Source organism: Sphingomonas sp. Leaf257 (assembly GCF_001422185.1).
Taxonomy (GTDB): domain Bacteria; phylum Pseudomonadota; class Alphaproteobacteria; order Sphingomonadales; family Sphingomonadaceae; genus Sphingomonas; species Sphingomonas yabuuchiae.
Map to the genome: position 1 here is coordinate 54,686 of NZ_LMMH01000002.1, position 54,435 is coordinate 109,120.

59 protein-coding genes (2 of these 59 only partly in view) are annotated in these 54,435 nt (G+C 66.4%); 28 read left to right on the plus strand and 31 right to left on the minus strand.

Annotated elements, in window-relative coordinates:
- Together ASF14_RS03350 and nudC are read left to right on the plus strand one after the other, a co-directional pair.
- Positions 1-399, plus strand: the final stretch of a protein-coding gene (locus tag ASF14_RS03350) for a serine hydrolase domain-containing protein (RefSeq protein ID WP_082442055.1). 918 nt of this gene lie to the left of the window's left edge; the window shows 399 of its 1,317 coding nt (coding positions 919-1,317); the start codon falls outside the window, past its left edge; it ends in the stop codon at positions 397-399.
- Positions 396-1,253, plus strand: a complete 858-nt coding sequence (nudC, locus tag ASF14_RS03355; RefSeq protein ID WP_056431582.1) for an NAD(+) diphosphatase — start codon at positions 396-398, stop codon at positions 1,251-1,253. Before ASF14_RS03350 ends, nudC begins: the two co-directional genes overlap by 4 nt.
- Before the next feature lie 125 nt (positions 1,254-1,378).
- Here nudC and ASF14_RS03360 read toward each other — a convergent pair whose 3' ends face one another.
- Positions 1,379-2,269 carry a prephenate dehydratase gene (locus tag ASF14_RS03360; RefSeq protein WP_056431585.1) on the minus strand — a complete coding sequence of 297 codons (891 nt, stop codon included), beginning with the start codon at positions 2,267-2,269 and terminating at the stop codon, positions 1,379-1,381.
- A gap of 129 nt (positions 2,270-2,398) precedes the next feature.
- Here ASF14_RS03360 and ASF14_RS03365 point away from each other — a divergent pair, with 129 nt between their 5' ends.
- The 3 genes from ASF14_RS03365 (at position 2,399) to ASF14_RS03375 (ending at position 5,106) form a co-directional block, all read left to right on the plus strand.
- On the plus strand, positions 2,399-3,109 hold the full coding sequence (locus ASF14_RS03365; RefSeq protein ID WP_056431590.1) for a c-type cytochrome: 711 nt from the start codon (positions 2,399-2,401) through the stop codon (positions 3,107-3,109).
- Positions 3,090-4,157, plus strand: coding sequence for an NAD(P)H-dependent flavin oxidoreductase (locus ASF14_RS03370; RefSeq protein ID WP_269083236.1), 1,068 nt, complete (start codon positions 3,090-3,092; stop codon positions 4,155-4,157). The genes ASF14_RS03365 and ASF14_RS03370 overlap by 20 nt, the downstream gene beginning before the upstream one ends.
- 130 nt (positions 4,158-4,287) lie before the next feature.
- A complete protein-coding gene (locus tag ASF14_RS03375) occupies positions 4,288-5,106 on the plus strand; it encodes a shikimate 5-dehydrogenase (protein WP_056431593.1) in 819 nt (272 codons plus the stop codon).
- A gap of 139 nt (positions 5,107-5,245) precedes the next feature.
- Here ASF14_RS03375 and ASF14_RS03380 read toward each other — a convergent pair whose 3' ends face one another.
- Positions 5,246-5,647, minus strand: a complete 402-nt coding sequence (locus ASF14_RS03380) for an EVE domain-containing protein (protein WP_056431602.1) — start codon at positions 5,645-5,647, stop codon at positions 5,246-5,248.
- Between the two features lie 139 nt (positions 5,648-5,786).
- On the opposite strand from ASF14_RS03380, the gene ASF14_RS03385 reads away from it, so the two are divergent.
- Together ASF14_RS03385 and ASF14_RS03390 are read left to right on the plus strand one after the other, a co-directional pair.
- Positions 5,787-6,179: a hypothetical protein gene (locus ASF14_RS03385; RefSeq protein ID WP_056431605.1), complete on the plus strand. Its 393-nt coding sequence runs from the start codon at positions 5,787-5,789 to the stop codon at positions 6,177-6,179.
- A 92-nt stretch (positions 6,180-6,271) separates the two neighbouring features.
- Complete coding sequence (locus tag ASF14_RS03390) at positions 6,272-6,556, plus strand: DUF3297 family protein (protein ID WP_056431609.1); 285 nt, start codon at positions 6,272-6,274, stop codon at positions 6,554-6,556.
- A gap of 178 nt (positions 6,557-6,734) precedes the next feature.
- On the opposite strand, the gene ASF14_RS03395 is transcribed toward ASF14_RS03390, so the two are convergent.
- The 4 genes from ASF14_RS03395 to lipB all read right to left on the minus strand — a co-directional run bounded on the left by ASF14_RS03395 (position 6,735) and on the right by lipB (position 10,754).
- Positions 6,735-8,597 (minus strand): ABC-F family ATP-binding cassette domain-containing protein, encoded by a 1,863-nt coding sequence (locus ASF14_RS03395; protein WP_056431612.1) that lies wholly within the window; start codon positions 8,595-8,597, stop codon positions 6,735-6,737.
- A gap of 181 nt (positions 8,598-8,778) precedes the next feature.
- Positions 8,779-9,489 (minus strand): hypothetical protein, encoded by a 711-nt coding sequence (locus ASF14_RS03400; protein WP_056431616.1) that lies wholly within the window; start codon positions 9,487-9,489, stop codon positions 8,779-8,781.
- A 248-nt stretch (positions 9,490-9,737) separates the two neighbouring features.
- Positions 9,738-10,010, minus strand: coding sequence for a hypothetical protein (locus tag ASF14_RS03405; protein ID WP_056431619.1), 273 nt, complete (start codon positions 10,008-10,010; stop codon positions 9,738-9,740).
- 90 nt (positions 10,011-10,100) lie between these two features.
- Positions 10,101-10,754, minus strand: coding sequence for a lipoyl(octanoyl) transferase LipB (gene lipB, locus ASF14_RS03410; RefSeq protein ID WP_056431893.1), 654 nt, complete (start codon positions 10,752-10,754; stop codon positions 10,101-10,103).
- 150 nt (positions 10,755-10,904) lie between these two features.
- Here lipB and ASF14_RS03415 point away from each other — a divergent pair, with 150 nt between their 5' ends.
- Positions 10,905-11,756 (plus strand): hypothetical protein, encoded by an 852-nt coding sequence (locus tag ASF14_RS03415; protein WP_156361026.1) that lies wholly within the window; start codon positions 10,905-10,907, stop codon positions 11,754-11,756.
- Between the two features lie 16 nt (positions 11,757-11,772).
- Positions 11,773-12,519, plus strand: coding sequence for a hypothetical protein (locus ASF14_RS03420; RefSeq protein WP_056431626.1), 747 nt, complete (start codon positions 11,773-11,775; stop codon positions 12,517-12,519).
- On the opposite strand, the gene ASF14_RS03425 is transcribed toward ASF14_RS03420, so the two are convergent.
- From ASF14_RS03425 to petA, 7 genes are all read right to left on the minus strand, one after another.
- Positions 12,503-13,096: a GNAT family N-acetyltransferase gene (locus tag ASF14_RS03425; protein ID WP_056431629.1), complete on the minus strand. Its 594-nt coding sequence runs from the start codon at positions 13,094-13,096 to the stop codon at positions 12,503-12,505. The genes ASF14_RS03420 and ASF14_RS03425 overlap by 17 nt on opposite strands.
- A 4-nt stretch (positions 13,097-13,100) precedes the next feature.
- Positions 13,101-13,961, minus strand: a complete 861-nt coding sequence (gene hemF / locus ASF14_RS03430) for an oxygen-dependent coproporphyrinogen oxidase (RefSeq protein ID WP_056431632.1) — start codon at positions 13,959-13,961, stop codon at positions 13,101-13,103.
- 34 nt (positions 13,962-13,995) lie between these two features.
- Positions 13,996-14,451, minus strand: coding sequence for a tRNA (cytidine(34)-2'-O)-methyltransferase (locus tag ASF14_RS03435; protein ID WP_056431635.1), 456 nt, complete (start codon positions 14,449-14,451; stop codon positions 13,996-13,998).
- Positions 14,451-14,987 (minus strand): adenine phosphoribosyltransferase, encoded by a 537-nt coding sequence (locus ASF14_RS03440; RefSeq protein WP_056431639.1) that lies wholly within the window; start codon positions 14,985-14,987, stop codon positions 14,451-14,453. Before ASF14_RS03440 ends, ASF14_RS03435 begins: the two co-directional genes overlap by 1 nt.
- 260 nt (positions 14,988-15,247) lie before the next feature.
- On the minus strand, positions 15,248-16,096 hold the full coding sequence (locus ASF14_RS03445) for a cytochrome c1 (RefSeq protein ID WP_056431641.1): 849 nt from the start codon (positions 16,094-16,096) through the stop codon (positions 15,248-15,250).
- Positions 16,097-16,122: 26 nt separating this feature from the next.
- The gene (locus tag ASF14_RS03450) at positions 16,123-17,406 is read right to left on the minus strand and encodes a cytochrome b (protein ID WP_056431644.1); all 1,284 of its coding nucleotides are present in this window, start codon (positions 17,404-17,406) and stop codon (positions 16,123-16,125) included.
- Between the two features lie 14 nt (positions 17,407-17,420).
- On the minus strand, positions 17,421-18,014 hold the full coding sequence (gene petA / locus ASF14_RS03455; protein ID WP_056431648.1) for a ubiquinol-cytochrome c reductase iron-sulfur subunit: 594 nt from the start codon (positions 18,012-18,014) through the stop codon (positions 17,421-17,423).
- 299 nt (positions 18,015-18,313) lie between these two features.
- Here petA and ASF14_RS03460 point away from each other — a divergent pair, with 299 nt between their 5' ends.
- The gene (locus ASF14_RS03460; protein WP_056431651.1) at positions 18,314-18,829 is read left to right on the plus strand and encodes a hypothetical protein; all 516 of its coding nucleotides are present in this window, start codon (positions 18,314-18,316) and stop codon (positions 18,827-18,829) included.
- Here the strand turns inward: ASF14_RS03460 and ASF14_RS03465 are convergent.
- The 9 genes from ASF14_RS03465 to radC all read right to left on the minus strand — a co-directional run bounded on the left by ASF14_RS03465 (position 18,826) and on the right by radC (position 25,760).
- A complete protein-coding gene (locus tag ASF14_RS03465; RefSeq protein WP_056431654.1) occupies positions 18,826-19,278 on the minus strand; it encodes a MaoC family dehydratase in 453 nt (150 codons plus the stop codon). The two genes, ASF14_RS03460 and ASF14_RS03465, sit on opposite strands and share 4 nt — an antisense overlap.
- Positions 19,279-19,290: 12 nt before the next feature.
- On the minus strand, positions 19,291-20,604 hold the full coding sequence (locus tag ASF14_RS03470) for an alkaline phosphatase family protein (RefSeq protein ID WP_056431658.1): 1,314 nt from the start codon (positions 20,602-20,604) through the stop codon (positions 19,291-19,293).
- Positions 20,605-20,684: 80 nt separating this feature from the next.
- Positions 20,685-21,077: a BLUF domain-containing protein gene (locus tag ASF14_RS03475; RefSeq protein ID WP_056431661.1), complete on the minus strand. Its 393-nt coding sequence runs from the start codon at positions 21,075-21,077 to the stop codon at positions 20,685-20,687.
- A gap of 91 nt (positions 21,078-21,168) precedes the next feature.
- The gene (gene ychF, locus ASF14_RS03480; RefSeq protein WP_056431664.1) at positions 21,169-22,269 is read right to left on the minus strand and encodes a redox-regulated ATPase YchF; all 1,101 of its coding nucleotides are present in this window, start codon (positions 22,267-22,269) and stop codon (positions 21,169-21,171) included.
- A gap of 141 nt (positions 22,270-22,410) precedes the next feature.
- Positions 22,411-22,605 carry a hypothetical protein gene (locus tag ASF14_RS03485; protein ID WP_056431896.1) on the minus strand — a complete coding sequence of 65 codons (195 nt, stop codon included), beginning with the start codon at positions 22,603-22,605 and terminating at the stop codon, positions 22,411-22,413.
- 167 nt (positions 22,606-22,772) lie between these two features.
- Positions 22,773-23,375, minus strand: a complete 603-nt coding sequence (locus ASF14_RS03490; protein ID WP_056431666.1) for a TIGR02466 family protein — start codon at positions 23,373-23,375, stop codon at positions 22,773-22,775.
- Complete coding sequence (gene pth, locus ASF14_RS03495; protein ID WP_056431669.1) at positions 23,372-23,947, minus strand: aminoacyl-tRNA hydrolase; 576 nt, start codon at positions 23,945-23,947, stop codon at positions 23,372-23,374. The genes ASF14_RS03490 and pth overlap by 4 nt, the downstream gene beginning before the upstream one ends.
- Positions 23,948-24,011: 64 nt before the next feature.
- Positions 24,012-24,917, minus strand: coding sequence for a hypothetical protein (locus tag ASF14_RS03500; RefSeq protein WP_168371498.1), 906 nt, complete (start codon positions 24,915-24,917; stop codon positions 24,012-24,014).
- A 153-nt stretch (positions 24,918-25,070) separates the two neighbouring features.
- Positions 25,071-25,760, minus strand: a complete 690-nt coding sequence (gene radC, locus ASF14_RS03505; RefSeq protein WP_056431675.1) for a RadC family protein — start codon at positions 25,758-25,760, stop codon at positions 25,071-25,073.
- Between the two features lie 158 nt (positions 25,761-25,918).
- On the opposite strand from radC, the gene ASF14_RS03510 reads away from it, so the two are divergent.
- The 10 genes from ASF14_RS03510 (at position 25,919) to uvrC (ending at position 35,535) form a co-directional block, all read left to right on the plus strand.
- A complete protein-coding gene (locus ASF14_RS03510; protein WP_056431899.1) occupies positions 25,919-29,077 on the plus strand; it encodes a YdbH domain-containing protein in 3,159 nt (1,052 codons plus the stop codon).
- A 29-nt stretch (positions 29,078-29,106) separates the two neighbouring features.
- Positions 29,107-29,295: a YnbE family lipoprotein gene (locus tag ASF14_RS03515; RefSeq protein ID WP_443025748.1), complete on the plus strand. Its 189-nt coding sequence runs from the start codon at positions 29,107-29,109 to the stop codon at positions 29,293-29,295.
- Between the two features lie 2 nt (positions 29,296-29,297).
- Positions 29,298-29,678, plus strand: coding sequence for a YdbL family protein (locus ASF14_RS03520; protein ID WP_056431681.1), 381 nt, complete (start codon positions 29,298-29,300; stop codon positions 29,676-29,678).
- A 355-nt stretch (positions 29,679-30,033) separates the two neighbouring features.
- Positions 30,034-30,351, plus strand: a complete 318-nt coding sequence (locus tag ASF14_RS03525) for an AtpZ/AtpI family protein (RefSeq protein WP_056431684.1) — start codon at positions 30,034-30,036, stop codon at positions 30,349-30,351.
- 33 nt (positions 30,352-30,384) lie between these two features.
- Positions 30,385-31,176 carry a F0F1 ATP synthase subunit A gene (locus ASF14_RS03530; protein WP_056431901.1) on the plus strand — a complete coding sequence of 264 codons (792 nt, stop codon included), beginning with the start codon at positions 30,385-30,387 and terminating at the stop codon, positions 31,174-31,176.
- Between the two features lie 80 nt (positions 31,177-31,256).
- A complete protein-coding gene (locus ASF14_RS03535) occupies positions 31,257-31,484 on the plus strand; it encodes a F0F1 ATP synthase subunit C (RefSeq protein WP_007406947.1) in 228 nt (75 codons plus the stop codon).
- Between the two features lie 63 nt (positions 31,485-31,547).
- Positions 31,548-32,042 carry a F0F1 ATP synthase subunit B family protein gene (locus tag ASF14_RS03540; protein WP_056431687.1) on the plus strand — a complete coding sequence of 165 codons (495 nt, stop codon included), beginning with the start codon at positions 31,548-31,550 and terminating at the stop codon, positions 32,040-32,042.
- Positions 32,035-32,697 (plus strand): F0F1 ATP synthase subunit B family protein, encoded by a 663-nt coding sequence (locus ASF14_RS03545; protein ID WP_056431690.1) that lies wholly within the window; start codon positions 32,035-32,037, stop codon positions 32,695-32,697. The genes ASF14_RS03540 and ASF14_RS03545 overlap by 8 nt, the downstream gene beginning before the upstream one ends.
- A 372-nt stretch (positions 32,698-33,069) precedes the next feature.
- Positions 33,070-33,390: a DMT family transporter gene (locus ASF14_RS03550; RefSeq protein ID WP_056431693.1), complete on the plus strand. Its 321-nt coding sequence runs from the start codon at positions 33,070-33,072 to the stop codon at positions 33,388-33,390.
- A gap of 225 nt (positions 33,391-33,615) precedes the next feature.
- Positions 33,616-35,535, plus strand: coding sequence for an excinuclease ABC subunit UvrC (gene uvrC, locus ASF14_RS03555; protein WP_056431696.1), 1,920 nt, complete (start codon positions 33,616-33,618; stop codon positions 35,533-35,535).
- A 310-nt stretch (positions 35,536-35,845) separates the two neighbouring features.
- Here uvrC and ASF14_RS03560 read toward each other — a convergent pair whose 3' ends face one another.
- Positions 35,846-36,262 (minus strand): NUDIX domain-containing protein, encoded by a 417-nt coding sequence (locus ASF14_RS03560; protein ID WP_056431699.1) that lies wholly within the window; start codon positions 36,260-36,262, stop codon positions 35,846-35,848.
- Positions 36,252-36,833, minus strand: a complete 582-nt coding sequence (locus ASF14_RS03565; RefSeq protein ID WP_056431702.1) for a TIGR00730 family Rossman fold protein — start codon at positions 36,831-36,833, stop codon at positions 36,252-36,254. Before ASF14_RS03565 ends, ASF14_RS03560 begins: the two co-directional genes overlap by 11 nt.
- Before the next feature lie 408 nt (positions 36,834-37,241).
- Here ASF14_RS03565 and recO point away from each other — a divergent pair, with 408 nt between their 5' ends.
- From recO to ASF14_RS03580, 3 genes are read left to right on the plus strand one after another with little or no spacing between them, the layout of a single operon-like run.
- Positions 37,242-37,973, plus strand: a complete 732-nt coding sequence (gene recO / locus ASF14_RS03570) for a DNA repair protein RecO (protein ID WP_056431704.1) — start codon at positions 37,242-37,244, stop codon at positions 37,971-37,973.
- Positions 37,974-38,029: 56 nt separating this feature from the next.
- Positions 38,030-39,073: a 3-isopropylmalate dehydrogenase gene (gene leuB / locus ASF14_RS03575; RefSeq protein ID WP_056431708.1), complete on the plus strand. Its 1,044-nt coding sequence runs from the start codon at positions 38,030-38,032 to the stop codon at positions 39,071-39,073.
- 5 nt (positions 39,074-39,078) lie between these two features.
- Positions 39,079-40,179 carry a glycosyltransferase family 2 protein gene (locus ASF14_RS03580; RefSeq protein ID WP_056431711.1) on the plus strand — a complete coding sequence of 367 codons (1,101 nt, stop codon included), beginning with the start codon at positions 39,079-39,081 and terminating at the stop codon, positions 40,177-40,179.
- 28 nt (positions 40,180-40,207) lie between these two features.
- Here the strand turns inward: ASF14_RS03580 and ASF14_RS03585 are convergent, their stop codons facing one another.
- Entirely contained in the window at positions 40,208-41,452 is a 1,245-nt protein-coding gene (locus ASF14_RS03585; RefSeq protein ID WP_056431713.1) for a phospholipid carrier-dependent glycosyltransferase, read from the minus strand.
- Between the two features lie 171 nt (positions 41,453-41,623).
- Between ASF14_RS03585 and ASF14_RS03590 the strand changes: the two genes are divergently transcribed.
- Entirely contained in the window at positions 41,624-42,967 is a 1,344-nt protein-coding gene (locus tag ASF14_RS03590; protein WP_236696914.1) for a methyl-accepting chemotaxis protein, read from the plus strand.
- 167 nt (positions 42,968-43,134) lie between these two features.
- Entirely contained in the window at positions 43,135-45,009 is a 1,875-nt protein-coding gene (locus ASF14_RS03595; protein WP_236696915.1) for a glycoside hydrolase family 35 protein, read from the plus strand.
- A gap of 154 nt (positions 45,010-45,163) precedes the next feature.
- Here the strand turns inward: ASF14_RS03595 and ASF14_RS03600 are convergent, their stop codons facing one another.
- Complete coding sequence (locus ASF14_RS03600) at positions 45,164-45,469, minus strand: hypothetical protein (RefSeq protein WP_056431906.1); 306 nt, start codon at positions 45,467-45,469, stop codon at positions 45,164-45,166.
- Positions 45,470-45,604: 135 nt separating this feature from the next.
- On the opposite strand from ASF14_RS03600, the gene ASF14_RS03605 reads away from it, so the two are divergent.
- The 3 genes from ASF14_RS03605 to ASF14_RS03615 are packed head-to-tail and all read left to right on the plus strand — an operon-like array spanning position 45,605 to position 47,984.
- A complete protein-coding gene (locus tag ASF14_RS03605) occupies positions 45,605-46,813 on the plus strand; it encodes a trans-sulfuration enzyme family protein (protein WP_056431718.1) in 1,209 nt (402 codons plus the stop codon).
- A complete protein-coding gene (gene apaG, locus ASF14_RS03610) occupies positions 46,810-47,208 on the plus strand; it encodes a Co2+/Mg2+ efflux protein ApaG (RefSeq protein ID WP_056431721.1) in 399 nt (132 codons plus the stop codon). The genes ASF14_RS03605 and apaG overlap by 4 nt, the downstream gene beginning before the upstream one ends.
- Entirely contained in the window at positions 47,205-47,984 is a 780-nt protein-coding gene (locus ASF14_RS03615; protein WP_056431723.1) for a LysR family transcriptional regulator, read from the plus strand. The genes apaG and ASF14_RS03615 overlap by 4 nt, the downstream gene beginning before the upstream one ends.
- Before the next feature lie 433 nt (positions 47,985-48,417).
- On the opposite strand, the gene hslO is transcribed toward ASF14_RS03615, so the two are convergent.
- From hslO to parE, 5 genes are all read right to left on the minus strand, one after another.
- Positions 48,418-49,332, minus strand: a complete 915-nt coding sequence (gene hslO / locus ASF14_RS03620; RefSeq protein ID WP_056431726.1) for an Hsp33 family molecular chaperone HslO — start codon at positions 49,330-49,332, stop codon at positions 48,418-48,420.
- Positions 49,333-49,449: 117 nt separating this feature from the next.
- Positions 49,450-50,385, minus strand: coding sequence for an ornithine carbamoyltransferase (gene argF / locus ASF14_RS03625; protein ID WP_056431728.1), 936 nt, complete (start codon positions 50,383-50,385; stop codon positions 49,450-49,452).
- Positions 50,386-50,437: 52 nt separating this feature from the next.
- Positions 50,438-51,628, minus strand: a complete 1,191-nt coding sequence (locus ASF14_RS03630; protein ID WP_056431731.1) for an aspartate aminotransferase family protein — start codon at positions 51,626-51,628, stop codon at positions 50,438-50,440.
- A 116-nt stretch (positions 51,629-51,744) separates the two neighbouring features.
- Positions 51,745-53,049: a hypothetical protein gene (locus tag ASF14_RS03635; RefSeq protein WP_156361028.1), complete on the minus strand. Its 1,305-nt coding sequence runs from the start codon at positions 53,047-53,049 to the stop codon at positions 51,745-51,747.
- A gap of 27 nt (positions 53,050-53,076) precedes the next feature.
- Positions 53,077-54,435, minus strand: the 3' portion of a protein-coding gene (gene parE, locus ASF14_RS03640) for a DNA topoisomerase IV subunit B (RefSeq protein ID WP_056431738.1). It continues 621 nt past the right edge of the window; 1,359 of the gene's 1,980 nt are visible here — the last part of the coding sequence; the start codon falls outside the window, past its right edge; it ends in the stop codon at positions 53,077-53,079.

The following is a 54,435-nucleotide window of genomic DNA, read 5'->3' on the forward strand; positions in this document are numbered from 1 at the left end:
TCGGCGCGCGATTATGACCGCTTCCTCCAGATGCTTCAGAATGAGGGGCAGGTCGGCGGCGTCCGGGTGATGAAGCCGGAAACGGTTCGTCTGGCCATGTCCAACCTGCTGCCCGCAGGCGTCACCTATGGTTCGGTGACGGGGGCGAGCGGCGGCAGCGGGGGCGAGGTGCCGACGGGTTATGGCGCGGGCGGATCGGTGACGCTGGCCGATACGCCGGGCGGGCCGGGCAAGGGCACCTATGGCTGGGGCGGGGCGGCGGGGACGATCGCCTATGTCGATCCGACCCGGCATGTGCGGGGCACGGTGATGGTCAATTACTTCCCCGCCGACCGCTATCCGTTGCGCAGCGATCTGGCGACGGCGCTTTACAAGGATCTGGGGCGGATGGCGAAGTGACGACCCTGGGATTTACCGGCGGGCGGCTGGATCGTGCCGACCCGCTGCGCCACGATCCGGCGGGTTTCGCGGCGGCGCTGGCCGATCCGGCGGCGCGGCTGCTGGTGCTGGACGACTATCAGCCGGTGATGGACGGCGGACGGCTGGGCTGGACCGCCATCGATGCGAATGCGACCCCCGAGGACCATGTGCTGCTCGGCATCGAGGACGGGGTGCCGCATTTCGCCCGGTTGATTGGCGAACCGGCGGTCGGCCGGTCGTTCGAGATGATCGCGGCGCTCCATGCGCTGGAGGCTGGCGAGGCGGCGACCTATGCGGCGGCGCGCTCGGTGCTCGACTGGCATGCGCGGCACGGCTTTTGCGCGAAATGCGGGGCGGCGACCGCGCCGTTCCGGGCTGGTTGGGGGCGGCATTGCCCCGCATGCGGGACCGAGCATTTCCCGCGCGTCGACCCGGTCGTCATCATGATCGCGGAGCATGACGGCCGCGCGCTGCTAGGCCGACAGCCCGCTTTTCCGCCGGGGCGCTATTCGGCGTTGGCGGGGTTTCTCGAACCGGGCGAATCGATCGAGGAAGCGGTGGCGCGCGAGCTGTTCGAGGAAGCGGGCGTGCGGGTTCGACACGTCCGCTATATCGCCAGCCAGCCCTGGCCGTTCCCGTCGTCGCTGATGATCGCCTGCGTCGCGGAGGCGGTCGATGACCGGCTGACCATCGACACGACCGAGCTGGAGGACGCGATCTGGGTTTCGCGTGACGAGGTGCGCGCGGCGCTGGCCGGGGACGGATCGCGGTTCGGCGTGCCGCCGTCTTACGCGATCGCGCATACGCTGCTGGAGGCGTGGGCGGCCCAATGATTCCTCCCCTGTAAGGGGAGGGGAACCAGCGAAGCTGGTGGAGGGGTGTCGCCCTCTCGAGAGCGGGACACCCCTCCGTCACGCTGCGCGCGCCACCTCCCCTTGCAGGGGAGGAATTTTCATATTCAGCCCCTCTCCCGCGCCTGGGCGTAGGTGCCCAGCATCCGCACCCATTTGCTGTGGAACCCCAATTCCTCGATCGCCCGGTCGAATGCGGCTTCGCCCGGCCGCCCGACCACGTCGCAATAGAATTCCGTCGCGGCAAAGCTGCCGCCGCGCTGATAGCTTTCCAGCTTGGTCATGTTGACGCCGTTGGTCGCGAAACCGCCCATCGCCTTGTACAAAGCAGCGGGAATATTCTTCACCTCGAAGATCAGGCTGGTCATCCACGGCCCATCCCCGACCGGCGGCTGGCCGCCACGGGCCAGCACGACGAAGCGGGTCATGTTGCTGTCGGCGTCCGAAATATCCTCGGCCAGCAGGTTCAGGCCATAGAGTTCGGCGGCGCGGGGCGGGGCGAGGGCGGCGACGCGCGGGTCGTTCATCTCCGCCACCCGCGCCGCCGCGCCCGCCGTATCGGCATAGGCGATCGGGCGGATACCGTGCGCGCGCAGCCAGTGGCGGCACTGGCCCAGCGCCTGCGGATGGCTCATCGCCTCGACCAGCCCGTCGCGCCCGCCCGTCGCCATCAGCGCGTGGCGGATCGACAGGAAATGCTCACCCACGATAACCAGCCCGGATTCGGGCAGCAGGAAATGGATGTCGGCCACCCGCCCGTGCAGCGAATTCTCGATGGGAATGATCGCGCGGTCGGCCTTGCCGCTCTTCACCGCGTCCAGCGCGTCGGCGAAATCGAAACAGGGGAGCGGCAGGCCGTCCGGAAACACCTCGGTCGCGGCGACATGGCTGTTGGCGCCCGGCGCGCCCTGAAAGGCGACGGCGCGGGCCGGCTCGGCCAGGGCGGCGGCGGTCATGCCCGCGACGATGGGGCGGGCGGGGGCGGCGTAATTCTCCATGGCGCAGCGGCGTAGAGCGGGCACGCGGCACGATCAAGGCAGGCGACAAGGGAAGCAGAACTTGCCGTTCGCGAAAGCCGCACCTAAGGTCCGCGTTCAGGAGAGATATTGGCGGGGCAGCGAAACGCGATGGACCTAAAGACCAATACGATCGCGGGATGGGTGCTGGGTGCGGCAGGCACGGCATTGGGCCTTTCGATCGTCGGCGGCATGATCTTCCACGAAGAGCGCCCCGAAAAAATGGGCTATGCGATCGAGGGCGTGGAGGCCGAAGGCGCGGGCGGCGGTGCCGCCGAGGTGCCGATCGCCTCGTTGCTGCCCACCGCCGACGCGGCCAAGGGCGCCGAAGTCTTCAAGAAATGCGCCGCGTGCCACACCATCAACCAGGGTGGCGCGAACGGCATCGGCCCCAATCTCTATGCCACCATGGGCGAAGCGATCGCGCAAGGTAAGGCGGGATTCGCCTTCTCCGACGCGTTGAAGGCGGTCGGCGGCAAATGGGACTGGGACAAGATGAACGCGTGGCTGACGTCCCCGCGCAAGTTCGCGCCCGGCACCAAGATGACCTTTGCCGGGCTTTCCAATCCACAGGACCGCGCGAACGTGATCCTGTACCTCAACCAGCAGGGATCGAACCTGCCGCTCCCGGCGGCCCCGGCCGCCAACGCGGAACCGGCGGCGGGCGATGCCCCCGCCAATGGCGCGGACGCGGCGGTCAACAAGGTCGAGGAGGATCCGCGCGCCGACACCGGATCGATTGCCAATACCGGCACGCCCGCCAGTGGCGCGCCCTCGGTCGATCCGCAAGCCGCGGTGGAAGGTGCCAAGGCCCCGCGCTGATGCCGATGCGCGGGATCGGCTGACCCTCGACGTTCCGATCCTGCAGGCGCCGATGGCGGGGGTGTCGACTTCCGCCATGGCGGCGGCGGTGAATGCGGGCGGCGGTCTGGGCGGAATCGCGATCGGCGCTGGTGATGCCGATGCGGCCGCCCGGATGATCGCCGAAACGCGCGAGCGGACCGAGCGGCCGTTCAACGTTAACCTCTTCGTCCATGCCCCGCCCGTGCCCGATCGGGTGCGCGAGACGGACTGGTGCGAGGCGCTTCGTCCCGCCTTCGCCGCGTTCGACGCCGAGCCGCCCACCGCGCTGCGCACCATCTATCAGAGCTTCGCGCAGGACGATGCGATGCTGGCGCTGCTGGTCGAGACGAGGCCGGCGGTGGTCAGCTTTCACTTCGGCCTGCCCGACGGTCCGCGCATCGCCGCGCTGAAACAGGCGGGATGCCTGTTGCTGGCGAGCGTGACCTCACTGGCCGAGGCGCAGGCCGCCGAGCGTGCCGGGATCGATATGCTGGTCGTACAAGGCTATGAGGCGGGCGGGCATCGCGGGGTTTTCGATCCGGATGCGGCGGACGACCGGTTGGGGACGCTGGCGCTGACCCGATTGCTGGCGATGCGGACGCGGTTGCCCGTGATCGCGGCGGGTGGAGTGATGGACGGAGCGGGGGTGTCGGCTGTCCTCGCGCTGGGGGCGGTGGCGGCGCAACTGGGGACGGCCTTCATCGCCTGTCCCGAGAGCGCGGCGGATGCGGCGTACCGCGCCGCCCTGATGGGCGAGGGGGCCGCGCATACGGTGATGACCCGCGCGATTTCAGGGCGTCCGGCACGGTGTCTGCCCAATGATTTCACCGCGCTGGGTGAGACTCTGACGGCGCCGGTGCCGGATTATCCGATCGCCTATGACGCTGGGAAGGCCTTGAACGCCGCCGCCAAGGCGCGGGGTGAGGGCGGTTACGGTGCCCAATGGGCGGGGCAGGGGGCACCGCTGGCCCGTTCGATGCCAGCAGGGGAACTGGTTCGTACGATTGCCGGAGAGATGCGCGGGTAGGTGGGAGCGTGGGCTTCTACTTCGCTCAACCTGAACGGAGGTTTTGCGCAATCCTCTAACCCCGTTCAGCCTGAGCGACGTCGAAGGCCAAGGGATGCGTTCACCACCACACTCCGCTAAACCATGGCCCATGACCACCAAGCCCCCCATCGGTCGCGATACGCGGCTGTGCATGTCGCTGTCGGCTCGTCCCGGTAATTTCGGTTCGCGCTTCCACAACCGGCTCTATGAGCTGACCGGCCTCGACTATGTCTACAAGTCGTTCAGCACGACCGATTTGGCCGGAGCGGTGGGCGGTATCCGGGCGCTGAACATTCGCGGCTGCGCCATTTCGATGCCATTCAAGGAAGCGGTGATCCCGATGCTCGACGGGCTGGCCGGGTCGGCGGCGGCGATCGACAGCGTGAACACCATCGTCAATGATGACGGGCGGCTGACCGGCTACAATACCGACTATGCCGCCGTGGCCGAGCTGATCGCCGATATCGATCCCGCCACGCCCTTCGTCCTGCGCGGATCGGGCGGGATGGCGAAGGCGGTGGCGGCGGCCTTGCGTGATGCAGGGTTTGCGAACGGCACCATCGTCGCGCGCAACGAACCGCTGGGGCGCGAACTGGCGGGGCTTTACGGCTTTGGCTGGTCGTCGGAGCTGGACGAGGGTGCGCTGCTGCTGATCAACGTCACGCCGATCGGCATGACCGGAGGCAACGAGGACCAACTCGCCTTCCCGGAGGCGATGATCGCGCAGGCGGAGATCGCCTTCGACGTGGTGCAATATCCGCCCGAGACGCGCTTCCTGTCCACGGCGCGCGAGTTGGGCAAGCGGGTGATCACCGGCACCCAGGTGGCGACCATCCAGGCGCTCGAGCAGTTCGTACTCTATACCGGTGTCCGCCCCACGCCCGATCAGGTGCAGGAGGCGGCGGATTACGCCTATCGCATGGGGTGAAGGCAGCATTCCTCCCCTCTAAGGGGAGGTGGCAGGCCGCAGGCCTGACGGAGGGGTGTCGCCGCTGCTGATCGATCCACCGCAGGCGGCAACACCCCTCCACCAGCTTCGCTGGTCCCCCTCCCCTTACCGGGGAGGATTATGCTTTTGCCATCGCCATCAGTACGGCCCACTCGGCCTCGCCGACCGGCGATACCGACAGCCGCGATTGGCGGAGCATCGGCAGCGCGGCGAGCTTCGCTTCCGCCTTCATTGCGGCCAGTGTGACGGGGCGGGGCAGCGCACGGTCGGGGGCGATCTCGACTGAGACCCAGCGTCCGTCATCGCCATCGGCCCTAGCGGCGCGGGAGATCGTCGCGATGCCCACCGCTGCCTTGTCCTTGCCGCTGTGATAGAGAAGCGCCGAGTCCCCCGTCCGCATCGCCCGCAAATGCCCGGCGGCGGCGGCGTTGCGCACGCCGTTCCATTCGGTCCGCCCGTCGCGGACCAGATCGTCCCAGCCATAGCTTTCCGGCTCCGACTTCAGCAGCCAGTATGCCATCTCCGCTTGTCCTCCTGAACCGCGCCTAAACGCCACATTCCGTGTCCATTCAGCCCGATAGTGGCAGGGAAGGCAACACGGACGCCGCCTGCGCATTTTGCGATCAGCGGACCGGGCGTATCAGTATCGGAGGTTCGGTATGAACGGAGTTTGGAAGAAACTGGGACTGGGCCTCGCCTTGGGCGCCACCGCACTGACGGCGGCGGCTCCGGCCGAGGCGCAGCGTTGGGGCCGTGGCTGGGGTGGCGGCTATGGCGGCTATTATCACCGCGATCGCGGCGATGCGGCCGCAGGTGCGCTGATCGGCGGTATCGTCGGCTTGGGCATCGGCGCGGCCATCGCGAGCAGCAACCAGCCGCGCTATGTCGATCGCGGCTATTATTACAACCGGGGCTATGACCCCTATTACGCGCCGCCGCCCCCGCCGCCGGTGTATCAGTATGAGTATCGCAGCTATGCGCCGCGCTGCTGGACCGACTGGCGCTGGGACCCCTATTGGGGCCGCAATGTGCAGGTGCGGGTCTGTAACTAAGACCCCTGGCGGCGTCGGGAGTAATCCCGGCGCCGCTTTTTCTTGGAGCCCCTGCTTGGCAGCGCCCCTGAGTCGGCGTTAAGGCCACGAGCATGACCGATACCGTTCCCGATCGCCTGTCCACCAACCCGGACAGCCCCTATTTCGACCAGGACCTCCTCTCGCGTGGGGTCGGCATCCGCTTCAAGGGCAATGAGCGCCGCGACGTCGAGGAATATTGCATTTCCGAAGGCTGGATCCGCGTCGCGCTGGGCAAGAAGGTCGACCGCCATGGCCGCCCGCTGACCCTGAAGCTGAACGGCGAAGTCGAGGCCTGGATCGAGAATCCGGCCGATGGCGAGGATGCCGCAGAGGGTTCGGAAGAGACCGAAGCCTAAATATCGTGCGTACCCCGGCGAAGGCCGGGGTCCAGGTGCGGTGTGCGGGCGATGGCCTCCAACGCGGTGGTTAGCGCACCACCTGCGTTATGGAAACTGGACCCCGGCCTTCGCCGGGGTACAAGTGGGTTTTGAGGGATAAGCTCGCCCCGCTCCGACTTCGCCCAGAGGCGGCGGATCACGCCGCCTCCATCGCCTCGCCCGCTTCCATCCAGCGCGTCTCGGCCTCGGCCAGCTTGTCGACCACCTTCGCGCGGCGCTTGTTCAACTCGCCCATCGACAGCTTGGCATGGCGCGGTTCGGCGGCGGCCGGGTCGTTCATCGCCTTGTCCAGCGCGTCGCGCTCGCGGGTCAGCTTGGCCATTTCGTCCTCGATGCCGCGCAGCATCTTCTTCATCGCGTTGAAGCGTTCGCGCTGCTCGGCCGAAGCCTTTTTGTTCGCCGCGCGGTCCGCCTTCGACGCGGCGTCGCCCTGACCCGCATCGCCCTTCAGGACGAAGGCGATATAGTCGTCCAGCGACCCGTCGAATTCCTTCGCGGTCCCGTTGTCGACCAGCACCAGCCGGTCTGCCGTCATCTCCAGCATGTGGCGATCATGGCTGACCAGCACGACCGTGCCCTTGTACATGTTGAGCGCCTGGACCAGCGCCTCGCGCGCATCGACGTCCAGGTGGTTGGTCGGCTCGTCGAGGATCAGCATGTGCGGCGCGTCGCGGGTGATCAGCGCCAATGCCAGACGCGCGCGTTCGCCGCCCGACAGCTTGCCGACCTTGGTCGTCGCCTTGTCGCCCGAAAAGCCGAACCGGCCCAGCTGCGCGCGCACCGCTGCCGGGCTCGCGCCACGCATGATGCGCGTCATATGCTCCAAGGCTGTGTCGTCGGTGTCGAGTTCCTCGACCTGATACTGGGTGAAATAGCCGACCCGCATCTTGCCCGACGAGTTCATATCGCCTTCCATCGGCGTCAATTGCGCAGCGAGCAGTCGGGCCAGCGTCGTCTTGCCGTTGCCGTTGCGGCCCAGCAACGCGATCCGATCGTCCGGGTCGATGCGCAGGTTCAGCCGCTTCAGAATCGGCGTCTCGGCATAGCCCACGCTCGCCAGGTCCAGCGTGATCAGCGGCGGGCGCAGCTGGTCGGGATCGGGGAAGTCGAAGGACAGCGACGGATCATTCGCCATCTCGGCGATCGGCTGCATCTTGGACAGCATCTTCGCGCGGCTCTGCGCCTGCTTGGCGGTCGAGGCGCGGGCCGAGTTGCGGGCGATATAGTCCTGCAACTTGGCGCGCTGCGCCTCCTGATTCGCCTTGGCGGCGGCGAGCTGCGCCATCCGCTCGGCGCGCTGGCGCTCGAACGAATCATAGCCGCCCGGATAGAGCGTCACCTTGCCGCCCTGAAGGTGCAGGATGTGGTCGACGACGTTGTTCAGGAAGTCGCGCTCATGGCTGACCAGCAGGATCGTCGCGCGATAGGATTTGAGGAAATCCTCCAGCCACATCACCGCTTCGAGGTCGAGGTGGTTCGACGGTTCGTCGAGCAGCAGCACGTCGGGGGCGGAGAACAGCAGCGCGGCGAGCGCGACGCGCATCTTCCACCCGCCCGAATAGCTGGACAGCGGGCGTCCCTGCATCGCCTCGTCGAAGCCCAGACCCTGAAGGATGCTGGAGGCACGCGCGGGCGCGGTATAGGCGTCGATCGCGATCAGCCGTTCGTAGATGTCGCCCAGCTTTTCCGGATCGCTCTCGGTCTCGCTGCGCTCCATCAATTCGTCGCGCTCGACATCGGCCGCGAGCACCGTCTCGAACGGGGTGGCGGTGCCGTCGGGCGCTTCCTGCGCGATATAGCCGAGCTTGGCGCCCTTGGGCATCTCGCAGGCGCCGTCATCGGCCTCCAACTGGCCCGCGATCACGCGGACGAGCGTGGACTTGCCAGCGCCGTTACGACCGATCAGGCCGACGCGGCTGCCGGGGGGGAGTGCGGCGGATGCACCGTCGAGGATCGTGCGGCCGCCCAGGCGCACGGTGATGCTGTTCAGATTGAGCATGGCGCGCGCCTAGCAAATTTCCGCGCGGATGGGGAGAGGCTGGATTTTCCTCCCCTGCAAGGGGAGGGGGACCATCCGAAGGATGGTGGAGGGGGCGTTCCACACCGGGCGTCCCTAGCGGAAGCCCCCCTCCGTCAGCGCATTCGCGCTGCCACCTCCCCGTGCCGGGGAGGATTTGGCCTCAGCGTGCCGCGATCGCGGTCGCGCCTGCGGGTGGCCAGTTCTGGACACCGCACTTCTTGACGACCCATTCCGCCTTCTTGTTCCAGCACAGCGCATCCAGACGCGGCATGGTGGCGGCAATATGCTGCTCGCGGCCGATATAGCGCGGGAAACGCTGTTCGCCGTACGGAACCAGGCTGTTGCGCAGCTCGCGCATCCGGTCGACCGCCAGTTCGCCGAGATGGCCGCGCGGGGTGAACACCGCCTGATGCAGGATCGACGCCGCCGTGGTGCAGAAACCCAGCTGCCCCGATACGGACGAGAAGCTGGCATAGGTGCGCGTGCCATATTGGTCGAGCGCGTCCTGCCCGGCCTTCACCGTCTTGTTCTGCCGCTTGAAATAAGCGCCCAGCGTGTCGAACGCACCCTTCAGCTCGACTTCGTGATCCTTCAGCGTCGCGTTATAGTTGCTGACGGTCGTCAGCATCGGTTCGAACTGGCATTGCAGCGCGGCGACGTTGAGCGCGGCACGCATGTTCCACAGCAGGCCAGCGCGCAATTCCGCCGGGGTCGCGCCGGGCAGCGGCTGGCCGATGCCGGGTTCGTCGCCTTGGACGGGCTTTCCCTGGAAATTATAGGGCTGCAGGAAGAATTGCGCCGATGCGGGTGCAGCAGCACCCATCCCCCAAAACGCCACGCCAGCAACCAGCGCGGTACGCACCACTTTCATTGTGTTCCGATCCTTCCCCCGTAGGGCCTTCGAGCGTCCCGAAACATAACGCTTTCCGGCTTTTTTCCCAAACGGAATTACGCCCGTACGGCAATCGTTCATGCCGGGCCGGTCGTTACGGAAACTTAGCGAAATCCGGGATTTGCACAGCCGGTTACGTCACTGCCGACGCTGGGGGAAGGGCCCATGAAAAAGGGGCCGCCCGGTCGCCCGGACGGCCCCTTTCGTTGGGATGACCCCAACGATGATTACATCGCGTTGGTCGCGTTGGTCATCATCGTGTCGTTGGCCATCATCATGTCGTTCGACATGGTGGTGTCGTTGGCCATCATGCCACCGTTCATGGTGCCGTCGACGGCGGTCATGTTGTCGGTGGCGGTGTCCATGCCTTCCGAAGCGTTCATTTCGGTGGTCATGTTCGCGTCGCTGGTGTTCTCGGTCTTCGAGCCGCAAGCCGAAACCGCGAGCGCCGCGCCGGCGATGATCGAGCCCGTCAGGACCTTGGAGATGATTGCACGCATTGGAAGCTCCCTTGATATTATGGATTTGGAACGGCTTGCTGGCCCTATTACCCAAATCGGGGTGGACATTAATCGGATACCGTCTGGTCCTCAAGCCTCGTTTTGTCGGACCGCACCGAGATCGTTGAGGAAAGCCGGAAAGCTGAACGCAAGCGCCTCGTCAAAGGTTTCCAGCGACTTGACGCCGTTTAACGCAAAAAGACTGGTCACCGGGAATTCCGGAAGGCCGCAGGGCACGATCCCGCCGAAATGCGAAAGGTCGGGTGCGACATTGATGGCAAAGCCGTGCAGCGTCACCCAGCGCCGCACGCGGACGCCGATCGCGCCGACCTTGGCCTCCGAGCCGCCGTCGCGGGTCCAGATGCCGACCCGCCCCTCGGCGCGGAAGGCGTTGACCCCCAGCCGCCCCAGCGCGGCGATCAGCCAATCCTCCAGCGTATGGACGAAATGCCGCACGTCGCGCCCGCGCTTGTTCAGGTCCAGGACCAGATAGCCGGTCCGCTGGCCGGGACCGTGATAAGTATATTTGCCGCCGCGCCCGGTCTGGAACACCGGGAAACGGGGATCGACCAGTTCGACCGGATCGGCGCTGGTCCCGGCGGTATAGACGGGCGGATGTTCGAGCAGCCAGACGAGCTCGCGCGCCTCGCCCGCCACGACGGCGGCGGCACGCGCCTCCATCTCGGCGAGCGACTGGTCATAGGGGGTCAGGCCCGGACTGATCCGCCATTCGATATCGGGCATGTTGGGGATATGGGTCACGATCCGCCGTCCTTGCGCCCGGCTCGCCGCCGATGCAAGCGGCTAGGCCAGCGCGGCGCGATGGCTTTGCATCCGCCAATCGTCTAGGCAGACGCGAACAGGCGGACGGGGTGGGCCGCCAAGGGAGGTAGCATGACCGTCAGGATTGGAACGGTGTGGGACAGCACGCAACAGGTGCTGGCGGGCAGGGCCGGGATGATGGCTCCATTCGCCCTGATCGGCTTCGTCCTGCCCGGCCTGTTGCAGATCCTGCTGCTGCCGTCCTCGCCCGGCCAGTCGTCCATGGGACCGACGGGTCTGGGGCTGATGATCCTGTCCATGCTTCTGGGCATCTGGGCGCAGCTGGCGATCATGGCGCTGGCGACCCATCCGGCCACGACCAGCGGCGATGCATCGCGGGCGGGCCTTCGCCGGATGTGGCCGGTGCTGGGCGTCGCGCTGGTGGTCGGTTTCGCCTTTGCGCTGGTCCTACTGGTGATGATCGTCGTGCTGGGACTGTCCCATTTCGACTTCGCCGCCGCGATGGCCGCCAATGGCGATCCGTCCAAATTCCCGCCGATGAGCGGCGGCGCGGCGCTGTTCCTGGTTCTTTACGGTCTGACCGTCATGGTGGCGTCGCTGTGGATCGTCGCGCGGTTGATGCTGATCTATGCCGTGGTGCTGAACGAGCGGCGCGGGCTGGGGGCGATCCGTCGCTCCATCGCGTTGACGCGGGGGATGACCTGGCGGCTGATCGGCGTGTCCCTGCTGTTCGGGATCGTCCTGCTGGTCGCGATGCTGGCGGTGCAGGGCGTCACCGGCGCGGCCCTCCGTCTGGCGCTGGGCGCGGATCGGGCGCTGACGGCTGTCCGGCTGGCGGCGCTGCTGGGATCGGTGGTCAACGCCGGATTCATGACGCTGGCCTATGTCTTCGTCGCGCGGCTGTACGTTGCGACGGCGGGCGAGCAGGCGCATCGTGAAGAGGTCGGTTCGCCGTCCCTGTGATGAAACGAGCCTTTTGATGAAGCTGGATGCCGTCGCCACCCTGCGGGATGCCTGGGCCCTGTTCCGCCGCGATCGCGCGCTGCTGATCCGGTTGTCCGCGCCCTTTCTGTTCTGGCCTGCCTTTGCGCTGGGGCTGCTGGTGCCCGCGCCCCCGCTGCCCGAGACCGAGGGCGGAGAGGCGACCGCGCGGGCTATGGCCTGGGTCGATTCGGTCGGGACCTGGGCAGGCCATTATGGCGGCTGGTATTTCGCCAGCTATGCGGTCGGCATGATCGGGACGGCGGCGATCCTGGCGCTGACGCTCGGCGGGCCGGTCACGGTCGGCGAGGCGCTGGGCCGCGCGCTCAGGATGGCGCCGCGCTTTCTGTTGGCGATGATCCTGGTCGCGCTGCCGGTGGGGGCGGGGATGCTGCTCTACATCTTGCCGGGGCTGTATGTGGCCGGGCGGTTGCTGCTGGTCGGCCCGGTCCTGTTCGCCGAGCGGCGGATGCCCGCCATGGCGGCGCTGGCCCGTTCGGTGTCGCTGACGCGCGGTGCGGGCCTGTCGCTGGCGGCGCTGGCGTCCTGCACCTATCTGGGCGGCATGATCGCGGCCCAGCCCTTCCTCGCGCTGATCGACGTGGTGCAGGGCGACGGCGCGGGCAATCCGGTTGCGGTCGCGCTGCTCCAGGCCGGATCGGCGGCGGTGGCGATGGCGGCGGGGCTCGGCCAGGCGCTGGTGTCGGTCGCGGCCTATCGCCGACTGGTCAATCGCGCGGGCTAAGCCGGGGGATTTGCGGTGCGGCGTCTTCGGGCAGGACGCCCAGCGTCCGTGGGTCGATAAACGTCTCGATCGCGCGCGACACGGCCACGAAGCCCTGCCTGCGATAGAAATTGAGCGCGGACGGGTGGTCGAGCGTACAGGTATGCACCCACACCCGCTCGACCTTCGCGGTCCAGGCGCGCATCAGCGCCTGCGCCATCAGCCAGCGGCCATGGCCTTGCCCCGCCAGTTCGGGGATCAGGCCGAAATAGCCGATCTCGCACGCCCCCGCGACGCGATGGTCGAGTTCGAGCAGCCCGACCTCGATCCCCGCCCGGTCGACGACGGCGAAGACCGAGACGGCGGGGTCGTGAATGATCGCGGTCAGCGTCGCATCGTCCATCACCAGTCGCGAGAACCACAGCCAGGGCGCGCCGACCCGCGCGAACAGCGTGCGATACTTGGCCGGATCGGGCCTGGCCCAGGCGACCAGTTGCAACGGCGAGCCGGGCATGGGGCGCGGCCGTGGCCGTTCGTGCATCTCCAGCGTGGTGACGATGGTGGCGATCTCGGCGGGGTCGACGGGGATCAGCGCCACGGGCTTACTCCCACGTCGCCAGCGGCGGGAGGCTCATCAGGATCGCATCGATATTGCCGCCGGTCTTCAACCCGAACAACGTGCCCCGGTCATAGACCAGGTTGAACTCGGCATAGCGCCCGCGCCACGCCAGCATCTGCGCACGGTCGGCCTCGGTCGAGGGCAGGCCCATGCGCCGCCGGACGATGCGGGGGAAGACGTCCAGGAACGCCTCGCCGACATCGCGGGTGAAGGCGAAATGACCGTCGAAATCGCCTTCCAGATGGTCGTAGAAGATGCCGCCTACGCCGCGATGCACCTGGCGATGCGGGATGTAGAAATAGTCGTCGGCCCAGGCCTTGAACCGGGGGTAATGCTCCGGGTCATGCGCGTCGCACGCGGCCTTCAACCGGGCGTGGAAGTCGGCGGTGTCTTCCGCGATGGGCAGCGGCGGATTGAGGTCCGCGCCGCCGCCGAACCAGCGCTTGGTCGTGGTCAGGAACCGGGTGTTCATATGCACGGCGGGCACATGCGGGTTGGCCATATGGGCGACCAGGCTGATCCCGGTCGCCACGAAACGCGGATCGTCGCCAGCGCCGTGGATGGTCTTGGCGAATGGCCCCTCGAAGGTGCCGCCGACCGTGGAGACGTTGACGCCGACCTTTTCGAAGACGCGGCCCTTCATCACCCCGCGCACGCCGCCGCCGCCGGGCTCGCCGCTCGGATCGGCACGGTCCCAGGCGGTGTATTGGAAGGCGGCGTCCGATCCCGCCTCACGCTCGATCGCCTCGAACTCGGCGCAGATCCGATCCCGCAGGGACTCGAACCAGAGGCGGGCGGCGTCCTGCTCGGCGTCGAGCGCGATGTCGGGAGTACGGCTGTTCATCGCGCGGCGTTCTGGGCGGGGGCGGGGGCCAGGGTCAACCGGGCATTTGGTCCCAACCGGTCTGGCGCCGCGCCTCGGCCAGCAGAATCCCGCCGGTGACCGCGACGTTGAGCGAGCGGACGCGGCTGCGCATCGGCACGCGCACCCGGATATCGGCGGCGTCGTGCACCGCCTCCGGCACGCCAGCCCCCTCGGAGCCGAGCAGGATCACATCGTCGGGATGGAACACCATCTCGGGCAGCGGGATCGCACCCAGCGTCGTCGCCAGCACGATCCGCCCGCGCGTCGCGGCGCGGAAGGCATCCCAATCGGCATGGCGGATAACCTCGGCCATGGCGGCATAGTCCATCGCCGATCGGGCAAGCGCCCGGTCGGAATAGGGAAAGCCCATCGGTTCGATCAGGTCGACCGCGACGCCGAAACAGGTCGCGGTGCGGATCAGCGTGCCGACATTGCCCGCGATATCGGGCTCATGCAGTGCCAGACGCATCAGTGGCCGGGGAAGGACAGCAGCGCATCGACCGCGATGTCCTCCTTGCGCAGGGCATCGGCCCCGCCGAGATCGGGCAGGTCGACCAGGAACTGCGCCTGCTCGACCATACCGCCCGCCTTGCGGATCAGCCGGACGGCGGCGCGCGCGGTGCCGCCGGTGGCGATCAGGTCGTCGACCAGCAGCACGCGGGCGCCGGGGACCAGCGCATCCTCATGGATGGCGATGCGATCCTGTCCGTATTCCAGCGCATAATCCTCGGCGATGGTCGCACCGGGCAGCTTGCCGTCCTTGCGGATCAGCAGCACGCCCGCCTTCAGCGGCACCGCGAGCGCGGCGGCGAAGATGAAGCCGCGCGCCTCGATCCCGGTGACCAGATCGATGGTCCCGCGTGTGGCGGCGGCCATCCGCTCGACCGTCTGCGCGAAACCCTTGGGGTCGAGCAGCAAGGTGGTGATGTCGCGGAACTGGATGCCGGGCTTGGGGAAATCCGGGATGGTGCGGATCAGGGATTTCAGGTCGTCATGGGCGGTCATGGGGGCGTCATGGGCCTGTGGGGCGCGGGGGTAAAGGGGGATGCCCGAACTCCACCACTTCCGTCAGCCTGAGCGAAGTCGAAGGCCAAAGGGAATCCCGTTGCCAGGCGAGGTGGAGAGGGCAGGGCGTGGGCTTCGACTTCGCTCAGCCCGAACGGGGGTTGAGATTGCCGGGGGGGGCGGGACGGAAAGGCCCAATAAAACGGGCGGTTCCCTCGTCGGAAACCGCCCCAGTTCTCTCACATCGGGCTTTCCCGATCTCAGTGTTTCACGTCGCGCCAGACATTCTGATACGCGCCCCAGGCGAGGAAGCAGAAGATCAGGATGAAGACGAACGCCCCGATTCCGGCTGCGTGACGCGATTCCAGCTTGGGCTCGGCAGTCCAGGTCAGGAAGGCGGCAACGTCCTTGGCCATCTGATCGCGGCTGGCCAGCGTGCCGTCGGCATATTGGACCTGCCCGTCCTGGGTCAGCGGCGGCGGCATCGCGATGTTCAGGTTCGCGAAATAGGGGTTGTAGTGCAGCCCGGTCGGCGTCTTGGCGTCGGGGAACTTGCGCAGCAGCTCTGCGGGCTGCGGGCGATAGGCGTCGGGGCCGATCAGCGAGTAGATGTAGTTGCCGCCGTCATGCCGCGCCTTGGCCATCAGCGACAGATCGGGCGGCAGCGCGTTGTTGTTCGCCGCGCGCGCCGCCACCTCGTTGGCGAAGGGCGAGGGGAAACGGTCGGCGGGGACGTTCTTGCGCGTCGTCGCCTCGCCCGTCTCCGGATTGATGCTCGGCTGTTCGATCACCCACTGGTTGGCGATCGCCTTCAGTTCGGGCTCGTTATAGCCCAAATCCTTTAGGTCGCGGAACGCCACCAGCCTCAGCGAGTGGCAGGCCGCGCAGACCTCCTTATAGACTTGGAATCCGCGCTGGAGCTGGCGGCGGTCGAAGCGGCCGAAAATGCCGTCCGACGCCAGATGCGCCGGCTTGGGGTGAAGGTGGAACTCCTCCTCGGCGGTGGGGGCTGGCGGCTCGGAGATGAGCCCCGAGACGCTGCCCCACAGCGCGATGGCGAGGACGAAGGTGAAGGCCGCCCCGACCAGGAATGCGATGCCACGAACCATGTTCAGCTATCCTCTTTCGGTTCGGGTCAGGCCAGGGCCGACTTGGTGGGTGCGGTCCCGCCATGCTTCGACAGCACGGCTTCGGTGATCGAGTTGGGCAGCGGCGCGGGGCGCTCCGTCCGGGCGATCCAGGGCAGGATCACCAGGAAGTGGAGGAAATAATAGGCCGCCGTGATCTGGCTGAGGATGATGAAGAAGGGCGTCGCGGGCGAACCGCCGCACCAGCCGAGCAGCAGCACGTCGACCACCAGCACCCAGAAGGCGACCCGCGCCTTGGGCCGGAAATTGTTCGACCGCACCGGTGAGCTGTCCAGCCAGGGGAGGAAGAACAGCAGCAGGATCGACCCGAACATCGCCAGCACGCCCCACAGCTTGGCGGGCAGGATGAAGTCGGCGGTGAAGGCGCGCAGGATCGCGTAGAAGGGCCAGAAATACCATTCGGGCACGATATGCGCCGGCGTCGAGAGCGGATTGGCCGGGATGTAATTGTCCGGATGGCCCAGATAATTGGGGAAGAAGAACAGCAGCCCCGCGAAGACCAGCAGGAACACGCCCAGCCCGACCGCATCCTTGGCGGTGTAATAGGGGTGGAAGGGCACGGTATCCTGCTCGCCCTTCACGTCCACGCCGGTCGGGTTGTTCGAGCCGGGAATGTGCAGGGCCCAGATGTGCAGGATGATGACGCCCGCAATCACGAAGGGCAGCAGATAGTGGAGCGAGAAGAAGCGGTTCAGCGCCGCATTATCCGGCGCGAACCCGCCGAGCAGCCAGATGCGGATGGTGTCGCCGACCACCGGGATCGCCGAGAAGAAGCCGGTGATGACCTGCGCACCCCAGAAGCTCATCTGCCCCCAGGGGAGGACATAGCCCATGAAGGCGGTCGCCATCATCAGGAGGAAGATGACCACGCCGAGCAGCCACACCATCTCGCGCGGGGCCTTGTAGGACCCGTAATAGAGGCCGCGGAAGATATGGGTGTAGACCACGATGAAGAACATCGACGCGCCGTTGGCGTGGGCATAGCGTAGGAACCAGCCCGCATTGACGTCGCGCATGATGCTTTCGACCGAGTCGAAGGCGACGCCCGCATTGGCGGCATAGTGCATCGCCAGCACCACGCCGGTGATGATCTGGATGGCGAGCGCGGCACCCGCCAGCACGCCGAAATTCCAGAAGTAATTCAGGTTGCGCGGCACCGGATAGCCCGCGCCCACGGCGTTGTAGACGAGGCGCGGCAGCGGCAGCTTCTCGTCCAGCCAGCGCATAACCGGCTGCTTCGGCTGATAATGTTTGGCCCAGGGAAAGCTCATCTCTCGGGTCTCCCTTATGCGGCCACGCCGACCGTGACGGTCGTGTCGGTGTCGAATTTATACTCGGGAACCAGCAGGTTCAGCGGCGCCGGGCCCTTTCGGATACGCGCGGCGGTGTCATAGGCCGAGCCGTGGCAGGGGCAGAAATAGCCGCCATAAGGCCCCTTGTTCTCGCCCTCGCCAGCACCCAGCGGCACGCAGCCCAGATGGGTGCAGACGCCCAGCGTGATCAGCCAGTTCGTCTTGCCCGGCTTGGTCCGCTCCGCCAGCGTCTGCGGATCGCGCAGTTCGGACAGCGGCACGGCGTTGGCCTCGGCGATTTCCTTGGGCGTCAGGTTGCGGACGAACAGCGGCTGCTTGCGGAAGCTGGCCTTGATCGCCTGTCCGGGGGCGATCTTGGACAGGTCGATCTCGGTGGTGGACTGGGCGAGAACGTCGGCCGAAGGGTTCATCTGGTTGATGAGCGGCAGGACGATCGCCAGTGCGCCCACGCCCGCAAAGGATACGGCGGCGACATTGATGAAGTCGCGGCGACGGGGATCATGGACCTCTTCGTGGAATGGCTCCGGCGCCTCGCCGGGGGGTACGGTGTTCTCCGTCATCGCCATTCGTCCTGTCCCTCCACCTTCGCTCGCGTTCGACACGATACGCTTTCGACGGTCGTGCCGGATTGCCCCCGGTCATGCGCCGCCTGTCCCAAGCCCGTCCTTGATGAACGGTGCGTCAGGTTAGCCTTGCTTGACCGGCTTTGCCAATCCCCTTTGGCCAGATGGCGGCCGACCGTTCAGTACCCGTGCAGACGGCAGGGCGCAGGAACCACCTTTCGCGCTGCGGGGTTGACCGCTGATCGCCACGGATGACGGACCCCTGCCGCACCCGCTCAGCCTGGATCAGGGGCATGGAGAGGATGATGACCCTGAAAAAGATGGGCTGGGCCACGGCCCTTGCGGCCGGTCTGCTGGCGCTTGGCGGGTGCGCCGATGGCTATGGCTATAGCGGTGTTTCGGTGGGCGCGGGTTATGGTGGCGGATATGCGCCGGGCTATTATGGCGGCGGCTATGGCGGTTACGGTTACGCCCCGTCCTATTTCGGCTGGTATGACGACTTCTATTATCCGGGCACCGGTGTCTATGTTTACGACCGGTATCGCCGTCCGTTCCGCTGGAATGACGGCCAGCGCGCCTATTGGGAAGGGCGGCGCGATGCGTGGCGCGGCGGGGCGATCCGGGATCAGTGGCGCGGCTGGGGCCGGGGCGGCTGGCGTGGACCGGTGCCCGGCGCGGCTCCTGCGCCCGGCGGCTGGCGCGGCAATCCCGGCCGGTGGCGCGGCGGCGAGGGCGTTCGCCCGACTCCGTCCGCACCGCGTCCCGGCGGCTGGCGTGGCGGCCGACCGGGAGGACGCGGCGGGCGCGGTCCGCGTTAACCGGCCTGCGGGCGGGAGCGAATCATGACGGTGGGACGCATTGTCATGACCGGTACATCGTCCTGATTGAGCACGGTCCAGCGGCTGATGACGAAGCCCATTTCGGGGCGACTGGCGGACGCCCGCGTCTCCAGCACCTCCGCTTCGCAATGGAGCGTGTCGCCGGGAAAGACGGGCCTCGTCCAGCGCAGCTCGTCGACACCGGGCGAGCCGATGCTCTGGAAGCCGGTGTCGCGGAAATGCTCGACGATCATCGCCATCGCCATCGACGCGGTGTGCCAGCCGCTGGCCGACAGCCGCCCGAAATGGGTGGCGGCGGCGGCTTCGTCGGACAGGTGAAAAGGCTGAGGATCGTAGCGCTGGGCAAAGGCGATGACCTCGTCCCGCTCCACCTTGTACGCGCCGAACCGCGATACGTCGCCAACCGCGACATCCTCCAGCCAGATCATCCTCTCGTCTCCTTAACGTCGCAACGCGCGGCGGAACGGCGCGTCGTTGCCGTCCAGCCCCTGGCCCGGCGGCAGGCCGATCAGGTCGCGCAACAAGGGTGCAACGTCGACATTGGCGAATGGTGCCAGCCGCACCCCCGACCGGAAGGCTGGGCCATTGGCGATGAACAGCGCGGCCATGGTCGGATCTTCATGGTCATAGCCGTGCATTCCCCCGACAAAGGGCTTGTCCGGCGCCTTCGGCTCGATCATCCACCCGGCATCGGCGAGACAAAAATAGGGTGCGATGCGGGGATTGCGGCCATAATGGAAACGCGCCGGAATCTCGCTCTTGCGCCAGCAGGTCATGTGGCCGCGCCGACCCAGCAGGCGCGCCTCCAGCGCGGCTTCGCGTCCCGGCTTGGCGGTGATCGAGGCGAAGGGGCCGTCGTCGCTGAGATCGTAATCGGCCGGGTCCAGCAACTGGTCGAGCGCGATCACCCGGTCGCTCGACGTCGCGGCCATGCCGTGATCGGCCACGACCAGCAGGTCGGCGGGCTGGTGCAATTCGGCAAGGCCCGCCACCAGCTGTCCGATCGCCGCATCGGCCTTGGCGATGGCGGCGTTCACGCCCGGCGCGTCGGGGCCGACTTCATGCCCGGCAATATCCACCTCGTCGATATAGAGGGTGAGGAAGCGGGGACGCGTGGCGGCCGGACGACGCAGCCAGTCGATGAGCGCATCGACCCGCTGACGGTCGGACACGGCCGAGTTGTACGCCTGCCAGTCATGCGGGCGGAGGCCGCCTGTAACGGTGTGATGGATGTCGTCGTGAAGAACACCGCCCCAGCCGACGGTGGAACCTGGCCAGAACATGGTGGCGGTGGGGATGCCCGCCTTTTCCGCCGTGACCCAGATCGGCTCGGCGGCGTTCCACCAATAGGGCTGCTCCGACGACATGGTGAAGCGTTCGCCCGGATGCGTCGGATCGGTGAAGCTGTTGGAGACGATGCCATGGCGATCGGGAACCAGCCCCGTCACCAGCGTCCAATGGTTGGGAAAGGTTTTGGACGGAAAGGACGGCCGCATCGGTGCGCTCACGCCGCCCGCCGCCAGCCGCGACAGATTGGGGGTGATACCCCGTTGCAGATAATCGGCACGGAACCCGTCGATCGATACCAGGATCGTGACCGGTGCGCGTTCGTCCTGCATCGGGGCAGCGGGCGCAGCACCCGTCATGGCGGCGGGTGCAGCGTTCGTCACCGGGGGCAGGGCGGGCGGGTTGTAGGGATAGGCGCAACCGCCCAGCAGGGCGAGCGCAAGGGCGGCGAGGGGAAGTCGGATCACGGGAGGGACAGTCCTTTCGGATCAGCCCGATAGCGCCGCAATATGACACTGGCGAGTGGAAGCTGCCGCCCTGTGCAGGGTCAGTCGACCGGGAAGAACTGGCGGATGGTCGGGTCGGCATTGCGGAGCAACAGGCGGAGCCGTTCGGCAGCTTCTGCGGGTTGGTCGCCGGGCAGTCCGGCCATCGCCCATTCGCCGAATTCGAGGCCGTCGGTCATCCGGTCGTCGAGGATACGGATGTCCGCATGACGGGGATCGCGCATGATGCGGGACAGCGTTTCACGCACGCTGTCCGCAGGCCCTTCGAGCAACTGGCGATATTCGCCGTCGCCGATCCATAACAGGCCGGAGATGCCGTCCATGCCGTTGTTGCGGCGCGAGGCGGACAGAATGGCCTGGTGGTCGGCGCGTTCGTCATCGCCGACGGCGCGGCTGGTGTAGATGACACGGCGAAACGCACTAACATGGATCATATTTCTTGCGTAGCGGGCCGAACCGCTTCTGCAAAGCGGCAATAAGCAGGTCAGGGCGCCGGTCGAGCGAACCCGACCGGCGCAATGGGGATCAGACGTTGAACCGGAACAGCATCACGTCGCCGTCCTGGACGACATATTCCTTGCCCTCCGCACGCAGCTTACCCGCATCGCGTGCGCCCGCTTCGCCCTTGAAGGCGATATAGTCGGGATAGGCGATCGTCTCGGCGCGGATGAAACCGCGCTCGAAATCGCTATGGATTTCGCCTGCCGCATTCGGGGCCTTGGCGCCGCGATGAACGGTCCAGGCGCGCGCTTCCTTCGGGCCGACGGTGAAGAAGGTCAGCAGGTCGAGCAGCGCATAACCGGCGCGGATCACACGGGCGAGGCCGGTTTCCGACAGGCCCAGCTCCGACAGGAACTCGCCGCGATCCTCGGCGGGCATGGTCGCGATCTCGGCCTCGATGGCGGCGGAGACGACGACGGCCTGTGCACCCTCGGCGGCGGCCTTTTCGAAGACGCGTTGCGAATGGGCATTGCCGTTCGCCGCGTTCGATTCCTCGACATTGCAGACATAGAGGACGGGCTTGGCGGTCAGCAGCTGCGCCTGCGAGAAGACGCGGGCTTCCTCTTCGTCCTTGGGCACGGTCAGCCGCGCAGGCTTGCCGTCGCGCAGCAGTTCGAGCGTCTGGCCCAGCACCGAGGCGGCGATCTTGGCTTCCTTGTCGCCCTGCTGACCCTTTTTGATGAAGGCGGGGACGCGCTTTTCCAGGCTTTCTAGGTCGGAGAGCATCAGTTCGGTCTCGACCGTCTCGGCGTCGGCGATCGGATCGACCTTGCCCTCGACATGCGTGACGTCACCGTCCTCGAAGCAGCGCAGGACGTGGACGATCGCGTCCACCTCACGGATGTTGCCCAGGAACTGGTTGCCCAGGCCCTCGCCCTTGGATGCGCCGCGCACCAGCCCCGCAATGTCGACGAATGCCAGCTGCGTCTCGATGATCTTGGCCGAGCCGGCGACCTCGGCGAGCTGGTACAGGCGCGGATCGGGCACCGCGACGTTGCCGACATTGGGCTCGATCGTGCAGAACGGATAATTGGCGGCCTGCGCCGCCGCCGTTTCGGTCAGCGCGTTGAAAAGGGTGGACTTGCCGACATTCGGCAGGCCGACGATGCCGCAGCGGAAACCCATGCGTCGCTTATCCTACAGGAAAGGGGAAAGCGTCCCTCTAGCGAGGATGGGGGAATTTCTCAACCGATGGGTGCGGGAGGCGAGGGGGCATCTGCCCCAACCTCCGTTCAGCCTGAGCGGAGGCGGGGAATGCCCGGTCCGTCAGGCGGCGCCGACCGCGAGCACGGCGGCATAGCCGAGCAGCATGACGCCCATCGCGCCCGAAAAGCCCATCAGCACCAGACCCATATAGCGCAGGATCGGCGGATTGGCGCGCTGCGCCTTCTTATTCCGGCCCAGGCCCGACAGCACGAAGCTGGCCAACATACCAAAGGTGAAGACAGCGAATTCGAGCATCGAGGACAGGTCCGCAAATAAGGAGGTGCGATCGCCATCCTCCTTACCCAATACAGGTTAACGGCACGATATCGCCGCGATCAGCCGCCCCATATCGACGACGAGTCGAGGGAACTTTTCGTCTGATCGCGGGTGCGGCGCATGTCGTCGCCCCCGTTCCGGTCGGATCAGCGATAATTGAAGCTGACGCTGATCCGTTCGCCCTTGGCACCGTTGGGCACGACCTCATGCCGCAACCAGCTTTCCCAGAGCAGCACCGTGCCCGGTTCGGGCGTGGCGGTGGCGAAGGTGGCCAGATCGTCCGGCGCATCGGGGCGACGTGGCGGCGCGGCCATCAGCATCGGCAGGCGCGGATCCTCCAGCTTCAGCGCGCCCGAGCCCTTGGGCATGGCGACATAGAGGGTGCCCGACACCACCGAATGCGGGTGGATATGCGCCGAGTGATGGCCACCCGGCTTCAGGACATTGACCCAAAGGCTGTCGAGCTTCAGCTTGTGTCCGCCCAGATCGAAGGCGCATTCCTCGGCAAAGCGCGCGACATGACGGTCGAGCTTCTTCTTGAGGTCGGCAAACACCGGATCGCGGATCGGCAGGTCGTTGAGCGAGGCGTAGCTGGTATAGCCGCGATAGCCATGTTCCTTGCTCCAGCGCCGCCCGGCCCGATCGTCCTCGGCCAGTGCCCAGCAGCTTTGTTCGATGTCCGCCAGCAGATCGGCATCGTCCAGCTGGCCCTCATAGAGCAGCGAGGCGAAGAGGCGCCGTACGCTCATGCCGCATCCCCCAGCCGGAGGGCGATATCGTTGACGAAGCGCACATCGTCGCCCTCCGCCAGCCAGTGCGCCTCCGCCGCCAGCGCGCCGAGCAGGTCGGACAGCGGCTCGATCTCGGACTTGGCGTAATTGCCCAGCACATGGCCGGTCACGCGGTCCTTGTGTCCCGGATGGCCGATGCCGAGGCGCACGCGGCGGAAGTCCGGCCCCAGATGCTGGTCGATCGAGCGCAGGCCGTTATGCCCCGCCGTGCCGCCGCCGGTCTTCACCTTGACCCGGAAAGGCGCGATGTCGAGCTCGTCGTGGAAGACGGTCAGTGCCTCGACGCCCAGCTTGTAGAAGCGCAGCGCGTCGCCGACGCTCCGCCCGCTCTCGTTCATGAAGGTGGCGGGCTTCAGCAGCAGGATCTTCTGCCCGCCGATCCGGCCTTCCTGGGTCCAGCCTTGGAATTGCTTCTTCACCGGGCCGAAATCATGCACCTCGGCGATGGCGTCCATAGCCATGAAGCCGACATTGTGGCGGTGCATCGCATATTGCGCCCCCGGATTGCCCAGCCCGGTCCAGACCTGCATGTCCCATTCCTCATTCACGTTACGGATGAGGCCCCTAGCATCGGGTGTCGGGACGCCAAAGCTGCTATTCGGGGCCGGGCCCCGTCAGCCGGTCGATCGCGCGCTCGGTCATGTGACGATAGACGCCGTCCGAATAGCGGTGCGTGCCGACGAAATGAACCAGTCGCTCATCGCCGGTGACCGGCGTGCGCCAGTAGTTGTAATAGTGGCTATAGGGCAGGGTGAGGGTGCCGGGCTCGTTGGAGAGCAGGAAGTTCGACGTCACCTGTTCGCTGCCCCATTCGGCCCAAGTCGCGGTGCCGACCAGATTCTCGGCCCTGCGCGAAAAGGTCGCCGCTGCTTTGCGGTCGCTGGGTCCACCGCGAGCGAAGCCCGCAAATCCTGACGACGCCCGGACGTAGGAATGGCATTCCGCCTCGGGATAGGCGGCATAACGGGATTCGATCAGCGCCTGCATGTGCGCCGGAGCCGACACCGGGCCGTCGGGATATTTGCGTCGGACGAACTCCGGCAGCGTCTGGATGCCCAAGGCCTGGCTGTCGGGGCCGCCCAACAGCATGAAGCCCCGATTCCCGGTGATCGCCGCGCGAACCTCGGGCACGTCGCCCAGCGTCACGGTGTCAGAATCCAGCTGGACGACATAGTGATCGGCGCGCAGGTCGAGCAGTACCAGCAATCTTTCCCAGGTGCCGCCGCGCGGACACGCGCCGGTGTCGATCCCCGCGATCGGAATGATCCGGGGCGTGCCGCAATGCCGTGCCAGGGTGCGCCGGTCCGCCTCCGTCAGGCTGCCGTCGTCGATCAGGACGATCCGGCCCATGGCCAGTTGCTGGTGGAAGGATTTGATCGCGACCAGATAGGGGATCAGCGTGCGGGTGCCGATCATCGACAGGATGATCACACCATCGTCGCGGGGGATGATCGGCGGCGTCGCCAGGATCCGCCGCGCGACATGCAGGTGAAGGTGCATCCGCGCCCGGCGCATAGTCCGGTCAAAGACCTTGCAGAAAAGCCGGTGGGGACGGGCGGACGACGTCATCATAAGGGGATGCGGCAGCGCGCCGGCGATGACAAGCCAGTCACGCCCCCCGCCTGGTCATAATGATACGCTTCGACGGCGACGTCAGATCAGCCCCTGTGCCCGCAGGCTGACATGCCCCGAGGTGCCGATGATGATATGGTCATGCACCGTGATGCCCAGCCTCTTTCCCGCCTCTGCAATGGCGCGGGTCACGTCGATATCGGCGCGGCTGGGGGAGGGGTCGCCGCTGGGGTGGTTGTGGACCAGGATCAGCGCGGCCGAACCGAAGTCGATGGCGCGCCGGATCACCTCGCGGACATAGACCGGCGCCTGGTCGATGGAACCCTGCCCCATCAATTCGTCGCGGATCAACATGTTGCGGGTGTTCAGATGCAGCACCCGTACCCGCTCGACCCCGTGATGCGCCATGTCGGCGTGGAGATAATCGAGCAGCGCCTGCCAGTTGGACAGGACCGGGCGCTTCATCGCCTCCGCCTGGACCAGCCGCAGCGCGCAGGCCTGGGCGATCTTGATCGTCGCCGCCGCCGTCTCGCCTATGCCGTCGACCCGCTGGAGCGCGATGGGGTCGGCGGTCAGGACGCCGCCGATATCGTGGAACTCGCGCAGCAGCGCCTTGGCCATCGGCTTGGTATCGCGGCGCGGAATGGCCGTCATCAAGAGATATTCGATCAGTTCATGATCGAGCAATCCGCCACCGCCCAGCAATCGGTCGCGCAGCCGCGCGCGGTGTCCGGCATGATCGTTCGCCTCGATTTCGCTGGTATCGCGCATGTCCCGTCCCCCGTGGTGGAGCATCATAAGGCGAGCGGCGGGAACTGTCGCCGGGCTTCGCGCGATTGCGTGGCGCGGGGTCCGGTGTTTATGACGTGGGTCAAGAATAAGGGAGTGGCATCGGGGTGGAGGGCGCAAGCGAGGAGAGCGAGACGCGCGTGACCCCGGTCACGAGCCCCGCCCGCCGTTTCCGTCGTCTTCAGCTGACCCTGATCGCCATCGCGCTGGTCATCCTGGCCGCGTTGATCGCGCTGTGGATCGAACGCAAGCCGCTGGCGGGGCAGGTGCTGGACCGCGAACTGGCAAGGCGCGGCGTGCCGGCGCGCTACAGGATTTCCGATCTGGGTTTCGGTCGCCAGCGGCTGACCAACGTCGTGCTGGGCGACCCGCAGCGCCCCGACCTCGTCGCCGACTGGCTGGAGACGCGGACCCGCATGACCCTGTCGGGGCCGGTCGTGACGGGCGTGCGCGCCGGGCGGGTCCGCCTGCGTGGGCGGTTGATCGACGGACGGATCAGCCTGGGCACGCTCGACAGGCTGATGGGGCCGCCCGACACATCAGGCAAGCCGTTCCAGCTGCCCAAGCTCGACGTGGCGGTGCAGAATGGCGGCATCCGGCTCGAAACGCCGCACGGGGTCGTCGGCCTGAGCCTCTCGGGGCAGGGGGTGCTGAGCGACGGCTTTACCGGGCGGCTGGCGGCGGTCGCGCCCAGGCTCGTGATGGGCGATTGCGTCGCCACCGGGCTGGCTGCCCCCCTGCGTGTCCGGGTGGTGCGAGAACAACCGACGCTGACCGGGCCGCTGCAACTCGGCAACCTGCGTTGTGGCGAGGTGGCGGTCGCCGATCTGGCGGCGCGGGTCGATGTGACCTTCGGCGCGGCGCTCGATCGCTGGCAGGGGCGCGCTTTGCTCGGCAGCGGAGCGATCCGCCACCCGGTCCTGGCCGCCGCCGCGATCGATGGGCAGATCGACTTTTCCGGCACGCCCAAGGGCACGCAAGGGCGCATGGAAGTCGCCGCGCGCAACGTCGTCGCCCGCGTCGGTCGCGCCGAGCGGGCGATGTTCGCCGGTCGCTATCTGATCGGCGCTGCCACCCGCTTCGATGGACAGGCGCAACTGGGCGGTGCGCAGGCGTCGGCCGCCGCGCTGGCCCCCGTGCTGAGGGCGGGCGAGGCGGCGGCGGGCACGCCGGTCGGGCCGGTGCTGCGCGCCATGACCCAGGCGGTCGGACGGGCAGGGCGTCGCTTCGCCGCCGATATGGCGCTGGCGATCGACAGCGACCGGGGGCCAGGCGGGCCGGGCTTTGCGGTGCGCGTGCCGCGCCTGACGGTCGCGTCGGCCAGCGGCGGGCGGCTCGCCTTCGCGGGCGGCTATGGCCTCGCCTATGATGCGCGGGGGCTGCGGATCGATACGCGGGCGGCGATGGGCGGCGGCGGTTTGCCGAGCCTGCGGGCGACGCTGCGCCAGGATGGACCCAAACAGCCGATGCGCGGCACCGCCGAGCTGGCGCGTTACGAGGCAGGCGGGGCGGCCCTGGCCTTCGACCGGATGGTGTTCCGCTCCGCCGTCAATGGCGAGACCCAGGTGACGACCCGTGTCGCGCTGTCCGGGCCGATCAGCGGCGGGCGGATCGACGGGCTGGTCCTGCCCATCGCCGCGCGCTGGGACGGCGGGCGGCGGTTGCTGATCAATCCGGACTGCCAGCCGCTGGCGATTGACCGGCTGGCGCTGTCGGGCCTGAGGCTGGCGAAGGTGGCCACGCGGCTGTGTCCGCTGGACGGCGCGCTCGTCCGGCTGGACGGCACGCGCCTGAGCGGTGGTGCGCAGCTGGGGGCGACCAGGCTGGTCGGGCAGATCGGCAGCAGCCCGCTGACGCTGGCGGCGGCGACCACCCGCTTTGCGCTGGCCGACCGCAGCCTCACGCTGACCGGCGTGCAGACCGTCATCGGCCGCCCCGAATCGCCGACCCGAATTGACGCGGCCGAATTGAACGGCCGGATCACGCCCGAAGGCCTTGCGGGCCAGTTCACCGGCGGTGCCGGGCAGGTGGGGCAGGTGCCGCTGCTGCTGGGCGAGGCGGGCGGCGACTGGCGGCTGGCGGGCGGCGTGCTGACGCTCAACGGCGCGCTTCAGGTGCGCGACGCACGGGCCGATTCGCCGCGCTTCCTGCCCATGGCGGCGCGCGACGTCACGCTGACGCTGGCGGGCAGCCGGATCGACGCCAGGGGCACGTTGTTCGAGCCGACCAAATCGGTGAAGGTCGCCGACGTCGCCATCACCCATGCGCTCGACAAGGGTGCGGGCGCGGCGGACCTGAGCGTGCCGGGCATCACCTTCACCAAGGACTTCCAGCCCGAATTGCTGACCCCGGTGACGAAGGGTGTGATCGAGGATGTGCGCGGGCCGATCAACGGGCGCGGGCGTATCGTCTGGGATGCGAACGGCGTGCGGTCGACCGGGCGATTCGGCACCGATGGGATCGACCTGGCCGCCGCGCTCGGCCCGGTCAGCGGCATAGCGGGCACGATCGACTTCACCGACCTGCTGGCGTTGGAGAGCGCACCGGGACAGGTGGCGACCGTCAAGACGATCAATCCAGGCATTCAGGTGACGAACGGCGTCATCCGCTATCAGACCCTGTCAGGCGCGCGGGTGAGGGTGGAGAGCGGGCGCTGGCCGTTCGCGGGCGGCGTGCTGACCCTGGACCCGACGCTGCTCGACTTCTCGCAGCCGGTCGAACGCCGCATGACCTTCCATGTCGAGGGAGCCGCAGCGGACCAGTTCCTGCTCCAGTTCGACTTCAAGAATCTGAACGCCACCGGCGTCTTCGACGGCACCCTGCCGATGATCTTCGACGAGCGGGGCGGGCGGATCGAGGGCGGTCGGCTGGCCGTGCGCTCCGGCGGCGGCAGCATCGCCTATCTCGGCGAATTGAGTCAGAAGGATCTGGGCGTCTGGGGCAATCTGGCGTTTGGGGCGCTGCGCTCGCTCAACTATCGGTCCTTGCGGATCGACATGAACGGGCCGCTGGCGGGCGAGATGGTGACCGATGTACGCTTCGCCGGGATCAGCCAGGGCAAGGGCGCCAAGTCCAACTTCATCATCCGGCGGCTCCAGCGCCTGCCCTTCATCTTCAACGTGCGGATTAAGGCGCCCTTCCGCGGGCTGCTCGATTCGGCGCAGTCCTTCTATGACCCGCGCCGTCTGATCCAGCGCAACCTGCCCGCGCTGCTGGAAGAACAGAACAAGCGCGCCGCGCCGCCTGCGAATCCCGCCGCCACCTCCATTCAGCCATCCGCAAGCGAGACCGTGCCATGACCGTAACAGGATTGAAAATGCTGGGAAGGATGCCGATCTTGAATGCGACACGATGGATGCCGGTCGCGCTGACCCTGCTGAGTGGAGGATGCGTCAACATCTCCGCGCCGGAGAAGCCGATCGAGATCAATCTGAACATCAATGTGACGCAGGAAGTGGTATATCGCCTGGATGGCGAGGCCAAATCGCTGATCCAGCAGAATCCGGGGATATTTTAATCATGAAGGCAAAGACGGTGATCCTGGCGCTCGGCGCGATGGCGCTGCTGGGCGTATCGGGCATGGCGATGGCGCAGCGCGACCCGGCCTATGCCGCCGCGCGCGCCGAGGGCCTCGTGGGTGAACAGCCCGATGGCTATCTGGGCATCGTCGGCAGCGCGACGCCCGCGCTGCGTACGCTGGTCAACAGCATCAACATCCAGCGCAAGGCCGCCTATACCCAAAAGGCCCAGGCCAGCGGCGCGACCGTCGAGCAAATGGCCTTCACCAGCGGCTGCAACCTGATCGCGCAGACGGCGAGCGGCGAGAAGTACAAGACGCCCGAGGGCGTGTGGAAGACCCGCACCGGCGCCGCACCGGAACGCGCGCCCGCCTGTGTCTAATTCCTCCTAACTCCCCTCCCGCAGGCGGGAGGGGCTGGGGGAGGGGACTCCGGTCGGTATCAGGCCGAAGGTAAGAAGAGTGGACCGGACTCGGCGCAGCCAACAAGCGGCATCCCTCGCCGACAGCGCCAGCCCTCCCCCGACCCCTCCCGCCTGCGGGAGGGGAGAAGAATCATAGAGAGGGGCGTCATCCTGTCACTCCCTGGCAACAATGCTTAACACATCTGTCACAAGCCCACCCCCAGGCGGTTGACTTGGGGGGAGGGGCTTTCTAAACGGGCCTCGCCTTGGCGGGGTCGCTCGCCGTTCGCGCGCATTCTCCCCTTCGGTGACGAAATCAGGTGAGGGTGGCTGCGTGGCGGAGAAGGAACCCGGACAGGACTTTGGCGATGCGGACGATCCGCGTCTGGCCGCGCTGGATCAGCGATTGGCCAAGGCGAGAGCGGACGGCGCAGCGCGGCAGGGGGTGAAGGTGGACGCCGACAGGGGTTATTCCCAGGGCAGCCGCGTGATCTCCGCGCTGATCGGAAGTCTTGTCGGCAGTGCGTTGATCGGCTGGCTATTCGACCGCTGGTTCGGCACCGCACCCTGGGCCCTGATCGTGATGCTGTTCCTGGGGATCGGCGTGGCGTTCAGGCAGATCATTCGGATTTCTGGCGAACGCCCGGAGTAACCGGGCGTTCGTCATATGTGGGAACGAAGCAGCGTGGCGGCAGAATCGGGCGGCAAGATTGATCCGATGCACCAGTTCCTGATCGAGCCGGTGCTCGGTCAGCACTGGGTGGTCGGCGGCTACGACCTTTCCTTCACCAATTCCGCTCTGTGGATGGTGGCGACGCTGGTCGCGCTGTGGGTGTTCATGATCGGCGGCATGAAGCGCGACCTGGTCCCCGGGCGCTGGCAGGCGGCGGTCGAAGGCTTCACCGGCTTCGTGAATTCGATGCTGACGTCGAATATCGGGCCGGAGGGCAAGCGCTTCCTGCCTTACGTCTTCTCGCTGTTCATGTTCATCCTGTTCGCCAACGTGCTGGGCCTGCTGCCCTTCGGCGTGGTGCCGGGTGTCCACCCCTTCACCGTGACCAGCCATGTGACCGTGACCGGCGTGCTCGCGCTGATCTCGTTCGCGATCGTGCTGATCGTCGGCTTCGGCCGCCACGGCTTCCACTTCTTTGCGCTGTTCGTGCCGCACGGCACGCCCAAGCTGATGATTCCGCTGATCTTCGTGGTCGAGCTGATGAGCTTCCTGGTGCGCCCCTTCTCGCTGGGTCTGCGACTGTTCGTCGCGATGACCGCGGGGCACATCCTGCTGAAGGTTCTCGCCGCCTTCGTCATCAACGGCATCAACATGGGCCCTGGTTACGCCGCGCTCATCACCCTGCCGAGCTTCCTGCTGATGATCGGCATCACGCTTCTCGAACTGCTGGTCGCCGCGATCCAGGCCTATGTCTTCGCGCTGCTGACCTCGGTCTATCTGAACGACGCCGTCAACCTGCACTGATCCGGTAACGCCGGATCGGGCGGGCGGGCGCGCCGCCGACTTGAATACCCAAACGACCCTTTTGAACTGGAGTGATTGAAATGGACGCAGAAGCCGCGAAGCTGATCGGTGCCGGTCTGGCCGCTATCGGCATGGGCATCGCCTCGCTCGGCGTGGGCAACGTGTTCGCCAAGTTCCTCGAAGGCGCGCTGCGCAATCCGGGTGCGGCGGACAGCCAGCAGGGCCGCCTCTTCATCGGTTTCGCCGGTGCCGAGCTTCTGGGCCTGCTCGCCTTCGTGACGATGATCATCCTGGTGTTCGTCGCCTAATCATTCGGATCGGCCGGGCGTGTCGCTGACGATGCGCCCGGTTGATATGGCAACGAGGACTCCATGCCCCAGATAGCACAGATCAGTGCGACCTATGCGTCGCAGATCTTCTGGCTCCTGATCACGTTCGGCCTGCTGTATTTTGTGGTCGGTCGTGGGATGGTGCCCAAGATTCAGGCGACCGTCGACGCTCGCGAAGGCCGTATCGCCGGCGATCTGGCGGCGGCGGAGGCCGCGCGTGCCGAGGCCGACCGGGTCGAGGCGGCATGGCGGGCCGAAATGGACGCCGCCCGTGTCGCCGCGATGGCCGAAACCAACGCTGCCAAGGCGCGGGCCACCCACGCTTTCGAGGCGCAGGTGAAGGCCGCCGATGCCGAGCTGGCCGAGCGTCTGGGTCATCATGACCTGGCGATCGCCAATGCCAAGGTCGAGGCGATGGCCAATCTTCAGACCGTGGCGGCCGAAGCCGCGCGCGATCTCGTCGCCAAGCTGTCCGGCGTCCAGGTGGGCGAGGATGCGGCGGCCGACGCGGTGCGAAAGGTGAGCGCGCATGGCTAATCATTCCGCAAACGGCGTTCTGGCCAATGGCGATGCGCTGGTCGCGCAGAACCTGGCCGATGCGGCGTCCGCCGAAGGCATGACGCAGAAGCCGATCCGCGAAGGCGACGGTCTGACCGGCAACACGGTCGCGCCCGCCGAAGCCGAGCATCACGCCGCCAGCCCGACCGCGCTGGGTTTCGATTCGACCGGCTGGGTGGCGCTTGCTGCTCTGGTCGTCCTGATCGGGATGCTGGTGAAGAAGGTCCCGTCGATGATCGGTCGTTCGCTCGATCAGAAAATCGCCGGGATCCGCGCCCAGCTCGACGAAGCCAATAAGCTGCGTCAGGAAGCCGAAACGTTGAAGGCTGAATATGAGGCCAAGGCGAAGGCCGCCCATGCTGATGCCGAGGCGATGCGCGCCCAGGCCCAGCATGAAGCGGGTCAGCTGCTCAGCAAGGCCAAGGCCGATGCCGAGGCGCTGATGGAGCGTCGCGCCAAGATGGCCGAGGACAAGATCGCCGCTGCCGAGCGCACCGCGATCGCCGAAGTCCGCGCCCGCGCCGCCGAGGCTGCCGCCAAGGCCGCCGGTCTGCTGATCGCCGAGCATCACTCGGCCGATGCGGACCGCGCCATGATCGACCGCACCATTTCGGGGCTCGGTCGCCCGAACTGATAGGCTGCAAGGCCGGAGACAGGACCGCGCTTCGGGTTGGCCCGAGGCGCGGTTCGGTCGTTTCGGAAAGCCAAAAGATCACCACCTCCGTTCAGGCTGAGCGAAGTCGAAGCCCACGTCCTGCCCTATCCCCGCGCGGAAGAGAGGGATTCCCTTAGGCTTCGACCTCGATCAGCCTGAACGGAGGGTGGGAAAACGCATTCCTCCCCAAGCTCGGCTTGGGGAGGGGGACCGCCGGGCGTCAGTCCGGTGGTGGAGGGGCAGCTCCCCACACCACATACCCCCCGTCCCGACGGGGCCGCATCGCCGTCTCTTTCGGGTTTCCGGCGACGATGCCCATATCCCCGAGCCCGTGACAAAGGAGACGCTCCGATGGCATGGGTCATTCTGGGCATTGCCGTGATTACCGAGATTTGCTGGGCGCTCAGCCTGAAATGGGCGGCGACCGTCGCCACCTGGCAGGCGTCGAGCGTGCCGATCGTCCTCAGCTTCGTGAACATGGGCCTGCTGGCGCTGGCGATGCGCGGGCTTCCGGCCGGAACCGCCTATGCGGTGTGGACCGGGCTGGGCGCGGTAGGTGTCGTGATCGGCGGGGCCATCGTGTTCGGCGACAAGATCGCGCCGATCCAGGCGGGCTTCATGGTCCTGACCGTCATCGGCGTGATGGGGACGAAGCTCTTCGCGCAAGGCTGAACTGAGGTTCGAGCGAAGCCGCGAAGACACGAAGAAGAGGGTTCGCGCAGAGGCGCAGAGAGCGCAAAGGAAGAAGAAGGTCTTCCGCCCGCCAACTTTTACAACGCCTCTGCGTCCTCCGCGCCTCTGCGCGAACAATAAACCTTCCCGTCCTCGCGGCTTCGCGTGAACCAAAGCAACCTCACAGGGTAGCGATCTGCCGATCGCACACCTAAATCGCACCCAATGTCCGAACCTCCCGTCGACCGCTTCAACGAAGAGAAATCCACCTTCACCCTGCGCGGTGCCGATGCGCCCGATCTGAAGGCGGGGGTGGCGGCGATCCGCAACGTGCTGGCGACGCTGCCGCTGCGGCCCGGTGTCTATCGGATGCAGGATGCGCGTGGCGATGTGCTGTATATCGGCAAGGCGCGCGCGCTGAAGAACCGGGTCGCCAACTATACCCAGGTCGATCGCCTGCCGAAGCGCCTGCAACGCATGGTGTCGCAGACGCGGTCGATGACCATCGTCACGACCAACAACGAAGCCGAGGCGCTGCTGCTCGAGGCGCAGCTGATCAAGCGTTACCGCCCGGCCTTCAACGTCCTGCTGCGCGACGACAAGAGCTTTCCCTTCATCCTGCTGCGCAACGACCATGAGTTCCCGCGCATCCAGAAGCATCGCGGGGCGCGGCGTGCGGTCGGCAATTATTACGGCCCCTTCGCCAGCGCGGGCAGCGTCAACAACACGCTGAACGCGCTGCAAAAGCTCTTCCTGCTCCGGTCGTGCACCGACAGCTTCTTCAAAGGGCGCGACCGGCCGTGCCTGCTCTACCAGATCAAGCGCTGCTCGGCGCCCTGCGTCGGCCGGATCGACGAGGCCGCCTATGCCGAACTGGTCGCCGACGCAAAGAACTTCCTCGGCGGCAAGTCGACCCAGGTCCAGGCCAAGCTGGGCACGCAGATGCAGGCGGCGGCCGAGGCGATGGATTTCGAGCTGGCCGCGATCCTGCGCGACCGGCTGAAGGCGCTGACCTTCATTCAAGGCACGCAGGCGATCAACGCCGAGGGCGTGGGCGACGCCGACATCTTCGCGCTCGCCAATCGCGAAGGGGTGATGGGCATCCAGGCCTTCTTCATCCGTGGCGGCCAGAATTGGGGGCATCGCAGCTTCTTCCCCGCGCACACCAATGACGTGCCCGAGGAGGAGGTGCTGACCAGCTTCCTCACGCAATTCTACGAGGAAGTGCCGCCCGCCAAGACCATCCTGCTCGATCGTGACCTGCCCGAGGGCGAGTTGCTGACCGAGGCGCTGGGCGAGCGGGCCGGGTATAAGGTACAGCTCACCGTGCCGCAGCGCGGTGACCGCCGCCGCCTGCTCGACCAGGCCAAGCGCAACGCGGTCGAGGCGCTTGAGCGGCGGCTGGCCGAATCGACGACGCAGGCCAAGCTGCTGCGCGAAGTGGCCGACTTCTTCGACCTGTCCGAACCGCCGCAGCGGATCGAGGTGTACGATAACAGCCATATCCAGGGTACCAATGCGCTGGGCGCGATGGTCGTGGCGGGGCCGGAGGGTTTCCAGAAGGGCCAGTATCGCAAGTTCAACATCAAGGGGAACGAGGCGGCGACCAACGACGATTTTGGCATGATGCGCGAAGTCTTCCGCCGCCGCTTCGCCCGCCAGCTGGAGGAGAACCCGGATCGCGACGATGCGACCTGGCCCGACCTGGTGCTGATCGATGGCGGTCGCGGCCAGCTCAACGCGGCCAAGGCGGTGCTGGAGGATTTGGGCATCGAGGATGTCTGCCTGGTCGGCGTCGCCAAGGGCCCGCATCATGGCCGCGAGGGGCGCGAGGTCTTCCACATGATGGACGGGAGCGAACGGATGCTCCCGGTCAACGCGCCGCTGCTCTTCTACCTCCAACGCCTGCGCGACGAGGTCCACCGCTTCGTGATCGGCGCCCACCGCGACAAGCGCGCCAAGGCGATGGGCGCGAGCCCGCTGGATGAAGTGCCCGGCATCGGCCCGGCACGGAAGAAGGCGTTGCTGATGCATTTCGGCACGGGGCGCGCGGTGCGCAATGCGAGTTTGGAGGATTTGCGTAAAGCGCCGGGGGTCAGTCAGGCCGTGGCGCAGCAGGTGTACGACTTTTATCATAGCCGGTGAGGGGGCGGTGTTCCGATGGTCCATTGGCCGGATGCGTCATTCCCATTTGTCCATCGACACAGGGTCGTTTCGAGAAAGAGCAATCGGTAACGTATTTTGGGAAATCCTCTGCCTCTCGGGTTCTGCCGCACGGTCGATTTGGGGCATTCTCGCTAGCCGTTCCCGATCGGGAACATGGTTCTGAGCGCTACCCCTGTTTGCCACATAGCAGAGTGGCGTTGCCTGCCCGAGCAGTCACCGCCTTTCCGCAAAGGTCCTCCGCTTCATCGATACGCCAGCGGCAAGCACGTGCGTGAGAGCGCCCAAGCGGTCAGTTGGTGGTGTGCTTCATAGCGACAACGGCCTGCCGGGTCGCCTCAGTCAGTTCCGCAGGCAAAGTTTCTAGGCTGAACCATCCCAGCTCCGAAAGCGCCTCAGGCTCCATAATTGCCGGCGTACCCTCATAATGCTCGACGCGGAATACCGGCGCGATCCAGTGGTGACCTGCCGTCCGATCGATCTGATCAATAAGGCAAAGCAATGCTCGCGGCTTGATGATGATGCCGAGTTCTTCGTGTATTTCGCGGGCGGTCGCGTCGGCGACCGGTTCGAACGGATCGACCTTGCCGCCCGGCAATCCCCAGCATCCTGCTTCGGGGTCCCGGCGTCTCCGCACGAGCAGGAGCCTACCATCCTCCAAAATTGCGGCGCCACAGCCGACGCGGGGCCAAACAGGTTCAGCGCTCATCGCGAGCGATCCATTTGGTTTCGGCAGGCACTTGATAGTCGGCGATCTGATCGAGAAGCGCGGCGGGATCAGCCGACGCCAACAGCATTCCTCGGTGCACGGGTTTTAAGAACGCTTCATCGACGACGTGATCGAGGAATCCGAGAAGCTGGTCATAGAAGCCGTGCACGTTGAGCACGGCACACGGCTTTGCATGATTGCCCAGTTGAGTCCATGTCCATACCTCGAAGATCTCCTCGAACGTCCCTATACCGCCGGGAAGCGCGATAAACGCATCCGACAATTCAGCCATCAATGCCTTTCGCTCATGCATCGACCCAACGACGCGCAGGTCGGACAGACCGGTGTGCGCGACTTCCCGTTCGACCAATGCTTGCGGGATCACACCCGTGACACTGCCGCCAGCAGCGATCGTCGCATCGGCGACCGCACCCATAAGGCCAACGGCAGCGCCGCCATAGACTAGCCCGATATTACGCTCGGCAAGCAGGGTTCCTAGCTGGACCGCGCTATCCCGATATTCGCTGATGCGTCCCGAGCTTGATCCCGAAAATACGCAAATTCTCTGCATTGTCGCGCACCTAAATATGTTCGTTTAGCCGCTCGAATGTCGGCGACAGCTATAGCCGCCCCTTAAAGGCGGCTCGACACGAGGAAGGCAAGGTCCCAGAAGATCGTACTGCTCCCAACTTTCCGATAGGAACAATCCGGTGCGGCCCAATACCTTGTAGCGCATCCATCTGCCTTACTTGTCTCGCGAGGTCCTGCAGGAAGCCGCTGCTACCAACGTGATGGCAGCATCATAGAAGCGGTCGTGAACGAGTGTCCCATAATCGGTTCGGGACAGCATCAAGAGTCTCGCTATCGGATCCCTTACGGGAAAAGTTGAACTTCAGAGAGCCGGAAAGGGTGTTTGCGTGGTCGGGGAGAACCCTCTATCGCATAGCATCCCACCCCATTCCCCCCTACATCCGTACCCATGCACAGGGTCGCCCCCGCCATCATCCTGTCGGTTCGGCCGCATGGCGAGCATGGGGCGATCGTGCGGGCGTTGACCCGTGAGGATGGGGTGCAGCCGGGCTATGTGCGGGGCGGGCGGTCGCGAGCGCTCAGGCCCGTCCTGCAACCGGGGAACGGCATTATCGGCGAGTGGCGGGCGCGGACCGCCGAGCAGCTTGCCGCGCTGACCATCGAGCCGGGGCATAGCCGTGCGGGACTGCATGGCGAGCCGCTGGCCGCCGCCGGAATCGAGTGGCTGTGCGCACTGACCGCTGCCACCCTGCCCGAGGAGCAGCCTTATCCCGTCCTCTACGATGCGCTGGATGCGGTGCTGACCGCGATCGAGTCGGCACCCTCCGCGCGGGGCTGGGCGGGGGCGTTGGTGCGCTACGAACTGCTGCTGCTGGGGCAGTTGGGCTTCGGGCTCGATCTGGAGCGGTGCACCGTCACCGGAGGAACCGACGATCTGGCCTATGTCAGTCCCAAGAGCGGGGCCGCCGTGTCGGTGGGGGCGGCGTTCGGCTATGAGGCGCGGCTGTTCCCCTTGCCGGCCTTTCTGGGCGAGGGCGGGGTGGCCGACTGGCCGGATATCTTTGCCGCCGGGCGGATCACCGCGCATTTCCTGGCGCGCGATATCCTGGTGGGCTTGCGCAACGATCCGATGCCCGCCCGCACGCGGCTGTTCGATCGGTTCAAAAGGGCGGTTGCGTGAGGGCCGTCCGCTAAGGCAAAGGGCGCTCCGAACATAGACAGGACAAGGGGCCAGCCATGGCATTGATCGCGATCCTCGCCGGTGACGGCATCGGCCCGGAAGTGACGGCGGAAGCGCGGCGTGTGCTGGAGGCGCTGGATCTGGGCCTGACCTTCGAGGAGGCCAAGGTCGGCGGAGCGGCCTATGAGGCGGCGGGCCATCCGCTGCCGCCCGAGACTCTGGAGGTGGCGGACCGCGCCGATGCGCTGCTGTTCGGCGCGGTCGGCGATCCGCGCTTCGACAATCTGGAGCGCGCGCATCGGCCCGAACAGGCGATCCTGGGTCTGCGCAAGGCATTCGGCCTGTTCGCGAACCTGCGGCCTGCGCGCCTGTTCGAGGGGCTGGAGGATGCCAGCTCGCTGCGCCCCGACATTGCGCGGCGTATCGACATGGTGATCGTGCGCGAGCTGACCGGCGACGTCTATTTCGGTGCGAAGGGCCGTGGCACCACCGAGGCGGGTCTGCGCGAAGGCCATGACCTGATGCGCTATGACGAACAGGAAGTGGCGCGCATCGCCCGCGTTGGCTTCGAAACCGCGATGCGCCGCCGCCGTCGCCTGCTGTCGGTGGACAAGGCCAATGTGCTGGAAACCTCGCAGTTGTGGCGCGACGTGGTGATCGAGGTGGCGAAGGACTATCCGGACGTCGCGCTGGAGCACATGTATGTCGACAATTGCGCGATGCAGCTGGTGCGCGATCCGGGCCAGTTCGACGTCATCCTGACCGGCAATCTGTTCGGCGACATCCTGTCGGATCAGGCGTCGATGTGCGCAGGCTCGATCGGGATGCTGCCCTCCGCCGCGCTGGGGGCGACGGGCAAGGGGCTGTACGAGCCGATCCATGGCTCGGCACCGGATATCGCGGGGCAGGGCAAGGCCAATCCATGCGCGGCGATCCTGTCGTCGGCGATGATGCTGCGCCACTCGCTGGGCCTGACCGAGGCGGCCGACCGGATCGACGCGGCGGTGGCGGGCGCGATCCGCGAGGGCGCGCGGACCGGCGATCTGGGCGGCAGCCTGTCGACCCGCGCCATGGCCGACGCGATCCTCGAACGCCTCTGACGCCCATGAGCGCGCTCCTCGAACTCGCGGTCGTCATCCCGACCTTCAACGAGCGCGCCAATGTGCCCGTGCTCATCGCCAAGCTCGACCAGGCGCTGGCCGGGCGGCGGTGGGAGGCGATCTTCGTCGACGACAACAGCCCCGACGGGACCGCCGAGGCCGCGCGGGAACTGGGCCGCGTCGACAGCCGCGTCCGGGTGATCCAGCGGATCGGGCGGCGGGGGCTGTCGTCCGCCTGTATCGAGGGGATGTGCGCCACCGCCGCGCCTGTGGTCGCGGTGATCGATGGCGATTTGCAGCATGACGAAACGCTGCTGCCGAAGATGCTCGACCGGTTGCAGGCGGAAGGCGATCTCGACATCGTCGTCGGCTCGCGCTTCATCGATGGCGGCGGGACGGGGGACTGGGACCGCGACCGGGTGGCCAAGTCGGCCTTTGCGACGAAGCTGTCGCAGCGGGTGCTGAACGTGAACCTGTCCGACCCGATGAGCGGCTTCTTCATGGTCCGCACCCAGGTGGCGCGCGACACCGTGCCGCATCTGTCGGGGATCGGCTTCAAGATCCTGCTCGACATCATGAGTGCGTCGCCGCGCCCGTTACGCGCCGCCGAAATGCCCTATGTCTTCCGGCTGCGGACCGAGGGCGAGTCGAAGCTCGATCATGTCGTGGCGATGGAATATCTGATCGCGCTGTACGACCGCCGCTTCGGCAAGGTGGTGCCGGTGCGCTTCGCCATGTTCTCGGCGATTGGGGTGCTGGGCGTGGGCGTGCATATGGCGGTGCTCAGCCTGTTCTTCGTCCTGCTGGGCGCGAGCTTCCTGGCCAGCCAGATCGTCGCGGTGGCGGCGGCGATGACGTTCAACTTCTTCCTGAACAATGCGCTGACCTATCGCGACCGGCGTCTGACCGGGTTCAAGCCGCTGCTCGACGGCTGGGTGTCCTTCTGTCTGGTTTGCGCCGTGGGGGCGATCGCCAATGTCGGCGTTGCGGCCTTCCTGCACGATGCGCGGGCGAATGAGTGGGCGGTATCGGCACTGATCGGCGTGCTGGTCGGTGCGGTGTGGAATTATGCGCTGTCGTCGCGGTTCGTCTGGGGGCGGTACTGAATTTGGGCTGAGGGTGGGGGCGTGGCCCTCACCGCCAATCCATGAACCACGCAAAGCGCGCAAAGGACTTCGGCCCCGCCAGTGCCCCCGCTGTCAGGATCGGGTAGAAATACACGAACAGACACGCCACCGCGACCAGATAGGCCTCGTCCCAGTCGCGCAACCACGTCCGCCAGCGATCGATCGCCACCGCCAGCGCGACCGACAGCCAGATCGCGGGCAGGAAGTAATAATAGTAGAAGCCCAGCGACTTGGGGATGATCGCCCAGACCGCGAAGCCACCGATCCAGAGCGCCGCCGCGACACCCAGCCTTGCCTCCCGCGTCCGCAGCCAGCCGAGCGCACACGCCGCCACCGCGACCAGCCCGCCCCACATCACCGCCGGATTGCCGAGCAGGAAGATACCCCGCTGCGCGCCTTCGGCCATCTCGTAGAAATACCAGATGGGCCGCCCGATCACGGGCCAACTCCACCAGGTCGATTGATAATGATGCGGCGGCAGGATCTGGGTCTGGCGAGCATACATCTCCAACTGAAACGGCAGGAGGTTCGCCACCGTCATCGGCTCGCGCGTATAGAAAAAGGCTGGCGCAAAGGTCGCCGCATAGGCCAGCCCCGCACTCAGACCGAGAAGCCCCCAGGCCGACCACCAGCGCAGGCCCGGCCAGCGGCTGGGGTCCTGCCGCTTCAACAGGATAAAGCCGATCGCCGCATAGCCCAGATAGGGCACCGCCGCCCATTTCACCCCGACCGCGAGGCCCAGCAGCACCGCACCCAGCATCCAGCGCCAGCGACTCTGCACGGCGTTCCCGCGCACTGCCCAGGCCATCGCCACGACGGCCAGCACGACGAATGCGGCCATGAACCCGTCAAGCATCGCGATCCGCGCCTGCACCAGCACCATGAAGTTCAACATGGTCAGCAGCGCCCCGATCGCCGCTGCGCGTGTCCGCCGGGTCATCAGCCAGACGATGCCGAACACGCCGCCGACGATCGCCGTCCCCGCCACCGTGGACAGCGCGCGCCAACCCAGCGCATTGTCGCCGAACATCAGCATGCCCGCCGCGATCAACATCTTGCCGAGCAGCGGATGCTCGATATTCACCGGCCCCTCCAGCGCCAGCAACGTGCGCGCGGCGGGAACGTAATGAACTTCGTCGAAGACCAGCGTCGGCGGCATGGTCAGCCGCCAGCAGAACAACGCCTGTGCCGCGATCAACAGTGACAATAGCGCCGGAACGGGACGGCGAAGCGGAGCAAGCAGGCGACGCATGTGGTGCTCATGGCCGACCCGACCAAGACGGACAATTGCTTTTTCGGTAAGCGGTACCAATACAAAACATCCCTAACCGATCCTTCAGACTTGTTCGTTAGGTCAGCACGTCATGGCCGGAATTGATGGGCGATACGCCTTCGACTCCGGACCGCTAGAGACAATGGGCGGATGGCTGCGATGGGTTTGTTCGGCAAGAAGGATGTGAGCCTGGGGAATCGGCTGGCGCTGGCGGTGTTCGAGCATTCGCCCGATGCCATGCTCCTCTTGTCCGACAGTAAGTTCATTGCTGGCAACGCCGCCGTCGAGCGGATCTATCATCGCCGCCTGTCCGAGGTGCTGGGCCATAACCCGCTGGATTTCTCCGCCCCCTGCCAGGCGGATGGCCGCCCGACAGACACGCATATCGGGGAGCGGGTCGCCCAGGCGTTGCGGGACGGCTTTGCCCGGTTCGAATGGCTCAACCAAGACCCCAAGGGACAGGTGGAGCGCCTTCTCGTTACCCTGATCCCCGCGCAGGTCGTCACGCCGCAGGATGTGCTGGTCCTGATCCAGGATATGGGCGAAACCATGGAGATGGTGAATCAGCTCGGCGACGGGCTGTCGCGCATCTCCAACGGCGATCTGTCGCACCGCATCGCCAAGCCGTTCCGCGACGATTACGAACCGCTCCGGCTTCACTTCAACGAGGCGGCGCAGATGCTGGGCGGATCGATCCAGTCGATCGACTCGTCCTCGCGCCGGGTGCACAGTGCGGCGCTCGAAATCGGCAAGGCGGCTGGCGACCTGTCGCGGCGTACCGAACATCAGGCCGCCTCGCTGGAGGAAACGGCCGCGGCGATGCGCCAGGTGACGACCGCGATCCAGGAAACCGCGCAGTTCGGCAACAAGGCCGCGCAGGTCGCCGCCTCCGCGCAGGAAAATGCGGCGCAGAGCGGCGTCGTGGTGCAGCGCGCGATGGACGCGATGGGCGGGATCGAGCGTACCTCGAACGAAATCTCCGAGATCATCGGCGTGATCGACGGCATCGCCTTCCAGACCAATTTGCTGGCGCTGAACGCGGGTGTCGAGGCGGCGCGCGCGGGTGACGCGGGCAAGGGCTTTGCGGTCGTCGCATCCGAAGTCCGTGCGCTGGCGCAGCGTTCGGCCGATGCCGCCAAGGATGTGAAGAGCCGCATCGGCGCATCGGACGCGCAAATTCGCTCGGGCGTGCAGGAGGTCGACGCGGCCGGATCGACGCTACAGCGCATCGCCGCGCAGGTCAGCGAGATGGCCACCCTGATCGGCGACATCGCCAACGCATCCCAGCAACAGGCGAGCAGCGCGTCGCAGATCACGATCGCGATCGGCGATCTCGACTCGGTGACGCAACAGAATGCGGCGATGGTCGAGGAAGCCTCCGCCGCCGCCCGCGAAATGGTCAACGAGGCAAGCGCGATGACCGATCAGGTCGGCCGCTTCCGCCTGGGCAGCCAATCCCCCGTGATGGCACAGCCGATGTGGAAAGCCGCGTAACCCCTTATTCCTCCCCTTGCAGGGGAGGAATGACTCGGCATTATTCGTCAGACAATTTGACGAACCCCCGTCCCGCATGGCACCCATGATGCCGAAGCGCGGGCGGGTGACACGGCATGTCCCGAACCCCGTCTGCGCGAATGCGACGGAATGAACGGGAGAGTGACGTGACACGAGCGGTTCGATCGACCTTGTGCGCAATTCTGGCGGCGACCGCGCTTTCGCCCCTGGCGGCGCAAAATATGTCGGCGCAAGGCCCCCTGTCGAATGACGGCCCGGCCAGGATCTTCGAGGTGAAGGGCAAGGGCTTCCTGCGCAACGGCCAGCCGCATCAGGTGATCTCGGGCGAGATGCACTATACCCGCATCCCGCGCGCCTATTGGCGCGACCGGTTGCGCAAGGCCAAGGCGATGGGGCTGAACACCATCACCACCTATTCCTTCTGGAACGCGCATGAGCCGCGTCCGGGTGTCTATGATTTCAGTGGCCAGAACGACATCGTCGCCTTCATTCGCGATGCGCAGGCCGAGGGGCTGGACGTGATCCTGCGTCCCGGCCCCTATGTCTGTGCGGAATGGGAACTGGGCGGTTATCCGTCCTGGCTGCTCAAGGACCGCAAGCTCGTCCTGCGTTCGATCGATCCGCAATATACCGCCGCCGTCGACCGCTGGCTGATGCGGCTGGGGCAGGAGGTGAAGCCACTGCTGCTCAAGAATGGCGGGCCGATCGTCGCGGTGCAGCTGGAAAACGAATATGGCGCGTTCGGCAGCGATCAGACCTATTTGCGCGGGCTGGAGGCGAGCTACAAGCGCGCGGGGTTTGCCGATGGCATCCTGTTCACCAGCAACCAGGGCGGCGATCTGGCCAAGGGTTCGCTGCCCAACCTGCCTTCGATCGTCAATTTTGGTTCGGGCGGCGCGCAAAGCTCGGTCGCGAAGCTGGAGGCCTATCGTCCTGACGGCCTGCGCATGGTCGGCGAATATTGGGCGGGCTGGTTCGACAAATGGGGCGAGGAGCACCACGAGACGGACGGCAAGAAAGAGGCTGAGGAAATGGCCTATATGCTCAAGCGCGGCTATTCGATCTCGCTCTACATGGTTCATGGCGGCACCACCTTCGGCTGGATGAACGGCGCGGACTCGCACACCGGCAAGGATTATCACCCCGACACCACCAGCTATGATTATGACGCGCCGATCGATGAGGCGGGCAATCCGCGCTACAAATACGGCCTGATCGCCGCCGCCATCGCCGAGGTGACGGGCAAGCCCGCCGCACCAACCCCTGCGCCGACAGTCGCGACGACCTTCCCGGTATCGCCGGTGCGGCGCAGCGCGTCGCTTTGGGACAATCTGCCCGCGCCGGTGCGGGCCGCTCAGCCGAAGACGTTCGAGGAACTCGACCAGAATTTCGGCTATGTCCTCTACCGCGTCGCCGTCCCGGCGGGCCCTGCGCAGACGCTGGCCCTCAAGGGCATGCACAGCTATGCGCAGGTCTATCTGAACAAGGCGCTGGTCGGCACGCTGGACCGGCGTCTGGATCAGGAGACGGTCGAACTGCCCGCGCGCGCCAAGCCCGCGACGCTGGATATCCTGGTCGAGAATACCGGCCGGGTGAATTATTCGCACGCGATCCGCACCGAGCAGGCGGGCCTGACCGGCGCGGTGACGCTGGCGGGGCAGCCGCTCACCGACTGGCAGATGTTCCGCTTGCCGATGGACAATCTGTCGTCGCTGAAATTGTCGGCCAAGCCGTGCAGCGGTCCCTGCTTCTACGAGGCGGAAATGACCGTTTCGCAGCCCGGCGACACCTATCTCGACATGCGGGGCGCGCATAAGGGGCAGCTGTGGCTGAACGACCATAATCTCGGTCGTTTCTGGAGCATCGGGCCGGTCCACACGCTCTACACGCCCGCGCCGTGGCTGAAGGCGGGAGCGAACCGGGTACTGTTCTTCGATCTGACCGGGGATGCGAGCGACAGGCTGACGACGGTGGCCAAGCTGATTTATGGCAAGGTGACGAACCACCGCGAGGCGCAGTAACCGGCGGCTTGCCCCTCCACCACCGGGCTACATCCGGCGGTCCCCCTCCCCATCGAAGATGGGGAGGATTTCGGCATCCCATTCCTCCCCAAGCTGTGCTTGGGGAGGGGGACCATCGCGATAGCGATGGTGGAGGGGCCGGACTCCATCCGCCTCAGCGCACCGCAGCCGCCTGGTTGTCGATGACCGCCTCGCGCTGCTCGGGGCTCATCGCGGCGGCATTGACGTCGGCGGCCTTGATCGCGTCGGCGCGGTCCTCGGCATAGTCGCGGGTCTTTTCGGCCTGCTTGTCGAGCATCTTGGCCTGGTTGCGCAGCGCGTCGGCCTGGTCTTCCATGCCGTCGGCACGGTTGTCGGCCGCCTTTTCGACATTCTCGGCGAGCTTGTCGGTGCCCTTGCCGTTGCAGGCGGACAGCGACACCAGGCTGGCGGCCATCAGCAGGCCGATGCGGATCTTCATGCTCATTCTCCCTGTTTGGATCGGGGGGAATAACCGGATCGGGAACTTTTCCGTTCCGCTGGCGTAACGCTGACATATCGGGTGCGCGACCGAATATCCTTGAACCCCGCCCCCCGGACCGGCAAATGGACGGGCATGAAGCGCAAGACTGGCCAGGACCGTTCGATCACCTCCCAATGGCGCCCCGCGACGCAGGCCGTGCGCGGCGGCACCGCGCGGTCGGAATATGGCGAAACCTCCGAGGCGCTCTTCCTGACCTCGGGTTATTGCTACGACCGGGCAGGGGACGCGGCGGCACGGTTCGCGGGCGAGCAGGAGGGGATGACCTATTCCCGCCTCCAGAACCCGACCGTCGAGATGCTGGAACAGCGCATCGCCCTGCTCGAGGGCGCCGAGGCGTGCCGGACCATGGCGTCGGGCATGGCGGCGATGACCGCGGTGCTGCTCTGCCAGTTGCAGGCGGGCGACCATCTGGTCGGCGGGCGTGCGGCGTTCGGGTCGTGCCGCTGGCTGACCGACACGCTGCTGCCGAAGTTCGGCATCGCCACCACCGTCGTCGATGCGCGCGACCCGCAGGCGTTCCTGGATGCGGTGCGGCCCGAGACCAAGGTCTTCTTCTTCGAGACGCCCGCCAATCCGACCATGGACGTGGCCGATCTCCAGGCGATCTGCGACATCGCGCGCGAGCGCGGCATCACCACGGTGGTCGACAATGCGTTTGCCACCCCGGCGCTCCAGCGGCCGATGGATTTCGGCGCGGACGTGACCGCCTATTCCGCCACCAAGATGATGGACGGGCAGGGCCGCGTGCTGGCGGGCGCGGTGTGCGGGACCGAGGACTTCATCACCAACACCCTGCTGCCCTTCACCCGCAACACCGGCCCGACCCTTTCGGCGTTCAACGCCTGGGTGGTGCTGAAGGGGCTGGAGACGCTGGACCTGCGCATCCACCGCCAGTCGGAATCGGCGCTGAAGGTCGCGACCTTCCTGGAGGGCCGCGTGCCGCGCGTCCTGTGCCCCGCGCTGCCCAGCCATCCGCAGCACGAGCTCGCCATGCGCCAGATGAAGGCGGGCGGCAGCATCTTTGCGCTGGAACTCGATGGCGGCCGCGAACAGGCGCATGGCCTGCTCGACGCGCTGGAGCTGATCGACATCTCGAACAATATCGGCGACTCGCGCTCGCTGATGACTCATCCCGCCTCGACCACCCATGCCGGTGTCGCCCAGGACAAGCGGATCGAGATGGGCATCGGCGAGGGCATGCTGCGTCTGAATGTCGGGCTGGAGGATGCGGACGACCTGATCGACGATCTCGACCAGGCGCTGCGCGTCGTGGGTCTGTGAAGGCGCTTTTCCCCCATGCGCTGACCACCGGGCCGGTGACGGTCCGCGTGTCGGTCAGCTATCTGCCCGAACAGTCCGAGCCGCAGCGCGGGCGCTGGTTCTGGGCCTATCATGTCCGCATCGAGAATGAGGGCGACCAGCCGGTCCAGCTTCTCACCCGGCGCTGGATCATCACCGACGCGCGGGGTGCGCGGCATTCGGTCGAGGGCGAGGGCGTGGTCGGCGAACAGCCGGTGATCCAGCCGGGCGCGTCCTATGACTATGTCTCGGGTTGCCCGCTCGCGACGACCAGCGGCGCGATGCAGGGCAGTTACCGCATGGTCGGCGCGGACGGCGTGACCTTCGACGTGGCCATCCCGCATTTCGCGCTCATCGCCCCGGCGGTGGAGACATGAAGCGGACGCACCTTCCGCTCAACGGCCTGCGCGTGCTGGACGCCGCCGCGCGCCATCTGAGCTTTACCCGCGCCGCCGACGAACTGGCCGTGACCCCGGCGGCGGTCGGGCAGCAGATCCGCGCGCTGGAGGATACGCTGGGCGTCGTCCTGTTCCGCCGCACGACGCGCGGGCTGGAACTGACCCCCGAAGCCGAAGCAGGCCTCGCACCGTTGCGGGCCGGTTTCCTGCAATTCGAGGATGCCGTGCGCGCCATGCAGGCGGGCCAGTCGTCCAAGTCGCTGACCATCGCCGCCCCGCGCGACGTGACCGAGAAGTGGCTGATGCCACGCCTCGCCGCCATCGCCGCAAGCGACCCGGACCTGCGTTTCTCGCTGATCGCGTCGGATGAGGGGCTGGACTTCACCGAGGCCAATCTGGACCTCGCCATCCGCTGGGGTGACGGACCCGGTGGCCTGGAGGGTGAGGCGATCGAGTCGGACGGGATGATTCCCATCGGTCCGGCGGACGCGCCGCTGATCGCCTGGCCGGGTGCGCCCGAAGAAGGCGCGCCGCTGGTCCGTGTCACCGATGCAGGCCTGGCGATCGACGCGGTTGCGGCGGGGCTGGGCCGGGCGATCGTGCCGCAACTGCTGGCTGAGCGCGATCTGGCCGAGGGGCGGGTGCTCGCCACCGGCGAGGCGGTGCCTTCGCGCATGGGGTACTGGCTGGTCGCCCCGCTGCCGCAATGGCGCCAGCAGAAGGTCAAGGCGCTGGTCGAGGCGCTGGGGGGCTAAGGGCCATCAAACCCCTTGCGTCACCCCGGCGGAGGCCAGGGCCCAGTTTCCATATCAGTCGTGGTGCACGGTGGCATCGCGTGAGAGGCGAGCACGCCTCCCACGCGACGTGGGGAATCATCTGACCATCACCGCAACTGGCCCCGGCCTTCGCCGGGGACGTGCTTGTGGTTAGGGGTCGGTACTCCAATTCCTCCCCAAGCTTTGCTTGGGGAGGGGGACCGCCAGCCGAAGGCTGGTGGTGGAGGGGCAGGCTCCCTCGCAGGCCGCTATACCCCTCCGTCAGGCCTGACAGCATCGCCACCCCTCCCCTTTAGGGGAGGGGGCGGGGGTGGGGCGCTTCCGCAAGCGCGGCGTTCGTGGAAAGGCCCCACCCCAACCCCTCCCCTGAAGGGGAGGGGCTCACATTGGCTCAATGCGACGTCATCCTGCTTTAGGCCGCAGGCTCGGCGTCGAAGGGCACCGGGAATTTCTTCGCGCAGAAGGCGCAGTCCACCTGGATCAGGCCATCGGCATCCGCCATCTCGCGCCGTTCCTCGACCGAGAACTTCGTGATGACGCTGGCGATATACTCCGCCGAGCAGCGGCAGCCGCGCACGATGGCGGGGCTTTCCGACACGCGGACATTCTGCTCCTCGTTGAACAGCCGCCACACCAAAGTTTCCAGCGGCAGCGCGGCGTCGGCCAGTTCCTCGACCTGCATCGTCTGGCCCAGCGCCTGGACATGCTCCCATTCCGGGTGGTCGAGCTTGACGTGCAGCCGCTCGCGCCCTTCCTCGCCCTCGGGCAGGTGCTGGAGGAACAGGCCGCCCGCGACCGTCCGCCCGTCCGGCCCCTTGCTGATCCCGACGCGCAGCAGGCTGGGGATCTGCTCGGACTGGATGAAATAGCTCTCGGCGGCGCTCGACAGGGTATCGCCGTCCAGCGGCACGATGCCCTGATAGCGTTCGTCGGTCATCGCAAGGTCGAAGGTGATCGCCAGATAACCCTGACCGAACAGCGCGAACAGCGTCGGTTCGGCGGGCAGTTCGGCCAGCCGGTCCTCGTCATACTGGACATAGCCGCGCAGCTCGCCACCGCGATAATCGCACACCAGCAGGCGGATCACGCCGCTGTCGCTGCGCGTCTGGATGGTCAACTGGCCGCTGGTGTCCTTCAGCGTCGCACCCATCAGCGCGGTCAGGGTCAGCGCCTCGGCCAGCAGCCGCTCGATCGCGGGCGGATAGGCATGCGCCGCCAGAATCTCGTCCAGCACCGGGCCCAGCCGTACCAGCCGTCCGCGCGCATGATGCTCGGGGATGATGAAACCGATCGCGCGGTCGAGGTCGGGCAGGGTGATGTCGGTCATGCTCGTGCCTTTACGCTCCGGAGGGGGCCGGGCGCTATGATGCCAGTGCGGCAGGGAAAAGAGAAAAGGCCGACGAACCCGCCGGCCTTTCCATAGATAGTATGGCCCGGCCTGCGATCAACCGATCTGGCCCCCCACTTGACCAAAGCACCAGCGCAGCACCGATTTCTGCGCATGGAGGCGGTTTTCCGCTTCCGGCCAGATCAACGACTGCGGGCCGTCGATGACATCCGACGTCACCTCTTCCTCGCGATGCGCAGGCAGGCAGTGGAGGAACTTGGCGTCCGGCCTGGCCAGCGCCATGAGGTCGGCATTGACCTGGAACGGCATCATCGCGGCCAGCTTTTCCTCGGCATGGGCCTGGCCCATCGAGATCCAGGTGTCGGTGACGACGATGTCCGCGCCCTCGACCGCCGCACGCGGATCGGTGGTGCAGGTCGCGCGGCCGTTACCCAGCTCCAGCGTGCCGGGCTCGGGGTGATAGCCGTTGGGGCAGGCGGCGACCACGTCGAAGCCGAGCAGCCCGCCCGCCTCGACGATCGAGTGCAGCACGTTGTTGCCGTCGCCCAGCCAAGCGACCTTCATGCCGGACAGGGTCTTGCCCGCCTCGATCACGGTCAGAAGGTCGGCCATGATCTGGCACGGATGCGACAGGTCGGTCAGGCCGTTGATGACCGGCACGGATGCATAATGCGCCATTTCCTCGACCTTGGCATGGTCGTCGGTGCGGATCATGATCGCGTCGGTATAGCCCGACAGGATGCGCGCGGTGTCGGCGATCGTCTCGCCGCGCCCCAGCTGCATCGTGCCCGCATCGAGCACGATCGAGGTGCCGCCGAGCTGGCGGATCGCCATGTCGAAGCTGACGCGGGTGCGGGTCGAGTTCTTCTCGAACACCATGGCGAGCACATGGCCCGTCAGCGGCGTATCGGCATCGACGCGGCCCTTGGTAAAACCGACGCGGGCGGCCTTGCGGGCCTGCGCATCGGTCAGAATGGCGGTCACACCCTCGGGACCGGCGTCGGCGAGGTTCAGGAAGTGGCGGATCGTCATGGGTCTATACTCCGTCCCCCGGCGGTTTGCCGCCGCCGGGGTGGCAGGGATATCAGTCGTCGGCGGCGGGGACGTAGACGCGCGCGGCGTCCGACAGCTTCGTCGCGAACTCGGTGATGTGGCTCTCGTCGATGACCAGCGGCGGCAGGATGCGGATGACGTTCTCGCCCGCCGCCACCAGCAGCAGCCCGTGATTGTCGCGGCAATGCGCGACGAAACGGCGGCTGTCGCTCTTCATCTTCAGACCCTGCATCAGGCCGTGACCGCGAACCTCCTCGAACAGATGATCGAAGTTCGGGATCATCTGCTCGAGCGTCGAGCGCAGCCGCTGGCCCATCGCCTCGACATGCTCGAGGAAGCCCGGCTCCTGGATCACGTCCAGCACCGCCTCGCCCGCCGCCATGGACAGCGGATTGCCGCCATAGGTCGAGCCATGGGTGCCCGCGACCATGCCCTTGGCCGCTTCCTCGGTCGCCAGGCACGCGCCCAGCGGGAAGCCGCCGCCGATACCCTTGGCGACGGCCATGATGTCGGGCTTCACGCCGTACAGCTCATGCGCAAAGAACTTGCCGGTGCGGCCGTAACCGCACTGCACCTCGTCCAGCACCAGCAGCAGGCCATGCTCGTCGCACGCCTTGCGCAGCCCTTGGAGGAATTCCATGCTGGCGGGGCGCAGGCCGCCTTCGCCCTGGATCGGCTCGACCAGGAAACCGGCGGTATTCTCGTCGATCAGCGCCAGCGCGGCTTCCAGATCGTCGAACGGCGCGTAAGCAAAGCCCGGCAGCAAGGGCTCGAACCCGTCGCGCATCTTGGGCTGGTTGGTTGCCGAGATCGCGCCGAGCGTCCGGCCATGGAACGCGTTGTTGAACGTGATCAGCGTATGACGCTGCGGATTGCCATTGGCGAAGTGATAGCGGCGCGCGGTCTTGATCGCGCACTCGACGGCTTCCGCGCCCGAATTGGTGAAGAACACCGTGTCGGCAAAGGTCGAATCGACCAGCCGCTGGGCGAAATGCTCACCCTGCGGGCTGCCGTACAGGTTCGACACGTGCATCAGCGTCGCGGCCTGTTTGGCGATCGCGTCGACCAGTTTCGGATGGCCATGGCCCAGCGCGTTCACCGCGATACCGGCGGCGAAGTCCAGATACTGCTCGCCGTCTTCGCCATAGAGATAGACGCCTTCGCCTCGGACCGGACGCACCCCGCACCGTGGGTAAACGGGCATCAGGGCGGTGATGGTCACGGGACGTCTCCTTCAAACAGCAAAGGGCGGCACAGGTGGCCGCCCAGTCCGATCATACGGGCTATTGCGTCCTTGCGTCAACGCATCGGCGCTAGGGTGTATAGGTGAGGGCTACCCTAGTTCATCGACGCGGCCGGGGGAATTTCTGGATCGGCGTCTAGTGTCAGATCCATGATCTCCAAACGCCGCTCCGCGCTACGATGCGGTATTCGTGACGGCGAGTTTGCCAAGGCATTGATACCTCCCCCGCTGCCCGGAAAATTGCCGCCGATGACGTCCGACACGAAATTGGTCCGCTCCAAGCGAAGCAGCCCGTCGGCATGTGCCAGGGGCGCGTAGCGGCGTTCGGCGATCGCTTTCATGATGATCTCGGTCCAACGTGATGCGACCGGGCCGACCAGATTGATGATATGAACATCGGCCGTTTGTCCCGATGGCAGGATGCGGAAGCTGATATCCACGAAGGCCGGATCACTGGTGCCGGAAGCTAGGCCATAATGGAAATCCTCGATCCGCAGCGAGGGCTGATAGACGAGCAGCGGATTGGGGCGCGGCGAGGGGTCTGGTTCCAACTGCGCCATCACCGCGTCGATCACGGCCTTGCGAGCCTCCTCACCTTTGGCTTCGCGGACGGGCATGATCCGCACGGCATTCCGAAAGGGCAGGAACCGGGGATCGCGATTGTCGAGGATTGCGGCGCGTGCACGCTCGGCAAGTGCGCGATAGCTCCAGGTCGATTCGGCCATCGATGTCAGCAGCATTGCCCGCCGCAGCATGGCCAGGCCCTGTATGTCAGGTAGCCCGGCACGTTCGGCGGCCCGCGCCACATCGGCATAGCGGGCCAGTCCGGCTTCGATTTCATGGGTCCGCACCAGCCCGTCGCCATTGCTCAACCGTTGCAAGAGAACCTCCCGACTAACCGGATCATAGCGGGTTCGAAGTGCATCGACGGCGTCCGCCCCGCGCCCCAGCGCCCGTTCCGGCTTGCCATTCAGGCTGTGCAGGCGCCCCGTCGCACGGTGTAGCGCGGCCACCTCCAGCGGGTAGTGAGAGGCAAAGCCGGCATTACGACGCCTGGCGGCCATCAGCGTCCGGCGGCTGTTCCGGTAATCACCCTCCAGAAACTGCGCATCCGCCAGAGTCAGCGACAGCAATATGTCGTCGCGTGGCGGACAGTTCTTTGCGCGGCATTGATCGAGAGCTTTTCGCGCTTTTTCGACGCGCTCGCCGGTCACCACGATCTCCGCAGCGGTCGGCGAGACGTCATTATCCTGAAGCGGCAGAAACGCGACCAAAAGCGGAAGGATAAACATCGTAAACTCCCACGGCGATACGGCGCGCGATCGGCGCGATATCTTTTGCTGTGTCCGTTGGCCGGTGGGAGAAACGGCCTCAAGAAAATATCCTGGCTGAACCTGCATCGATGCTGAACGGACCCAGCAGGTCGATCAGGCGTCGATAACCTCCTCGTCCAGCCTTGCCGCATTTTCCTGAATGAAGGCGAAGCGGTGCGCCGGGTTGTTGCCCATCAGCCGGTCGACCAGGTCCTTCACACCCGCGCGTTCCTCATATTCCTGGGGCAGGGTGATGCGGATCAGGCTGCGGGTGGCGGGGTCCATAGTGGTCTCGCGCAGCTGGCCGGGGTTCATCTCGCCCAGGCCCTTGAAGCGCGCGACGTCGACCTTCTTGCCCTTGAACGCGGTGCGCTCGAGCTCGGCGCGGTGGGCGTCGTCGCGGGCATAGAGCGACTTGGCGCCGACCGTCAGGCGATAGAGCGGCGGCTGGGCAAGGTAGAGATGTCCGCGCCGCACCAGATCGGGCATTTCCTGGAAGAAGAAGGTCATCAACAGCGTGGCGATATGCGCGCCGTCCACGTCGGCGTCGGTCATGATGACGATCTTTTCGTAGCGCAGCTGGGTCGGGTCGCAATCCTTGCGCGTGCCGCAGCCCATGGCCAGCGTCAGGTCGGCGATTTCCTGATTCTGCAGGATCTTGGTCGAGGTCGCGCTGGCGACGTTCAGGATCTTGCCGCGGATGGGCAGGATCGCCTGCGTCTTGCGGTCGCGCGCCTGCTTTGCCGAGCCGCCTGCCGAGTCGCCCTCGACGATGAACAGCTCGGTGCCCTCGGGGCTGTCCGCCGAACAGTCGGTCAGCTTGCCGGGCAAGCGCAGCTTGCGGGCGGAGGTCGCTGTCTTGCGCTTGACCTCACGCTCGGCCTTGCGGCGCAGCCGCTCGTCCATGCGGTCGAGCACATAGCCGAGCAGCGCCTTGCCGCGATCCATGTTCGCCGACAGATAATGGTCGAAATGGTCGCGCACCGCCTTTTCAACCAGTCCGGCGGCTTCCGGGCTGGTCAGGCGGTCCTTGGTCTGGCTCTGGAATTGCGGTTCGCGGATGAAGACCGAGAGCATCAGTTCGGAGCCGACCATCACGTCGTCGGCCGTGATGTCCTTGGCCTTTTTCTGATTCACCAGCTCGCCGAACGCGCGCAGGCCCCGGACCAAGGCCTGGCGCAGGCCCTGTTCGTGCGTGCCGCCATCGGGGGTGGGGATGGTGTTGCAATACCAGCTATAGCTGCCGTCGCTCCAGAGCGGCCAAGCGACCGCCCATTCGACGCGGCCCTGTTCGGCCGGGAAGTCCTGATTGCCCGAAAAGAAATCCGCCGTCGCGCATTCGCGTCCGCCGATCTGCTCCTTCAGATGGTCGGCAAGACCGCCGGGGAACTGGAAGACCGCATCGGCGGGCGTGTCGTCGGTGATCAGTTCGGCCGCGCAGTGCCAGCGTATCTCGACGCCCGCGAACAGATA

Excerpts from the sequence above, each read along its gene's own strand:
- ASF14_RS03360 (WP_056431585.1), bottom strand. The coding sequence starts at position 2,269 with ATGGAGAATTACGCCGCCCCCGCCCGCCCCATCGTCGCGGGCATGACC.
- ASF14_RS03365 (WP_056431590.1), top strand. The coding sequence starts at position 2,399 with ATGGACCTAAAGACCAATACGATCGCGGGATGGGTGCTGGGTGCGGCA.
- ASF14_RS03375 (WP_056431593.1), top strand. The coding sequence starts at position 4,288 with ATGACCACCAAGCCCCCCATCGGTCGCGATACGCGGCTGTGCATGTCG.
- ASF14_RS03380 (WP_056431602.1), bottom strand. The coding sequence starts at position 5,647 with ATGGCATACTGGCTGCTGAAGTCGGAGCCGGAAAGCTATGGCTGGGAC.
- ASF14_RS03385 (WP_056431605.1), top strand. The coding sequence starts at position 5,787 with ATGAACGGAGTTTGGAAGAAACTGGGACTGGGCCTCGCCTTGGGCGCC.
- ASF14_RS03390 (WP_056431609.1), top strand. The coding sequence starts at position 6,272 with ATGACCGATACCGTTCCCGATCGCCTGTCCACCAACCCGGACAGCCCC.
- ASF14_RS03395 (WP_056431612.1), bottom strand. The coding sequence starts at position 8,597 with ATGCTCAATCTGAACAGCATCACCGTGCGCCTGGGCGGCCGCACGATC.
- ASF14_RS03400 (WP_056431616.1), bottom strand. The coding sequence starts at position 9,489 with ATGAAAGTGGTGCGTACCGCGCTGGTTGCTGGCGTGGCGTTTTGGGGG.
- ASF14_RS03405 (WP_056431619.1), bottom strand. The coding sequence starts at position 10,010 with ATGCGTGCAATCATCTCCAAGGTCCTGACGGGCTCGATCATCGCCGGC.
- lipB (WP_056431893.1), bottom strand. The coding sequence starts at position 10,754 with ATGCCCGATATCGAATGGCGGATCAGTCCGGGCCTGACCCCCTATGAC.
- ASF14_RS03415 (WP_156361026.1), top strand. The coding sequence starts at position 10,905 with ATGACCGTCAGGATTGGAACGGTGTGGGACAGCACGCAACAGGTGCTG.
- ASF14_RS03420 (WP_056431626.1), top strand. The coding sequence starts at position 11,773 with ATGAAGCTGGATGCCGTCGCCACCCTGCGGGATGCCTGGGCCCTGTTC.
- hemF (WP_056431632.1), bottom strand. The coding sequence starts at position 13,961 with ATGAACAGCCGTACTCCCGACATCGCGCTCGACGCCGAGCAGGACGCC.
- ASF14_RS03435 (WP_056431635.1), bottom strand. The coding sequence starts at position 14,451 with ATGCGTCTGGCACTGCATGAGCCCGATATCGCGGGCAATGTCGGCACG.
- ASF14_RS03440 (WP_056431639.1), bottom strand. The coding sequence starts at position 14,987 with ATGACCGCCCATGACGACCTGAAATCCCTGATCCGCACCATCCCGGAT.
- ASF14_RS03445 (WP_056431641.1), bottom strand. The coding sequence starts at position 16,096 with ATGGTTCGTGGCATCGCATTCCTGGTCGGGGCGGCCTTCACCTTCGTC.
- ASF14_RS03450 (WP_056431644.1), bottom strand. The coding sequence starts at position 17,406 with ATGAGCTTTCCCTGGGCCAAACATTATCAGCCGAAGCAGCCGGTTATG.
- petA (WP_056431648.1), bottom strand. The coding sequence starts at position 18,014 with ATGGCGATGACGGAGAACACCGTACCCCCCGGCGAGGCGCCGGAGCCA.
- ASF14_RS03460 (WP_056431651.1), top strand. The coding sequence starts at position 18,314 with ATGATGACCCTGAAAAAGATGGGCTGGGCCACGGCCCTTGCGGCCGGT.
- ASF14_RS03465 (WP_056431654.1), bottom strand. The coding sequence starts at position 19,278 with ATGATCTGGCTGGAGGATGTCGCGGTTGGCGACGTATCGCGGTTCGGC.
- ASF14_RS03475 (WP_056431661.1), bottom strand. The coding sequence starts at position 21,077 with ATGATCCATGTTAGTGCGTTTCGCCGTGTCATCTACACCAGCCGCGCC.
- ychF (WP_056431664.1), bottom strand. The coding sequence starts at position 22,269 with ATGGGTTTCCGCTGCGGCATCGTCGGCCTGCCGAATGTCGGCAAGTCC.
- ASF14_RS03485 (WP_056431896.1), bottom strand. The coding sequence starts at position 22,605 with ATGCTCGAATTCGCTGTCTTCACCTTTGGTATGTTGGCCAGCTTCGTG.
- ASF14_RS03490 (WP_056431666.1), bottom strand. The coding sequence starts at position 23,375 with ATGAGCGTACGGCGCCTCTTCGCCTCGCTGCTCTATGAGGGCCAGCTG.
- pth (WP_056431669.1), bottom strand. The coding sequence starts at position 23,947 with ATGCAGGTCTGGACCGGGCTGGGCAATCCGGGGGCGCAATATGCGATG.
- ASF14_RS03500 (WP_168371498.1), bottom strand. The coding sequence starts at position 24,917 with ATGCACCTTCACCTGCATGTCGCGCGGCGGATCCTGGCGACGCCGCCG.
- radC (WP_056431675.1), bottom strand. The coding sequence starts at position 25,760 with ATGCGCGATACCAGCGAAATCGAGGCGAACGATCATGCCGGACACCGC.
- ASF14_RS03515 (WP_443025748.1), top strand. The coding sequence starts at position 29,107 with ATGCCGATCTTGAATGCGACACGATGGATGCCGGTCGCGCTGACCCTG.
- ASF14_RS03520 (WP_056431681.1), top strand. The coding sequence starts at position 29,298 with ATGAAGGCAAAGACGGTGATCCTGGCGCTCGGCGCGATGGCGCTGCTG.
- ASF14_RS03535 (WP_007406947.1), top strand. The coding sequence starts at position 31,257 with ATGGACGCAGAAGCCGCGAAGCTGATCGGTGCCGGTCTGGCCGCTATC.
- ASF14_RS03540 (WP_056431687.1), top strand. The coding sequence starts at position 31,548 with ATGCCCCAGATAGCACAGATCAGTGCGACCTATGCGTCGCAGATCTTC.
- ASF14_RS03545 (WP_056431690.1), top strand. The coding sequence starts at position 32,035 with ATGGCTAATCATTCCGCAAACGGCGTTCTGGCCAATGGCGATGCGCTG.
- ASF14_RS03550 (WP_056431693.1), top strand. The coding sequence starts at position 33,070 with ATGGCATGGGTCATTCTGGGCATTGCCGTGATTACCGAGATTTGCTGG.
- uvrC (WP_056431696.1), top strand. The coding sequence starts at position 33,616 with ATGTCCGAACCTCCCGTCGACCGCTTCAACGAAGAGAAATCCACCTTC.
- ASF14_RS03560 (WP_056431699.1), bottom strand. The coding sequence starts at position 36,262 with ATGAGCGCTGAACCTGTTTGGCCCCGCGTCGGCTGTGGCGCCGCAATT.
- ASF14_RS03565 (WP_056431702.1), bottom strand. The coding sequence starts at position 36,833 with ATGCAGAGAATTTGCGTATTTTCGGGATCAAGCTCGGGACGCATCAGC.
- recO (WP_056431704.1), top strand. The coding sequence starts at position 37,242 with ATGCACAGGGTCGCCCCCGCCATCATCCTGTCGGTTCGGCCGCATGGC.
- leuB (WP_056431708.1), top strand. The coding sequence starts at position 38,030 with ATGGCATTGATCGCGATCCTCGCCGGTGACGGCATCGGCCCGGAAGTG.
- ASF14_RS03580 (WP_056431711.1), top strand. The coding sequence starts at position 39,079 with ATGAGCGCGCTCCTCGAACTCGCGGTCGTCATCCCGACCTTCAACGAG.
- ASF14_RS03585 (WP_056431713.1), bottom strand. The coding sequence starts at position 41,452 with ATGCGTCGCCTGCTTGCTCCGCTTCGCCGTCCCGTTCCGGCGCTATTG.
- ASF14_RS03590 (WP_236696914.1), top strand. The coding sequence starts at position 41,624 with ATGGCTGCGATGGGTTTGTTCGGCAAGAAGGATGTGAGCCTGGGGAAT.
- ASF14_RS03600 (WP_056431906.1), bottom strand. The coding sequence starts at position 45,469 with ATGAAGATCCGCATCGGCCTGCTGATGGCCGCCAGCCTGGTGTCGCTG.
- ASF14_RS03605 (WP_056431718.1), top strand. The coding sequence starts at position 45,605 with ATGAAGCGCAAGACTGGCCAGGACCGTTCGATCACCTCCCAATGGCGC.
- ASF14_RS03615 (WP_056431723.1), top strand. The coding sequence starts at position 47,205 with ATGAAGCGGACGCACCTTCCGCTCAACGGCCTGCGCGTGCTGGACGCC.
- hslO (WP_056431726.1), bottom strand. The coding sequence starts at position 49,332 with ATGACCGACATCACCCTGCCCGACCTCGACCGCGCGATCGGTTTCATC.
- argF (WP_056431728.1), bottom strand. The coding sequence starts at position 50,385 with ATGACGATCCGCCACTTCCTGAACCTCGCCGACGCCGGTCCCGAGGGT.
- ASF14_RS03635 (WP_156361028.1), bottom strand. The coding sequence starts at position 53,049 with ATGCAGGTTCAGCCAGGATATTTTCTTGAGGCCGTTTCTCCCACCGGC.